The 57671-nt window shown below is 43.8% G+C and carries 43 protein-coding genes and 3 pseudogenes (1 of these 46 running past the window's edge); 37 read left to right on the forward strand and 9 right to left on the reverse strand.

All coding sequences use genetic code 11. The features are described from left to right. Window positions 1–101 precede the first annotated feature (101 nt). From U5K72_00830 to U5K72_00950, 25 genes and pseudogenes are all read left to right on the forward strand, one after another. On the forward strand, window positions 102–266 hold the full coding sequence (locus tag U5K72_00830; GenBank protein MDZ7717347.1) for a hypothetical protein: 165 nt from the start codon (window positions 102–104) through the stop codon (window positions 264–266). A 68-nt stretch (window positions 267–334) separates the two neighbouring features. Next, entirely contained in the window at window positions 335–859 is a 525-nt protein-coding gene (locus U5K72_00835) for a hypothetical protein (protein ID MDZ7717348.1), read from the forward strand. 44 nt (window positions 860–903) lie between these two features. Beyond that, a pseudogene (locus U5K72_00840) lies at window positions 904–1626 on the forward strand (transposase). 267 nt (window positions 1627–1893) lie between these two features. Then, window positions 1894–2718 carry an FAD-binding oxidoreductase gene (locus U5K72_00845; protein MDZ7717349.1) on the forward strand — a complete coding sequence of 275 codons (825 nt, stop codon included), beginning with the start codon at window positions 1894–1896 and terminating at the stop codon, window positions 2716–2718. Window positions 2719–2778: 60 nt separating this feature from the next. Continuing rightward, window positions 2779–3288: a BBE domain-containing protein gene (locus U5K72_00850; GenBank protein ID MDZ7717350.1), complete on the forward strand. Its 510-nt coding sequence runs from the start codon at window positions 2779–2781 to the stop codon at window positions 3286–3288. After that, a complete protein-coding gene (locus tag U5K72_00855; GenBank protein MDZ7717351.1) occupies window positions 3285–4196 on the forward strand; it encodes a TonB-dependent receptor in 912 nt (303 codons plus the stop codon). The genes U5K72_00850 and U5K72_00855 overlap by 4 nt, the downstream gene beginning before the upstream one ends. After that, window positions 4144–5718, forward strand: a complete 1575-nt coding sequence (locus U5K72_00860; GenBank protein MDZ7717352.1) for an outer membrane beta-barrel family protein — start codon at window positions 4144–4146, stop codon at window positions 5716–5718. Before U5K72_00855 ends, U5K72_00860 begins: the two co-directional genes overlap by 53 nt. Before the next feature lie 246 nt (window positions 5719–5964). Beyond that, window positions 5965–6837 carry a helix-turn-helix transcriptional regulator gene (locus tag U5K72_00865; GenBank protein ID MDZ7717353.1) on the forward strand — a complete coding sequence of 291 codons (873 nt, stop codon included), beginning with the start codon at window positions 5965–5967 and terminating at the stop codon, window positions 6835–6837. Window positions 6838–7013: 176 nt separating this feature from the next. Beyond that, window positions 7014–7511 (forward strand): nuclear transport factor 2 family protein, encoded by a 498-nt coding sequence (locus U5K72_00870; protein ID MDZ7717354.1) that lies wholly within the window; start codon window positions 7014–7016, stop codon window positions 7509–7511. A 324-nt stretch (window positions 7512–7835) separates the two neighbouring features. Next, on the forward strand, window positions 7836–8513 hold the full coding sequence (locus U5K72_00875) for a hypothetical protein (protein ID MDZ7717355.1): 678 nt from the start codon (window positions 7836–7838) through the stop codon (window positions 8511–8513). A 611-nt stretch (window positions 8514–9124) separates the two neighbouring features. Further along, entirely contained in the window at window positions 9125–10036 is a 912-nt protein-coding gene (locus tag U5K72_00880; GenBank protein MDZ7717356.1) for a carbon-nitrogen hydrolase family protein, read from the forward strand. Window positions 10037–10646: 610 nt separating this feature from the next. Further along, the gene (locus U5K72_00885; protein MDZ7717357.1) at window positions 10647–12911 is read left to right on the forward strand and encodes an NAD(P)-binding protein; all 2265 of its coding nucleotides are present in this window, start codon (window positions 10647–10649) and stop codon (window positions 12909–12911) included. A 1-nt stretch (window position 12912) separates the two neighbouring features. Then, complete coding sequence (locus U5K72_00890; GenBank protein ID MDZ7717358.1) at window positions 12913–13827, forward strand: hypothetical protein; 915 nt, start codon at window positions 12913–12915, stop codon at window positions 13825–13827. Window positions 13828–13887: 60 nt separating this feature from the next. Further along, window positions 13888–19254 carry an AAA family ATPase gene (locus U5K72_00895; GenBank protein ID MDZ7717359.1) on the forward strand — a complete coding sequence of 1789 codons (5367 nt, stop codon included), beginning with the start codon at window positions 13888–13890 and terminating at the stop codon, window positions 19252–19254. 10 nt (window positions 19255–19264) lie between these two features. After that, window positions 19265–19645, forward strand: coding sequence for a response regulator (locus tag U5K72_00900; protein MDZ7717360.1), 381 nt, complete (start codon window positions 19265–19267; stop codon window positions 19643–19645). A 74-nt stretch (window positions 19646–19719) separates the two neighbouring features. Continuing rightward, window positions 19720–23679, forward strand: coding sequence for a two-component regulator propeller domain-containing protein (locus U5K72_00905; protein ID MDZ7717361.1), 3960 nt, complete (start codon window positions 19720–19722; stop codon window positions 23677–23679). A 1-nt stretch (window position 23680) separates the two neighbouring features. Next, window positions 23681–25546 (forward strand): nuclear transport factor 2 family protein, encoded by a 1866-nt coding sequence (locus tag U5K72_00910; GenBank protein ID MDZ7717362.1) that lies wholly within the window; start codon window positions 23681–23683, stop codon window positions 25544–25546. A gap of 68 nt (window positions 25547–25614) precedes the next feature. Then, on the forward strand, window positions 25615–26904 hold the full coding sequence (locus U5K72_00915) for an IS1380 family transposase (GenBank protein ID MDZ7717363.1): 1290 nt from the start codon (window positions 25615–25617) through the stop codon (window positions 26902–26904). Between the two features lie 429 nt (window positions 26905–27333). Then, on the forward strand, window positions 27334–28077 hold the full coding sequence (locus U5K72_00920; protein ID MDZ7717364.1) for a hypothetical protein: 744 nt from the start codon (window positions 27334–27336) through the stop codon (window positions 28075–28077). Window positions 28078–28108: 31 nt separating this feature from the next. After that, window positions 28109–30082, forward strand: a complete 1974-nt coding sequence (locus U5K72_00925) for an ATP-binding protein (protein MDZ7717365.1) — start codon at window positions 28109–28111, stop codon at window positions 30080–30082. A 96-nt stretch (window positions 30083–30178) separates the two neighbouring features. Further along, window positions 30179–34282 (forward strand): two-component regulator propeller domain-containing protein, encoded by a 4104-nt coding sequence (locus U5K72_00930; GenBank protein ID MDZ7717366.1) that lies wholly within the window; start codon window positions 30179–30181, stop codon window positions 34280–34282. 156 nt (window positions 34283–34438) lie between these two features. Further along, complete coding sequence (locus tag U5K72_00935; GenBank protein ID MDZ7717367.1) at window positions 34439–35389, forward strand: NAD-dependent epimerase/dehydratase family protein; 951 nt, start codon at window positions 34439–34441, stop codon at window positions 35387–35389. A gap of 381 nt (window positions 35390–35770) precedes the next feature. Then, on the forward strand, window positions 35771–39223 hold the full coding sequence (locus tag U5K72_00940; GenBank protein ID MDZ7717368.1) for a GAF domain-containing protein: 3453 nt from the start codon (window positions 35771–35773) through the stop codon (window positions 39221–39223). 2 nt (window positions 39224–39225) lie between these two features. Then, complete coding sequence (locus U5K72_00945; GenBank protein MDZ7717369.1) at window positions 39226–39612, forward strand: response regulator; 387 nt, start codon at window positions 39226–39228, stop codon at window positions 39610–39612. 5 nt (window positions 39613–39617) lie between these two features. Beyond that, entirely contained in the window at window positions 39618–40793 is a 1176-nt protein-coding gene (locus U5K72_00950) for a SpoIIE family protein phosphatase (GenBank protein MDZ7717370.1), read from the forward strand. 199 nt (window positions 40794–40992) lie between these two features. On the opposite strand, the gene U5K72_00955 is transcribed toward U5K72_00950, so the two are convergent. The 4 genes from U5K72_00955 to U5K72_00970 all read right to left on the reverse strand — a co-directional run bounded on the left by U5K72_00955 (window position 40993) and on the right by U5K72_00970 (window position 43976). Then, window positions 40993–41343: a hypothetical protein gene (locus U5K72_00955; GenBank protein MDZ7717371.1), complete on the reverse strand. Its 351-nt coding sequence runs from the start codon at window positions 41341–41343 to the stop codon at window positions 40993–40995. Window positions 41344–41588: 245 nt separating this feature from the next. Next, window positions 41589–42098 carry a histidine phosphatase family protein gene (locus U5K72_00960; GenBank protein ID MDZ7717372.1) on the reverse strand — a complete coding sequence of 170 codons (510 nt, stop codon included), beginning with the start codon at window positions 42096–42098 and terminating at the stop codon, window positions 41589–41591. 78 nt (window positions 42099–42176) lie between these two features. Next, window positions 42177–43472: an MATE family efflux transporter gene (locus tag U5K72_00965; protein ID MDZ7717373.1), complete on the reverse strand. Its 1296-nt coding sequence runs from the start codon at window positions 43470–43472 to the stop codon at window positions 42177–42179. A gap of 12 nt (window positions 43473–43484) precedes the next feature. Further along, window positions 43485–43976, reverse strand: a complete 492-nt coding sequence (locus U5K72_00970) for an MgtC/SapB family protein (GenBank protein MDZ7717374.1) — start codon at window positions 43974–43976, stop codon at window positions 43485–43487. Window positions 43977–44046: 70 nt separating this feature from the next. On the opposite strand from U5K72_00970, the gene tmpT reads away from it, so the two are divergent. The 5 genes from tmpT (at window position 44047) to coaD (ending at window position 47845) form a co-directional block, all read left to right on the forward strand. Continuing rightward, window positions 44047–44727 carry a thiopurine S-methyltransferase gene (tmpT, locus tag U5K72_00975; GenBank protein MDZ7717375.1) on the forward strand — a complete coding sequence of 227 codons (681 nt, stop codon included), beginning with the start codon at window positions 44047–44049 and terminating at the stop codon, window positions 44725–44727. A gap of 112 nt (window positions 44728–44839) precedes the next feature. Then, window positions 44840–45316 (forward strand): hypothetical protein, encoded by a 477-nt coding sequence (locus U5K72_00980; protein MDZ7717376.1) that lies wholly within the window; start codon window positions 44840–44842, stop codon window positions 45314–45316. 1 nt (window position 45317) lies between these two features. Then, window positions 45318–46217 (forward strand): hypothetical protein, encoded by a 900-nt coding sequence (locus U5K72_00985; GenBank protein ID MDZ7717377.1) that lies wholly within the window; start codon window positions 45318–45320, stop codon window positions 46215–46217. After that, window positions 46198–46749 carry a 16S rRNA (guanine(966)-N(2))-methyltransferase RsmD gene (gene rsmD, locus U5K72_00990; GenBank protein MDZ7717378.1) on the forward strand — a complete coding sequence of 184 codons (552 nt, stop codon included), beginning with the start codon at window positions 46198–46200 and terminating at the stop codon, window positions 46747–46749. Before U5K72_00985 ends, rsmD begins: the two co-directional genes overlap by 20 nt. A gap of 607 nt (window positions 46750–47356) precedes the next feature. Next, window positions 47357–47845 (forward strand): pantetheine-phosphate adenylyltransferase, encoded by a 489-nt coding sequence (gene coaD / locus U5K72_00995; GenBank protein ID MDZ7717379.1) that lies wholly within the window; start codon window positions 47357–47359, stop codon window positions 47843–47845. Window positions 47846–48275: 430 nt separating this feature from the next. Here the strand turns inward: coaD and U5K72_01000 are convergent. From U5K72_01000 to U5K72_01010, 3 genes and pseudogenes are all read right to left on the reverse strand, one after another. Continuing rightward, window positions 48276–48779 (reverse strand): annotated as a pseudogene (locus U5K72_01000) (transposase). Continuing rightward, on the reverse strand, window positions 48734–49258 hold the full coding sequence (locus U5K72_01005; protein MDZ7717380.1) for a transposase: 525 nt from the start codon (window positions 49256–49258) through the stop codon (window positions 48734–48736). Before U5K72_01005 ends, U5K72_01000 begins: the two are co-directional and overlap by 46 nt. 5 nt (window positions 49259–49263) lie before the next feature. Further along, complete coding sequence (locus U5K72_01010) at window positions 49264–49887, reverse strand: transposase (protein MDZ7717381.1); 624 nt, start codon at window positions 49885–49887, stop codon at window positions 49264–49266. A gap of 290 nt (window positions 49888–50177) precedes the next feature. Between U5K72_01010 and U5K72_01015 the strand changes: the two genes are divergently transcribed. From U5K72_01015 to gghA, 6 genes and pseudogenes are all read left to right on the forward strand, one after another. After that, a complete protein-coding gene (locus U5K72_01015; protein MDZ7717382.1) occupies window positions 50178–51371 on the forward strand; it encodes a pyridoxal phosphate-dependent aminotransferase in 1194 nt (397 codons plus the stop codon). A 111-nt stretch (window positions 51372–51482) separates the two neighbouring features. Then, on the forward strand, window positions 51483–51773 hold the full coding sequence (locus tag U5K72_01020; GenBank protein ID MDZ7717383.1) for an FmdB family zinc ribbon protein: 291 nt from the start codon (window positions 51483–51485) through the stop codon (window positions 51771–51773). Between the two features lie 2 nt (window positions 51774–51775). Beyond that, window positions 51776–52375, forward strand: coding sequence for a hypothetical protein (locus tag U5K72_01025; GenBank protein ID MDZ7717384.1), 600 nt, complete (start codon window positions 51776–51778; stop codon window positions 52373–52375). Beyond that, the gene (locus U5K72_01030) at window positions 52368–52769 is read left to right on the forward strand and encodes a YraN family protein (protein ID MDZ7717385.1); all 402 of its coding nucleotides are present in this window, start codon (window positions 52368–52370) and stop codon (window positions 52767–52769) included. Before U5K72_01025 ends, U5K72_01030 begins: the two co-directional genes overlap by 8 nt. A 28-nt stretch (window positions 52770–52797) precedes the next feature. Next, window positions 52798–53559 carry a lysophospholipid acyltransferase family protein gene (locus tag U5K72_01035; protein ID MDZ7717386.1) on the forward strand — a complete coding sequence of 254 codons (762 nt, stop codon included), beginning with the start codon at window positions 52798–52800 and terminating at the stop codon, window positions 53557–53559. Between the two features lie 94 nt (window positions 53560–53653). Continuing rightward, window positions 53654–56016 (forward strand): annotated as a pseudogene (gghA, locus tag U5K72_01040) (glucosylglycerol hydrolase). Between the two features lie 33 nt (window positions 56017–56049). On the opposite strand, the gene U5K72_01045 reads toward gghA, so the two are convergent. After that, window positions 56050–56301, reverse strand: coding sequence for a hypothetical protein (locus U5K72_01045; GenBank protein MDZ7717387.1), 252 nt, complete (start codon window positions 56299–56301; stop codon window positions 56050–56052). A gap of 255 nt (window positions 56302–56556) precedes the next feature. Here U5K72_01045 and U5K72_01050 point away from each other — a divergent pair, with 255 nt between their 5' ends. After that, window positions 56557–57003 (forward strand): hypothetical protein, encoded by a 447-nt coding sequence (locus U5K72_01050; GenBank protein MDZ7717388.1) that lies wholly within the window; start codon window positions 56557–56559, stop codon window positions 57001–57003. Between the two features lie 41 nt (window positions 57004–57044). Here the strand turns inward: U5K72_01050 and U5K72_01055 are convergent, their stop codons facing one another. Next, window positions 57045–57671, reverse strand: partial view of a hypothetical protein gene (locus U5K72_01055; GenBank protein MDZ7717389.1) — the final stretch only. Its footprint extends 636 nt past the window's final position; the window shows 627 of its 1263 coding nt (coding positions 637–1263); the start codon falls outside the window, past its right edge; the stop codon is at window positions 57045–57047.

The raw sequence follows: 57671 nt of genomic DNA on the forward strand, positions 1-57671 counted from the left end.
ATGGACTTTATTAATTATAACTGTATAAATATCAATTAGTTGATGGGATTTTTAGTATATTTACAGCAGTAAATTAATTTACAAATAAATGGCATCTATTTATGGCACAAGAGTATAAGCAGCAGGGAGTTGTAGGATTATTTGGCAAACATTACCGCCTGAAAAAACTTTCCAGTCAGGGCGATCCCCTTGAAAAACTTAATCGAGTCCCTAAAATCCGCAAGCAATACATAAAAAGAGCCAAAAAAGCGGCTGAATGTTGTTGATTCAGGCTTTTTTGGCTCGAATAATTTCACTTATTTAGGTGAGACAAATCAAACTAACGAAGTGAGATATGCATATTACAAAATCATCGGATAAGATAACACCATTTGGCGGATTAGATTTTTGTTTGGAAAGTTTTCATACGTGCGGGCTGGCGGGACTGATTGACCGGCACCTCGGCCCGAGAGGTCAAACGGCCGGGTTTTCCTACAGCGATATTGTTGCCAATCTCATGAGCGTATTGTTTACCGGCGGGGATTGCGCCGAGGATCTGGCCGAGCACCTGCGCGAGCCTCTGCATCGCACGCGGGGCCTCTCGCCGTGCAGCCCCGACACGCTGCTTCGCGGGGTCAAGCAGCTGGCCTGCGAGTCCCGCCAGCTTACTCATCCAACCAGCGGTGTGAACCACACGTTCAACATCAATGAGCCGCTAAACGAATTGTTGGTGAAAGCCTTGCGGACCACCGGACAACTCAGCAACCGGCGCTGCTATACTCTGGACTATGACAACCAGGTTATTGAAACCGAGAAATGGGATGCGGTGCGAACCTACAAAAAGTGTCACCGGCTATCAGCCGGGGGTTGCCAGCATTGAGGGCATGCCGGTAACCATCGAAGGGCGCAAGCGGCAACAGCCAGGCGAGCTTTGCCCAGCACGAAACCCTCGACCGACTGTTCGAACGGCTGAATGCCCATGATGTGAGCATTGGCCGCTTTCGGGCCGATTCAGCTTCCTATCAACAGGACGTCGTTGATCTGGTGCAACCCCATACCAACCAGTTCTACATCCGGGCCAAACGCTCGGCGGAGATGCTCCGACAGATTTCGGCGATCGACCAGGACGACTGGACATCGGTGAAACTGAACTGGCAGCCGATGGATGTGGCCGAGCTGGCTGACTGGCGGCCCTTTGACGGGCAAACCTCCTATCGGCTGATCGTCAGCCGCATCAAACGAGACGACCAGCAGGGCGATCTGTTCAGCGGGTCTGCCTACACCTACCGGGCCATTCTAACCAACGATCGTGAGAGCTCCCCGGAGGAAATTGTTGCCTTCTACAACAAACGCGGAGCCAGTGAGCGGGTCTTTGATATCATGGGCAACGATTTTAGCTGGTCGCGGCTGCCCTGCTCGTTTCTCTCGCAGAACACGGCCTTTATGATTCTCACGGCCATCATCGCCAACTTCTATCGTTACATCCTCAGCCTCTACTCGAAGCGCATCCCCTGGCTGAAGGTCACCTACCGGCTTAAAAAGTTTATCTTTCGATTCATCAGCGTTCCCGCCAAGTGGATTCGCTCAGGCAGGCAGAATATCCTTAAACTCTACACCGGTAAGGGCTACGAGCTGCTTCTGGAGTAGCCAACCGCCCCGCCATCTCCACTGACGCTATTCGTTAATCCAAATTTGTGGGAGAGGTGTGTCCATGAGTAAAAAAATACAGCAAAACAGGCATCCGTTAGCGGTCAACAGTGGTGAAAATGCAGCAAAGAATCACGGGAAATCTACAAATACGATAGTATTGTCAATCAAATTTTAGAAAATGAGTACTGTTATTGTACTATCTTATGCAAATGAAATCCTTGCGGATTTGAGGTATTACTAAAACCAAAAAAAACCGGAGACCACATGCTGGAGAACGAAACAATCACAGAATTCAATAACACACTTCTTGGAGATGTAGTAACACCTGAAAATAACAGGTATGATGATGAACGGCAGGTTTGGAATGGACTCATTGACAAATATCCGGAACTGATCGTCAAGTGCAGGGGAACATCCGATGTGATTCACTCTGTAAACTTTGCACGGGAAAATAACCTGCCAGTATCTATTCGCGGTGGCGGCCATAATGTGGCAGGACTGGCTTTGGTTGACGACGGACTTGTCATTGACCTTTCAGATATGCGTGGAGTTCACGTAGATCCGGACTCAAAAACGGCTATCGTAGAGGGAGGGGCAATCTGGGCCGATGTGGACCGGGAAACTCAGCTTTATGGGCTGGCCGCTCCCGGCGGAGTCGTTTCTACCACGGGAGTTGCAGGACTTACTCTTGGCGGCGGGCTGGGAAGGCTTCGGAAAAAACATGGACTCAGTTGTGATAACCTTCGTTCTGTTCGGATTGTGACCGCAGAAGGAAAAGTGTTAACAGCCAGCGAACATGAAAACAGTGATCTCTTCTGGGCAGTACGGGGCGGCGGCGGAAACTTTGGAATTGTTACAAGCTTCGAATTTAATCTCCATGAAGTGGGGCCTCAAGTCATGTTTTGCTTGCCGATGTATCCTATGTTAATGGCCGATGAAGTCCTTTCAGTTTGGCGGGATTTTATGGTTTCTTCACCCGATGAAGTAAGCTCAGAGGCCTTGCTTTGGTCTATACCTGATGTTGAGGATTTCCCGGAAGAAGCGCGGGGCAAGAGTATTGTAGCGCACCCCGGCAATGTACTCCGGTGATCCGGATGAAGGCCAGCGGGTGCTCCAGCCCTCAGGGAGATCGGCAAACCGGTAGTTGATATGAGCGGTCAATATCCTTTTGCAATGGTACAAAGTATGTTCGATTGGGCATTTCCAAAACACGAGCGAAATTACTATTTCAAATCAACGGATTTAGCTTCACTTGATGATGACGTGATAAAAGCGATCGTTTCAAAAGGAAAAGAACGTCCTGTTCCTTCCATGTTAGTGGCAATCTGGCATTACGGGGGAGAAATGAACAGGATTCCTGCGGAAAATGCAGCTTTCGGCAGCCGTGATACGTCATTTCTGTTTAGTGTCGATTCAGTTTGGGACGACCCCGACGACTCGGAAAAAGTGATTGCATGGTCGCGCAATGTTCTGGATGAGATGAAACCCTATTCAGGTTCCGGTATGTATCCCAATTTCCCCGGTTTTGGAGAAGAAGGAAACGAGTTGGTGCAATCCGCTTATGGTAAAAATTATAAACGCCTTGCAAAAATAAAGGCCAAGTACGATCCGGATAATTTTTTCAGTGTGAATTTGAATATAAAACCATTAGAAAAATGACTCCAAAACAGTTGATCCGTTTATTATCGATTTTCCTCATCCTGTTTTTCTATAGCATGGATGTTCAATCACAGGCTGTGATAACGGGAACAGTCGTCGAAGAAAACGGCTCACCACTGCCCGGGGCCAATGTACTTTTACTGCAGCCATCTGATTCTGCTTTAGTGAAGGGGACCGTAACTGACAATGCCGGATACTATGAGCTGAATAACATTGATCCTGGCCGGTACTTGTTGTCGGTCTCCATGGTTGGTTTTCAGATATATATATCTGCTCCATTTGAATCAGACCAGGAACCCATCCGGTTTGAAACGATCACACTACAGGTTTCACTGGAAGAGATGGGCGAAGTGGATGTCACTGCCCGCCGGCCGTTGTTTGAGCAGGAAATCGACCGGCTGGTTGTTAATGTGCAGCGAAGTATTACATCCTCCGGTAGTTCTGTACTGCAGGTACTGGAAAAATCTCCGGGAATCCAGGTGAACCGCCAGAGTAATTCCCTTTCCATGAGTGGTAAAACCGGTGTGCGGGTGATGATCAACGATAAATTTGTTCAGCTCCCCATTGATGCCGTGGTTCAGATGCTGGACGGTATGAGTGCCGCCAATATCGATCAGATTGAGCTCATTACAACACCACCGGCAAGGTATGAAGCCGAAGGAGATGCGGGTATTATCCACATCAAAATGACGCAGTTTACAGAGTTGGGCACCACCGGTATGATCGGCGGTAACCTGGGGTATAATCAGGCGGAAACACTCGGCGGAAATGTGAACATCAGCCACCGTGGAAATAAACTGGCCCTTTTTCTGGATTACTCCATCCACTACGACCGAACAGAGACCAACTGGATTAATGAGCGTTTCTTGCTTAAAGATGGATTCATGGGAAGAGATAACAAGCGATAATATACGGAAACCGTCAACCGGCGTTCAAAATGCACGGGCAGGTATGGAAGTTCAGATTGGTGGTAAAACGACAGCCGGACTCCTACTTACCGGCTACCAAAGGCTGTGGGATACACGCGATCTGTCTGATAATTTCGCCCGATTCAGCCCCACATCAAGCCTGAGCACCGAAATGTCGGTTCGTGAAACCAACCGGTGGAGAAACGGGCTGGTAAACGTGAGTCTTGACCACAAGTTCGATGAAAATAAAACGCTCAATTTTGATGTGGACTACCTTTACTTCAAGAACGACAATCCATCTCAGTATAAAAACAGGTTCATCGAAGGTGATCACACACTTTTGAATAGGGAAGAAATCGATGTTACAAAGGAGACACCGATCAACATCCGGGTTTCAAAACTGGATTTTCGGAATGAAATTTCTGATGCATTTACGCTGGAAACAGGTGTTAAAGGATCACTATCTGAATTTTCAAACAAAGTTGGTGTTTCCGATTTGGTAGAGAATGTTTGGGTGAAAAATGATACGTTCACTCAAGACGCCGATCTTTCAGAAAAAACTGCAGCTGGCTATCTATCCGGTAACTGGACACCTGCCGAAAACCTGAGGATAAACGCAGGATTGCGGTTTGAGTATACCGACCGGTTTTTGAGCACACCTGAAACTCCCGGACTTGTGGATGTGCAGGATGGTTATCTTTTCCCAAGCCTGTTTATTCAGAAAAACATGCAGAATGAGAAAAGCGTCGGATTCTCTTACGCGAGGAGAATCACCCGTCCTACGTTTAATGATCTGGCTCCATTTGTATTTTTTGTTGATCCGAACACGTTTCTGTCGGGTAATTCAGACCTCGAACCGGCCATCAGTGATGCGCTGAAACTGGATTACAATCATAAACAGTGGCTCATTTCACTTCAATACAGCTATACCAAAGATGCAATTGCGCCCTTCCAGCCTGTTCTAAATGAATCCACAAATGAGCAAACCTACAGCACACAAAACCTGAGTTATTTTCAAACCTATGCAATCAATACAAGTTTCCCCCTGTTTTTTGCTCCCTGGTGGGAATTGCGAACCAATCTGTCGGGAAACTACCAGGTATTCAGAACCGCACACTATGATGAGAATCCTACTCAGAATACGTATGTATTTACGGCTAATATCACCAATACCATTGATCTCCCCCGTGAGTTTTCATTCGAAGTCTCAGGATTTTATCAATCCAAATCAGTTTGGGGAATTATGGAAATCAGGCCACTGGGATGGCTAAATGCCGGTGTCCAGAAAAGAGTAGCGTCAGGCCGGGGCATGTTACGGCTTTCTGCTAATGATATCTTACAAACGAACGTTTGGAATGGCATCACAGATCTGCCAAGCGCAAACCTGGATTCTCAATTTATATATGATTTGAAAGAGAGAAATGTGCAGTTAACATTTACCTGGAATTTCGGGAACAGTAAGATAAAGTCGATGAATGTGAGTACCGGATCGGAAGAAGAGCAGAGCAGAGTAACCAACTAAAAATCAAAATATATCGGAAAAATTATGAAACGAATAACCATCCTTACACTAATCCTGGTAACGGTAATCACAGGTTTTTCTATTGCACAATCTCTCAACATCATCATTGAGAAGTTAGGTTAGCCTATAAACTTTGAAATGAGTCCCGATTTCTCCATTTTGTTTTAATTCTTCTGAATAAAGAGTTTCGCAGGAAGATGTTTTGATAATCCTTTGATGGTGTACTAACTCTCACACGTCCTGTTTATGGATCTCTATGAAGCACAAATATCGAACCCGGAACTGTTTCCGCAATTTTCGTTGAAAGACACCCTGTTTTTGCACTACACCTGTCCGCAGCAGGAAAGGCTGATGCAGCTCTATTCTAAATATATACAGTTCGATTTTACGTTAAACGGAAAACGGATTATTAACCAGGGAAGTAACAGGTATGTGGCCAACCCGGATAAGGGCTTAATTGTTAAAAAATGTGCTTTTGTACAGGAATTACCATCCGTCTCTGAAGGATGGGATGTGCTCATATTCTACCTGAAAGACGACTATCTTCGTTCTTTGTTTGAGGAATTCAGGCCGCATTTATCGCTGGAAGATTTACCGGAGCCGAATAAAGTCATGATTGAACCCTTTTCGATTAATGAGCACATCAAAAATAGCTACAAAAGTTTTATCCCCTACATCATTCATAAAAAAACACTACCCGATAATGTCCTCGAAAATAAATTTAAGGAATTACTGTTTAATGTCTTTTCCCACCCTGAGAACAAACACCTGCTGGCGTATATCCTGAGAACGGTAGAAAACTTTCAGACTCCTATCTGGGAAGTGATGGAAGCGAATTACTTTTACGATTTAAATATCCAGGATTTTGCAAAAATTGCCAATCGCAGCTTATCTGCCTTTAAGAGAGATTTTAAAAAACACTATCAAACATCGCCCGGAAAATGGCTCACTGAGAGACGCCTGAAAAGAGCTAAAAGTATGCTACAGACCGGGAACAAAACAATAAGCCAGGTCGCTTTCGATTGCGGCTTTAGCAATTTATCGCACTTCAGCAGAACGTATAAGGCCGAATACGGCATGTCCCCATCTGAATATCGGAGAGATTGGGCTGATAAGTAAAGTTTCTGAGCTTCTGAGAAAAGCCTGAATCACGGGAATCTACTATGTTGCATTCAGACAGATAACAAGTCATTAGGGATTCCTGCCGGAGGTCAATGAGGTTGATTTCCATATATGTTTTCCCATCTGATGTTATCTCAAACAATCACCCTTTAATCTTCTACATGGAAATAATTATGAACAGTTTATATAAAATTTCTCTGATCTGTACCCTTCTCTTTGGCCTGGGATTCACAGCTTGCCAGGCTCAATCCGATGATGGCATCATGACGGAATACCCGGCAGAAAAAGCCGAAATCATGCAAACGTGGAATGACATTGTTGAAAGCGTCAAAGTTGGGGATGTGGACAAATTAATCTCCTTTCATGCATACGGACCCAAATTCACTGAATTTAAACAAGGTGCTCCCCGCAACGGTGGAGAGGAAAATGAAGCCTTTGAACGGGAAGTTTTTGGCAGCGTTACGGAAGCCGTTAAAATGGATGCCAATGATATGAAAGTGGCCGTTTATTACGGGAATGTAGCCGTTGTAAGCTTCCATTCAGATTTTCATCTGAAGTTTGGAGAGGACCTGGCTGTTGTGAATGATCAGATCAGCCTGGTATTTGTTAAAAATAATCAGGGAGAATGGAAAATTGTTCATGAGCATCACTCGCCTCTTTCCGAAGTATAAGTAAACAAGACCTGACAGCGTCCGAAGGTCCTGTCAGCGTCGAATGAGTGGATACATCCAATAATCCATCAGGATCATTATAAAACCAACCAAATCGATAAGCAGGCTGGATAAAAGCTGAACGGAAAGATCATCTTTCCAACGGGTTATAATTACGAGCGGCTGCATGAAGTAAAAGCCAAATACGATCCAAAAATTTTTCCATATCAACCAGAATATCAAACCAAGAAAGTAATACAGTAATCCTGAGAGATTTTGTCCCACGATTACAGATTAAACAGGCACAAAACGTGCCGCAACATCAACAATAAAACAAGAGGTATTATGAAAACACTAAAACTACTGCCGATACTACTGATAACGGGCCTGCTGTTCGGGTGCGAATCAAACACCCCGGTTTCGCCGGAAAGTGAATTAGCATCTGCTGAATTGCAGTCGGATGCCGCTGCTAAAGGTTACACAAAATCCACTGCGGATATTTTCAACGGTGTTACCGGTGAAATCATCGGTGTTTCGACACTGCACCGGAATGGCAATGGAATAACCGTAAACTTTAAGACAACTAAATTAATGCCCGGCCATGCCTACACATTGTGGTGGGTGATATGGAATAAACCGGAATTGTGTGCGACACCGGGAGCTTGTGTGGAATCTGATTTTGGAAATGCCTTGAACGTGGAAGTACAGCTTCTGTATGCCACAGGAAGTGTTGCAGGAAATAACGGGAAAGGAAATTTCTCGGCTCACTTGAAAGAAAACGATGACAGCGGCTCGGTTCATGAACTTTTTGGACTGCCAAGCTTTGGCGGCCTGCAGGATGCGCAAACTGCAGAGATTCACGCTGTTTTGAGAAGCCACGGGCCGAAAATACCCGGCCAGGTAGGCGAGCAGATCAATTCCTATGAAGGCGGCTGCGTTGTTAATTTTGCGCCCTTTACCGAAATACCGGACGAGGCGGGAGAGTGCGGAGACATCATTGCTGCCATTCATGCGCCGCTTTGAAAGTAGTGTCAGTGAATGATTAGTAAATCATTCATTTTAACGGCTCTATGTTGATCGGTGTGGATATGAGGTGCAATTTTTAATACGAATTACAATTTAAAGTTACTTCCTCGTCAATACTTTTGTAGTGTTTTAAATGAGATAGTTAAAACTGAGATCAACTTTTAAACCAGAACCAGACCCTGAAAGGGTCACATATTGCAGCCTGGGGCACCGCCCCAGGTTTGCAGAATCAAGTCTATAATACCCCGAGGCAACAGATGCCATCAACGCTCCATACCTTATCGAGGGGTGGTGTACCTGAATCGGTTAGGGGTAACAGGGAGTTGATTCGGTCTGGATAACAACCATCGTAATGGGATCTGTGCCCTAATTAGATAATGGGCCGATGGTATTTCCCGTGTATCCGTGATACTATGTTCTACGACCCTTTCAGAGTCATATTGCCGACCGCAGAATGCCAGTGTAGATTATCGTTCTGTTTAACAGAAACAATAGGAGATTTATTTTTGCCTCAATCATGTACAGCAATCTAATAGGAAAGTAGGTCGGAATTGTCCATTATATCCTGTGTAAATCCATTCAAAAAAATTCCTACCCGCAGGTAAAAAATGACAAAAACCATTAAAGTAGCCGCCGCACAACTTTCGCCGGTTTTCCTGGATAAGAAAAAAACAGTCGAGAAAGCGTGTTCAGCAATATTGGAAGCCGGTAAACATGGGGCGAAACTGATTGTATTTCCAGAAGCCTTTATATCGGGTTACCCGGATTGGGTGTGGCTGATCCCAAACAGCAAGGGAGCCGATCTGAATGAGCTCTATATAAAGCTGGTTGAACATGCCGTTTCTGTCCCTGATCAAGCAACAGATCAGCTTTGCAAGGCCGCAAAAAAAGCGGGCATCCATGTGGTGATGGGCATGAATGAGCGGAACTCTGAAACCAGCGGGGCAAGCCTGTACAACAGCCTGTTGTTTATCAGCGATCAGGGTGAAATTTTGGGCAAACACCGCAAGCTGATTCCCACCGGCGGCGAGCGGCTGATCTGGGCGCAGGGAAAGGGAGATACGCTGCGATCTTACGACACCTCAGCCGGAAAACTGGCCGGGCTGATCTGCTGGGAAAACTACATGCCCCTGGCGCGGACGGCCATTTATGAAAGCGGAGCTCAAATACTGGCCTCCCCCACGTGGGATAAAAGCCCCAACTGGCTTCAATCCATGCAGCACATCGCACGGGAAGGCGGTCTGTTTGTCATCAGCACCTGCATGGCCCTGCGAATGGATGATATCCCGGAGCAGTACGAATTTAAAACCCTCTATCCCGAGGGACGTGAATGGATTAATACTGGCAATAGCTGCATTATAGCGCCGAACGGAAAATTTTTGGCAGGCCCTCTGGAAGCGGAAGAAGGCATACTCTATGCAGACATTGACCTGCAACAGATTATCGCAGCCAAGCGCATGTTCGACGTGGCCGGACACTACGCCAGGCCGGATGTGTTTAATTTTTCTGTGAATGAGTAAGATTTGGGATCTTGAGTGAATTAAGAACCGGAAAATGTGAAAACTAATCTATTACATAGCGACCAGCATCGATGGTTGCAACGCTCATGAAGACGGCTCTTTCGACGGATTTACCTGGGATGATGAATTCATAGCTCACCTGCTTACTGAATTTCCTGAGACGGTCCCGGCTCATTTGAAAGAGTAAAGCGGTCATTTAATATTGCACTACGAAGTAGTAAAACTTTCATCCACAGATTCCCCGACTAAATAGTCCAAAGTTTTACTCAATTAGTACAAGATTCTCTCCCGCAAATAGACGACTATTCTTTAAAAGAATACGGGTTCAAAAACCAGGGACAGTGCATTCGTTTTGTGAACACCGGGAAAGACAGCCGCATTTTAATATTGGTTTAACAAATAGCGACTCAATCACTTAAGCTGCTATTTAATTATTTGATGAAATTCAGAAGCAATTTGGTTTCAAAAAGCGAAATAATTGATGTATATATGTATGGAAAACTTGAAGATTTAAGCCTTTCCAAAATAACAACTAACGTATAAATCCCGTCGGTGCTGTATAGCTTCAGAAAAAACATACCACCGGTTTCATGAATCGAAAATTAGTACTATGAATGCAACTGAAAATAAATCAAAGAGAAAAAGAATAGCTGTACTTGGCGGAGGGCTTGGCTCCTTATCAGCAATTTATGAACTCACCGATTACCCGGGCTGGGATAAACATTACGAGATTACCGTTTACCAGGTAGGTTGGAGGTTAGGCGGCAAAACAGCAACGGGCCGTGGGCTTCACAACAGGGTTGAGGAAAAAGGAATCCACATTTTCCAGGGCTGGTACGATAACGCCTTCCGAATGGTGAAGGATGCCTATCACCTCCAGGAAGAGCTGGATTTGAATCCCGATAGTCCCCTCAAAAAATGGTCGGAAGCTATCGTTCCCGATAATGCCTCCCTGTTCACCGAATGGTCTCACAGAGAGGAGAAGTGGATTAACTGGCCCATCATCTTCCCAATGAACGACCAGGAACCGGGCACAGCCGGAAAATCCACACCGTTGGAATTGATTCGAAAAGTGCTTGGAATTGCCCTGCAGATGGTGATTGGTGAACCCTACGAAAAAGGAGAGGGGTTTTTGAGAAAGGAGTTGATGGAACATCTGCTGGATGTGAATCAGAAATTTGGAGACCCTCAGCCCCGCCACCGGCCAAAACCGCATTGGTGGGATGGCATTGTAAGCAAAATGAAAAAAACTTTCCAAAAAACTGTTGTACCCCTGGAAGTAAAAATGCTGCACAAGGCGGTTGAAATTATCGATGAACAAATTGAAAGAACCACCGGTGAAAATCCCAAAAAGGTTGAGCTGGAGGCGTTGGAGAAGGTTGTTTACCTCTTTTCAGCATTTACACACTGGTTCGAAAAAATGTTCTCTCACGCTATCGAGAAACACGACCAGGTTCGGAGAGTTATCTCTGTGATCGAGTGGATGGAAGTCAGTTTAACGGGTATTCTTCATGATGTTTATAACCCGGAAACCGGCGAGTTTGAGTATCAGAATATCAATAAATATAACTACCTGGATTGGCTGAAAAAACACGGTGCCTCTGAATTAGTCTTCGACTGTCCGTTAGTTCGGTTTATGTACACCGGTTCTTTTGCAAATCTTTTGAAGGGCGGAACGGGATTACTTGCGGCTGATATCGGCCTGAGAATGGTACTTGTTTCTGTTGATTACAAAGGATGCCTGGTCTGGAAATTGAGAGCGGGAACGGCTGATACCATCATCACACCCATCACGCAGGTATTAAAGCATCGCGGAGTAAAATTTAAATTCTTCCATAAAGTGCAGCAAGTTCATCATTCAGACAGTGGTGAAATTGAAAAAATATCTATGGCTGAGCAGGTTAAACTTCGGGATGATATTGACGAGTACAATCCCTTCCGAAAAATTGACGGTTTAAATTCCTGGCCGGCTGAACCACTTTATGAGCAGATTAATCCTGAACAGGCTAAAAAACTTCAGGAGAATGAGATTAATCTCGAAAGCTCATGGGCCGATTGGAAAAATTACCGTGAGTTTACACTCGAGAAAGGAAAGGACTTTGACCAGGTATTACTTGGGATTTCAGTCGCAGCTCTAAAAAATGTGTGTAGTGAAATTGTGGAGAAGCGTGAAGACTGGAAAAACATGGTTGAAAAGGTTGAAACGACCCAAACCGCACAGGTTCAACTGTGGATGAAACCAACTCTTCGGGAGATGGGCTTCAAGGTAGAAGACTGGGGAATGAAAGAGGGCGATGAACCCAATTCGGTAATTTACGCAAACTATCTCTACTCCTGGACGGATATGAGTCTCATCATTGATATGGAAAATTGGCCTGAACACCTCAAACCGGGTCACTTGAGTTACTGGTGCGGAACCATACCGGATGCCTCGCCCATGGAGCCCTATTCCAAACACTGGTTCCCAAAAACCCAGCAGGCCCGAATGATGGGAATTACCGAACAGTGGCTCTATTCTCACGGTGGTTGGCTCTGGCCGGAAACAACAAGCCGGGAAAATCCACAGGGCTTCAATTTTGATTACCTGGCCCCTTTTGAAGAGAAAGAAGATATGACCCCGATTGAGAAGTTTTACCAGCAGTTCTTCCTGCTTAATATCGAGCCGTCAGACAGATACGTACTGGCTGTTCCGGGTAGTAATCAATATCGAAAGAAAGCAGATGAGTCTGGATTCAGTAACCTGTTTTTAACCGGTGATTGGACCGATTTTGGATTTAACGTAGGCCATATGGAAGGCGCTGTAACCGCGGGACTTCGGACAGCTCACGCCATTCGTGAGTCGTATGGATTGGAAATCAATAAAGAGGTCTTCTGATGTGAATAAATTTATTCTTCTTATCGTATTTGGGTTTTTCATGAACTACTGTTCACCCGAACAAGAGCCCATCGCTCCGGAATTGCTGTACCCAAGCAATTTAACGGGCGTTTCTGTGGATTCTTTGAAGTCTCTTGCCGCTCACCGCATAGAGATGATAAAAGACAAACCTCATGAAAGATACCAGATTCGAGAACTGTTTTACGATCAGTTTGGCCACGGACATTTCAGCAGTTTTGGTTTTGGAAATTCAGAGCTCGCTTTTTTACAGTGGGAGGAACGCGGTGTTCTGCACCCTCCCGATGGCAATCCTGCCGGCAGCCCCTGGTGGAGCGAGGTAAACTTGCAATTTATTTACTGGTCAGAGCTGGCAGCTCTCATCCATCTCGCGGGTTGGGAAGAGGAACATCTCCCTGAACTCGAACCCCAGGTTCTACACTGGCTGGATTTTATTGAAGAGCCCAGCTCCAAACACTGGTACAAAGCTCATAACAGCAGCATTATTTCCGGCTATCATAAATATGCGGAGCTTGCCCACAAAGAAATTCATCCCGAACAGGTTTTTATTAATATGGTATTGTACCGGCTGCTGTATGCCCAGGCAATGGTTGAAGCGGAACATTTTGCATTTGGCAAATTGGGGGAATTTTTAGCGAACCCCCGTGGTTTTGCCGTTAACTTTATTGTAAATGATCATTTTTTTTATCCATCCTCTTATCCTCTGTCGAAAGAGGAACAGGATATCATTTTAGGCAGGAAACATTCCATCGGGGAATTGGAGGTCCACTTTCTTGATGATGCACTCATCCTGCCGCATGCTGATGAACTTTATGAAACTGCTTCGAAAATAAACAATACGCCGGAATTGATCTCTTTTATCGATAACGGGAAACCGATTTATCCTTTTATTCAATGAAGAAATAAGCATTTATGATTTTATATCAGAAGCAGCGAATCAAATAAAACCTAATTATTTATGCCTCCCATTTTATACGAAAATGAAAATTTCCGCCTTTGGAGAGAATCGGATTTTGCCGAACTGGGAGAGGTATTAATTAAATCGTATAAAGCAGACTTCCCCGATTCCGAAACCATCATGATGCTCACTAACGAGTATAATATCCTGAAGGGTTGCAGGATAGAGGGAGTTCGAAAACTGATTGACAAAACCCGGGTAAATAACAGGGAAGCACTTGTCTTTGAATATATAGAAGGTGATTCATTAGCAGACTTTTTAGAAATGAGATCATTTTCAATTGAGGAATTTCTCAAGATTGCAATCAAGTTGAGCCATATTCTGGGGCTTGTTCATGATGAGGGAATTATCCATAAAGACATCAACACAAAAAATATTCTTCTAACAGAACAGGATGATGTTTACCTGATTGATTTTGGAATTGCTTCGCGCCGGGATGTTGTCGTGAATCACCAGGGAAGCCCGGAAATGTTGCAGGGGCATCTTCCCTATATCTCCCCCGAACAGACGGGACGAATGAACCGGGTTGTTGATTTCAGATCCGACCTGTATTCGCTTGGGATTGTGTTTTATGAGATGCTTACCGGGAAGCTGCCCTTTCCTTCAAAAGATCCGCTGGAAATTATCCATGCCCACATGGCCGTGAATCCGCAACCCCCCAATAAAGTTGATGAGACGATTCCATCTGCAATATCAGATATCGTGATGAAGCTGCTTTCAAAAAATGCGGATGATCGATATCAATCTGCCTACTCGCTCCGATCCGATCTGGAACAATGCCTCGAACTACTTGATGAGGGAATACTCAACAAAGCCTTCAAACTCGGCACAAAACACACGCACCAGAGGTTTATTCTTCCGCAGAAATTGTACGGGCGGGAGCAAGAGTTAAAGCAGTTAAGCTCATCATTGTCTCACATCGGGCAGGGTCAGCCGCAGATGGTCCTGATTCACGGAGAACCCGGTGTTGGAAAATCGGCCCTGGTAAAAGAGATTCAAAAAGATATTGCCAAAAAAGGTGCCATTTTTATCTCAGGAAAGTTCGATCAGTACCAGCGGAATATCCCCTATTATGCCATTCAGAAAGCCCTGACCGAATGGGTTCAGATCATTCTCACTGAAAAGGAAGAAAAATTACAAGAGTGGAAAAAAATTATTCTCGATTCCATCGAAGATCTTGGTCAGTTGATCATAAAGCTGATTCCGGAAATCGAAATTATTATCGGCCAGCAGCCGGATGTCCCTGAACTGAATGGACAGGAAGCACAAAACCGATTCAATTACGTCATCGGTCAATTCATTAATGCTATCTCGCATGAGGGCTCGCCCCTTCTCATTTTTATTGATGATTTACAATGGGCCGATTCAGCTTCTCTCGATCTTATCAAACGATGGCTGGAGGATAAGGATAATCACCACTTTTTTGTGATCGGGGCGTACAGGGATAACGAGGTGGACAGTACACATCCATTCCAAATCTTTCTCGATGAACTCAAGAAAGAGATTATTCCGCTCTCGTTCCTGAAACTCAAAAACCTTGACCTCAATGATGTTTCTGAGTTTATATCGGATGCGCTCTTTGTTGATCAAAAGGCTATTGAACCATTAGCAAAATTCGTCTACAAGAAAACCGGCGGGAACCCAATCTTCCTGAAACAATTTTTACTGGCTTTGCACAGCGAGGGGTTGTTGAAATTTGATTCGAAAGAGGGCCGGTGGACATGGGATTTGGACGCTATCAACCAGTTACAGATTTCTGATAACATCGTGGATTTGATGATGGCAAAAATCAAACAGCTGCCGGAAGAAACGCAAGAAATCATCAAATTGGCCGCCTGTATCGGGAACAGTTTTGATGCAAATCTGCTCAGGCTCATCGCTGAAATTCCTGTTGACGAAACCATCCAACGGCTTGATCCTGCCATTGATGAAAGCCTGATTCTTCCAAAAGACCACAACTACCGTTTAATCTCTTCAGATGCTGACCTTTCCGATCAAAAAATAGAGTTTAGCTTTATCCACGACAGAATTCAGCAGTCGTTCTACTCATTGATTCCTGACGAGGAGAAGAAGAAAGTACACCTTCAAATCGGCCGGCTATTGGATAAAAATATCACCGGTGAAAAGCGAAATGAAAAGATCTTCGATATCGTCTTCCAGTTGAACACAGGCCTGCGCTTCATTGAAGACCGGGAAGAAAAAATTCACCTTGCCCGGCTTAACCTGCAGGCGGGCAGCAAGGCTGTGGAGTCATCCGCTCACAGCACTGCGCTCGAGCTCATTGAAAACGGATTACAGCTCATGCCGCAAAATGCCTGGACGGAACATTATGAACTGATGCATCAACTGTCGGAGAAGGGAGCGGAGGCAGCCTACCTTTTAGGGGAATCAACAAAAATGGATCAGTTTATTGATTCTGTGATAGACCACTCCAAATCAGCTCCCGAACAGAAGAAAGTGTACATGTTGAGAATTGATCACCTGACATCCCAAAATATGCTGCCGGAGGGTTTGCAGGCCGGCCTCGATATTTTGGAAAAGCTGGGCGTGGATTTTCCGGGTAATCCCAAAATGGTGCACATTATAATGGGGCTGGCAAAAACAAAGTGGTTGTTGAGGGGCAAACAGCCCGAAGACCTTATGGACCTGAAGGTGATGACCGATCCTGATATGACCGCAGCCCTGCCAATCCTGGAGAGAATTGTACCACCTGCCTACATGTCTGGCAGTAACATGTTTCCGCTTATTGTTTTTAAAATGGTTGAACTTTCTGTGAAACACGGAAATATGGCCTATTCGGCTTTTGGATATGGATCTTATGGAATTTCGCTCAGTGCAGTTTTGGGTGATTACGAGGGCGGATACCGCTACGGCCAAATGGCACTGGAACTGGTTGATAAATTTGATTCTGAAGAGTACCGCGTTAAAGTTTTATTCGTAACCGATTGTTTCCTGAATCACTGGAAACAACATCTGAGCCTCTCTTTAGATCCGCTTCTTGAATCCTACAAAAGTGGGCTAAAAGTTGGGAATCTGGTTGGGGGAATCTGGGCAGCATATTACTACCTGCTATGGCAATTTTATATTGCCGAAGAGCTTTCAGTACTCGAAGAGAAAGTGGATTCTTACAAACGGACGTTTCATCAGCTCAAACAACAAGCCGCTTACAACCGGGCATCCATTCTGCAAAATGTGATTCAAAACCTTGCCGGGGGAGATGAAATCGGGGTAAATTTAGCTGACCATTACGAAGGAGGCGAACAAAAAATGTTGGAAGAGTTGGAGGGCATGAACGACAAAACATCTGCCTATTTCTATCACTCCAATAAACTTTTCTTGCACCTGTTGAGACTTGAATCAGACAAAGCACTTGAACATGCTGCAAATACAAAGATTTTCGAAGAAGCCGTAGCCGGGCTTCCTGATTTAACATTTACTACATTTTATGCTTCCATTGCAGCTATTTATCATTCACTTCTTAAAAACAAAAATGACTCGTTGAAAAAGGCCAAAAAGAGCCTGAAGAGTTTCAAGAAGTGGTCTGAATCTGCTCCCGAAAATTATTTGCATCAATATCTTGCAGTGAAGGCCGGCTTGCTTGCTGCGAATGGAAATATTGCGGAAGCTACGAATTTTTTTGATCAGGCAATCCATCATGCAAATGAACAAAAATATGTTCAGATTGTAGCAATTATCAGTGAGTTAGCTGCACGGGTTTGCATAGGCAACAACCTGAATGTGCAGGGAGAGTTATTTTTAAACAAAGCTTACCGGGCATACAAATTCTGGGGCGCCGAAGCTAAAGCCAACATGCTTCTCAATGAATTTGAGTTTTTGGGAGATGATAACGTCACTTCAACTTCAGGTGGTTCAGGCAGCGGTGGAAAGCGCTCGGGTCAGTTTGACCTTTCTACTATTATGAAGGCAAGCACATCCTTATCGGGTGAAATCCGCTTCAATAAACTTGTAAGAACCCTGTTGAAAATCGTGATTGAAAATGCCGGAGCGGAACGGGCTATCTTGATCATCAACAACAATCACACGTACGAAGTAGCGGCGGAAGGCACGATCGAGGAAATTGAAATCCTTGACGGAATAAAGATCGAAGAGTTCGACAGACTGCCGCAGTCCGTTGTATTGTACACCATTCGTACCGGCGAAGAACTCATTATCCCGGATGCATCTTCTCATGAAAAGTGGTCTGCCGATGAATACATCAAAAAATCAGACGTAAAATCTCTGCTCTGTACATCCATAAAAAACCAGGGTGTGGTTAAAGCCCTTCTCTATTTAGAAAATAATTTAACAACCAACGCTTTTACAAAGGACAGGGTTGAACTGCTCAACATGTTAAGCGGCCAAATTGCTATATCCATCGAAAATGCAAATCTGTATAGTAATCTTGAGGAGAAGGTAAAAGAACGAACCACCGAAATAGAAAAAGCCTATGACGATCTTAAATCAGCCCAGGAGCAACTTATTCAACAGGAAAAATTGGCGTCTCTGGGTCAACTTACCGCCGGCATCGCCCACGAAATCAAAAATCCGTTGAATTTTGTGAATAACTTTTCGGATTTAAGTATTGAGTTGGTAGAAGAAGCGAGGGAGGAAGTAAAAAGACAAAAGGCCCCGAAAAGTCGGGACTACGAAAAACATGCAGCAAAAGGCAAAGGTGAGAAGAATTCTCCCCTTGAGGGGAGTGCCGAAGCGGAGCGAAGGCGAGGGGTGTCTGATGACACCAGCGATGATCACGACCTCATCATCGACATCCTCAACGATATCGAAACGAACCTCCAAACCATCCACAGACACGGTACAAGGGCCGATGTTATTGTAAAATCACTCCTTCAGCACTCAAGAGGTAGTGGTGTTATCATGGAGCCAACGGAGTTAAACCCGCTCATTAAAGAGTTTACAAATCTTGCTTTTCATGGCATGAGGGCCGGAGACAGACCGTTCGACGTAGATATTCAATTTGACCTGGATTCGTCCATCGGTGAAGTTCCCCTGATTTCTGAGGATTTTAGCCGGGTGATTGTAAACCTCTGTAATAACGCCTTTGATGCGATGCGGGAAAAAATGAATTCGGACCTTACTGAAAATTATTCTCCTAAGTTGTTTGTACGAACCATTCAAAGTGGTAGCTTGATAAACGTTATTGTTGAAGACAATGGAACGGGAATTCCAGAAAATCTGAGGAAGAAGATTCTACAACCTTTTTTCACTACAAAAAAAGGAACAGAGGGTACCGGCTTAGGACTCTATATTACCAATGATATAATCAGAGCCCACGGTGGTATCTTAACGATCCAATCTGAAGAAAATGAATTTACGCGTTTTATAATCGAATTAAATGTAAACCGATAGAAGTATAAGTATGAAGTTTTTGGTAGTTGACGACGAAAAAGATGTTGAAGCCCTGTTTCGGCAGCGTTTTAGAAAAGAGATACGAAGTGGTACTCTGGAGTTGGTATTTGCCTTTTCGGGGCAGGAAGCTTTGGATATCATTAAAAGCACCAGTCCGCCGGACATCGTCTATATTTTTTCTGATATCAACATGCCGGGAATGTCTGGATTGGAATTACTGGATAAAGTAAAGGCCCAATTTCCACAGATTCAGATCAGTATGATTTCGGCTTACGGCGATAATGAAAACTATAAAAAAGCGATAAACTCAGGAGCTAAGGAGTTCTTTACAAAACCAATTGATTTCGGCTCATTAAAGCAGGAAGTACAGCAAATGCTGGATGAGTTGTAATTCTTTAAATAACTACAATAGGATGAACGGGCAGTGTTAACATCCTACAATTTATTCAGACACTTGTTCGTATTATGAATCTTCAAAAAAAAACATCCTATCAATTAATTCTCGTCTGTCTCTTTCTTGCCATCTTCACTTTTGAGATTACCCGGGCACAGACCATCAATCCGCAATTCATATCCATTTCTGATGGCCTTGCATCCACTCAGGTTCAGGCCATTCATCAGGACCAGTACGGGCTTTTGTGGATCGGTACGACCAACGGCCTTCAAAAGTATGATGGCATTACATTCAAAACCTATAAAACCGAATCCGGACAACCCAACAGCCTGATTGACAATGATGTTTGGGGACTTGAGGAAAATGAAAATGGCGATCTGTGGATCGCTACCAGAAATGGTATTTCAAAGTACAACCGTAATACTGACACCTTCAATAATTATGATTTCAACGAGGAGTTTGAACTTGCCACTTTTGATGGCGGCTGGGTTTTTAACCTCTTCAAAGACAGCCAAAACAGGCTGTGGGCTACAACTATATTTGCCGGAATTTTGCTCTTTAATCCTACCAGTGACCAGTGGGAAATGCCGGAATATGAGTTTGAAGATTCGGAAGATACAAACCTGCGGGATTTTATTCTTGCCATAACCGAAGATCCATCAGGAACGATTTGGGTAGGAACCAGGGCCCGCGGCCTGTATTCATTAGCCCCAGGCGATTCTGCTTTTAAAAAAGCTCCTGTTTCTTCCTCCACCCCTGTGGATTTCACTGAGAATCCCAATCATATCTCTTACCTGTACGCTGATTCAACAAATACACTTTGGATCACAACAAGAACCGGCATTTACAAGTACAATCCGGAATCCGGTGTCGTAAAAACCATCAAAGAATATAATTATGGGGCTGGCCTCAGTACGAACAACTGGAATAACATTCGGCCAGACAGCAAAGGAAATATCTGGATTACCAATAATTTCAGAGGGATTCTCAGGTTTGATGGTATATCAGACCAATACCAGGAAGTTGTTATTTCCGGCAGCACCCAGTTTTCTGACGGGGGATGGAACATAATACTCACCGATTTTAAAATTGATAATAGTGGGATTTTTTGGTTTGGTACCATCAGCCGCGGACTCCTGAAATACGATCCGATCAACAATCCCTTCAAGCATTATGCTCACCTTGAAAACAGTGAAACCAATCTCGATGGCAATGGTACATTCAGCCTTTTGAAATCAGAGGTGGACCCTGGTATTCTTTATGTAGGAACACGCGGTGGCTGGCTGAACATTCTCGACCGTGAAACCCAAACGTTTAATCAGGTAACTTTTACGGCTGTTAATGATCTGTATGGTGGTTCTGTAAGAAGTATTGCCGAAAATGACGATGGTTCACTCTGGCTGGGAACATGGGGAGACGGACTTATTCGAACAGATTCCAATTACCAGGAAACTGAACGCTACACATATGAACCGGGATCATTTACCGGCCTTTCGAATGACCAGGTTCGGGTTCTGAAAAAACATTCCAATGGTGATTTGTGGATTGGTACCAATGCCGGACTTCACGTGCTTCAATCCGAAACGGGACAAATACAGCGTATTCAAAGCCTGATGTCGAGAATATACCCGGAGCAACTCTATAAACTGACAAATAATTTCCTGGCGAACGATCCTAAAATTGCAGGCATCAAACGCGTTTCAGATTACCAGGATTTAAGTGAATCTATAGAAATTGAGACTCCCGGAGAATACCTGGTCATTGCTGTTGGTGAGGGAACAGACGGTGCGATGTATGATTATGGATGGATTGAAAATGAAGAAGGTGATACCCTATGGACTGCAAACAAAATTGACAACTCATTTCATGCAGGGGGTGCATTAAAAAACCGGATCATCATCGAAAAACTCACGTTAGAGGAAGGAACCGTTAACCTGAGATATTTTTCGGATGACAGCCACAGTTATGATTTATGGAATGAACCAGCACCTTCATACACTAACTTATGGGGTATAGCACTTGTAAAAATTGATGATTACGAACAACATGGTGAGATCAATCAATTTCTGCAGGAAAGTGGCAGTGAAATTTACATCACTTCAAATAGTATTCAAGATATTCAGCTGGACGGTGACATCGTTTGGATTGCCGGGGGGAATTCAGGCCTGGAAAAAATTGATACGTCTACCAACTCAGTAGATACCTACCGCTTCGACCTGGATAATTCCAATTCCATCAGCAGCAATTCCATTTATGGCATTTATCAACAACCCGATGGCGTTCTCTGGATCACAACCAATGAGGGCTTAAACAGGTTCGACCCACAGACAGAAATATTTACTCACTTCACCGAAGAGGACGGTTTGCCAACCAACTTTACAGAGTCCGTTTTGCCGGGAGAAAATGGCGGGCTTTGGATCTCCACGCAAAGCGGCCTGTCACAAATGATTGTAAGCGAATCGCTCGGCAGAACAACATTTATCAATTATGATGCATCAGACGGCCTTGGAGGAGAAAATTATATCGGCCTCGTAGCTGCAAAAACCGATGACGGCACTTATTACTTCGGTGGAGAACATGGCCTCAACGAATTCACAAATATTGAGGCGAACCTTGTTGCGCCCTCTATGTTTATATCTGATCTGAAAATTTCGAACAAGTCCGTTCTTGAAATGGGTGAAGACTCTCCGATTGATGGCAGCTTTTTTAATGCTGAGAACATTGAACTCTCTCATACACAGAATGATCTCAGTTTTGATTTTACTGCCCTACATTTCGCCAATCCGGGAAAAAATCAGTACGCCCACATGCTGGAAGGGTTTGATGAAGACTGGATTTATGATAACCGGAACTTTGCATCCTACACCAACCTTGAGCCGGGAAATTATACATTTCGGGTACGTGGGTCGAATTCGGACGGCATCTGGAATGAAGATGGTAAATCGTTATCTATTTCTATCGCTCCGCCCTGGTGGAAAACCCTCTGGGCTTACAGTTTCTATATAATACTGCTGATTGGCGGTTTCATAACGGTTGACAGAGTTCAGAGAAAAAGACTGATGCGTAAGCAATTGGAACGCGCACGACAGAAAGAACTCAAACATGCCAAAGAGATCGAAAAAGCCTACGAGAATCTCAAGGCAGCACAAGAACAGCTCGTCCAGCAGGAAAAGCTCGCCTCCCTCGGCCAGCTCACTGCCGGCATCGCTCACGAAATCAAGAATCCGCTGAACTTTGTGAATAATTTTTCGGATTTGAGTATCGAGTTGGTGGAAGAAGCGAGGGAAGAAGTGAAAACGCAAAAGGCAAAAGTGAAAAGAAACATCCCCTCTCCCGAGGGAGAGGGCCAGGGTGAGGGCGATCAAGGCAGCGAAACCGACCTCATCCTCGATATCCTCGACGACATCGAAGCCAACCTGCGCAAAATTCACGAACACGGCACCCGCGCAGACGGCATCGTAAAATCCATGCTTCAGCACTCTCGCGGCGGTTCGGGGGATATGGTACCCACAGACCTGAACGCAATGATACAGGAATACGCAAACCTGGCTTTCCATGGTATGCGGGCTGGAAAAAATCCTATTAATGTAGATATCGAGTTAGACTTGGATAAGAATATTGGGGAAGTGAAAATGATCGGTGAAGACTTCAGCCGGGTGATTCTGAATTTGTGTAATAATGCATTTGATGCGATGAAGGAAAAGGCCCTCTCCCCCAGCCCCTCTCCCCGAGGGAGAGGGGTGCCCGAAGGGCGGGGTGAGGGCGAATACAGCCCGAAACTAACCGTCCGAACCCATCAAAAAAATCAAACCGTAACCATCGAAATCGTGGACAACGGGCCGGGTATTCCCGACGCCATCAAGGACAAAATACTGCAGCCGTTTTTTACGACTAAGAAAGGAACCGCAGGTACCGGGCTTGGGCTGAGTATTACGAACGATATCATAAAGGCGCACGGTGGACGGATGAAGATAAAAAGTTCGCCCGGTGAAGGTTCTGTTTTTTCAATTTACTTAGAGCTAAAGGATTAGCATGGATTCTCAAAAGAAAAAATTATTGGAAGAGACCTACGAACGAATCATAAATGTGGGCCTGTGCATCGTACCGTATGAGGATTTATCCGATCTCGCTGCTCCTGAACTGATGTTGTTTGGCACTACAAAAGATGAAAAAGTTTTCTCATTCAATGAGTTAGACGCGATGTTTAAATCCCAGTATGAACAAATGGACGGCTTTATGCCCTCGCTTGATCGTAAACGGCTTTTCACCCGAATATCAGACGATGGAAACAACGCCTTTATCACAGAAGAGATAACCCTTACTATTGCATCAGATAAGGTTGCCAATTACATCTACATGCGCACCAGCTGCGTGATGGAATATATTGACAACCTGTGGAAACTGTCCCACTGGCATGCTTCCACACCCGTTGATACGGAAAATGATCACTGGCACCTGGAGGAGTGGAAGCGGGAAAAAGAGAAACTTCAAAAGCTGGTTGATCAGCAGACGGCCGATCTTAAAAGCAAAAACCGGGAGCTGGAGATTGAAGCCGCAATAGAGCGTGTTCGGGCGCGGACCATGGCCATGAAGCACTCCGATGAGCTGACGGAAGCTTCAGAAGTTTTGGATCAGCAGGTACGTGCGCTCGGTATCGAAACTTGGGGCTGTGCATTCCATATTTATGCAGATGATCCGGAAGGCGACTATGAATGGTTCAGCAGCCGCGAAGGATCGTTGCCCTTTTATAAAACACCTCGTGAAAAATTCTTCCTGTCGTTTTACGAAAAAGGGCAAGCAGGCGAAACCTTTCATGTAGAGGAGTTCATAGGAGAAGACTGCAAAGAGCATTACGACTACCTGATGGCCCTGCCCGTGATCGGTGACGCACTCGGAGAGATTGTAGATGCCGGCGGGTCCCTGCCCGATTCGCAGTATGATCATGTTGCTTTCTTCAAACATGGCTACGTCCTGTTCATCACCTACGAACCGGTGCCGGAAGCTCATGATGTTTTTAAACGTTTTGCCAAGGTTTTCGAACAGACCTACACCCGCTTCCTGGACCTCCAAAAAGCCGAAGAACAGGCCCGTGAAGCCCAAATTGAAGCAGCTCTTGAAAGGGTTAGGGGTCGATCAATGGGGATGCATAAAAGCGAAGAGTTGGTTGAAGTGGTTCGTCAACTCAAAAAGGAGATCATGGAGTTGGGAATTGATATCGATGTTATACAGATCGTTATTGACTTCACTGACGATCCACTTGATGGATTGAATGATTGGGTTTCTGTTGAGGGACGGCGGTATCTTGAAACATTTCATATACCATTTATAGAGCATCCAATCACTACAAAATTTTATGAGACGCTTAATAATGATCTTGGAACTTTCACAGCAAAATATTCAAAGGCTGAAAAGAACGCCTATTTCAAATTATTATTCAAGCATTCTGATTTTAAAGACACTCCGGAGGAAAGAAAGAATTTCATTCTAAACGCCCCCGGGTGGGTAATTTGTGGCGTAATTTTAAAAAACTCCTCGATGAAGTTTGCTCGATATAACCTCAAAGAGTTTACCATAGAAGAAGTAGAAATATTTAAACGCTTAGGAAAAGTATTTGGGCAAGCCTACACCCGTTTTCTCGACCTCCAAAGAGCTGAAGAACAGGCTAGAAAAGCAGAAATTGAAGCGGCTTTGGAACGAGTTCGTGCACGTTCCATGGTGATGCACCACAGTACTGAATTGATCGAGGTGGTTCGACTTCTTGACCGAGAGATCAAAGGACTGGGAATTCAGAATGTTGATGCGACACAGATAGCCACAGATCTTTCAGATCCTGATGAAGGAGTGAATGTTAGCAAGCAATACATAAAAAGAGCCAAAAAAGCGGCTGAATGTTGTTGATTCAGGCTTTTTTGGCTCGAATAATTTCACTTATTTAGGTGAGACAAATCAAACTAAAGAAGTGAGATATGCATATTACAAAATCATCGGATAAGATAACACCATTTGGCGGATTAGATTTTTGTTTGGAAAGTTTTCATACGTGCGGGCTGGCGGGACTGATTGACCGGCACCTCGGCCCGAGAGGTCAAACGGCCGGGTTTTCCTACAGCGATATTGTTGCCAACCTCATGAGCGTATTGTTTACCGGCGGGGACTGCGCCGAGGATCTGGCCGAGCACCTGCGCGAGCCCCTCCACCGCACGCGGGGCCTCTCGCCGTGCAGCCCCGACACGCTGCTTCGCGGGGTCAAGCAGCTGGCCTGCGACTCCCGCCAGCTTACTCATCCAACCAGCGGTGTGAACCACACGTTCAACATCAATGAGCCGCTAAACGAATTGTTGGTGAAAGCCTTGCGGACCACCGGACAACTCAGCAACCGGCGCTGCTATACTCTGGACTATGACAACAAGGTTATTGAAACCGAGAAATGGGATGCGGTGCGAACCTACAAGAAGTGCACCGGCTATCAGCCGGGGGTTGCCAGCATTGAGGGCATGCCGGTAAGCATCGAAGGACGAAGCGGCAACAGCCAGGCGAGCTTTGCCCAGCACGAAACCCTCGACCGACTGTTCGAACGGCTGAATGCCCATGATGTGAGCATTGGCCGCTTTCGGGCCGATTCAGCTTCCTATCAACAGGACGTCGTTGATCTGGTGCAACCCCATACCAACCAGTTCTACATCCGGGCCAAACGCTCGGCGGAGATGCTCCGACAGATTGCGGCGATCGACCAGGACGACTGGAGGTCGGTGAAGCTGAACTGGCAGCCGATGGATGTAGCCGAGCTGGCCGACTGGCGGCCCTTTGACGGGCAAACCTCCTATCGGCTGATCGTCAGCCGCATCAAACGAGACGACCAGCAGGGCGATCTGTTCAGCGAGTCTGCCTACACCTACCGGGCCATTCTAACCAACGATCGTGAGAGCTCCCCGGAGGAAATTGTTGCCTTCTACAACAAACGCGGAGCCAGTGAGCGGGTCTTTGATATCATGGGCAACGATTTTAGCTGGTCGCGGCTGCCCTGCTCGTTCCTCTCGCAGAACACGGCCTTTATGATTCTCACGGCCATCATCGCCAACTTCTATCGTTACATCCTCAGCCTCTACTCAAAGCGCATCCCCTGGCTGAAGGTCACCTACCGGCTTAAAAAGTTTATCTTTCGATTCATTAGCGTTCCCGCCAAGTGGATTCGCTCAGGCAGGCAGAATATCCTTAAACTCTACACCGGTAAGGGCTACGAGCTGCTTCTGGAGTAGCCAACCGCCCCGCCATCTCCACTGACGCTATTCGTTAATCCAAATTTGTGGCAGAGGTGTGTCCATGAGTAAAAAAATACAGCAAAATAGGCATCCGTTAGCGGTCAACAGTGGTAAAAAACAGCAAAGAATCACGGGAAATCTACAAATACGATAGTATTGTCAATCAAATTTTAGAAAATGAGTACTGTTATTGTACTATCTTAGGTCAAGGTCGAAGAAATGGATTACCTGAAAAAATTTCATGTACCGTACATAGATCATCCTGTCATTTCCAATCTATTTGAGGAGTTCAAGAAGAAAGAAAATTTTTACACGGAAAAATATTCTAAGGCTGAAAATAATCGGCTTTTCAAATTACTCTTTAAGTATTCCGATTTTAAATCGATTCCAAAGGAAAGACAATCAGTCCTTCTTAACTCACCCGGTTTGGTTAGATCCTCAGTGATTCTTAAAAACTCGGCCCTGATCTTTCAACATAATGGACTGGATGAATTCAGTGAAGAAGATAATGCGATATTCAAACGATTTGGAGTAGTATTTGAACAGGCATACACCCGGTTTTTGGATTTACAAAAAGCCGAAGAACAAGCACGCGAAGCACAGATTGAAGCGGCGTTGGAAAGAGTGAGAAGCCGAACTATGGCCATGCAGCATAGTGAGGACTTAAGCGAGACCTCAGCGGAAATGTTTAGACAGATACAAGAACTCGGATTGGAACAATGGAGCTGTGGCTTTAACATTTTCGATCACGAAAACAATACCATTACCCAATGGGTAAGTTCTGGTGATGGGCGGATGATCCCTCCTTTTGAGACCCCTTCTAACGAAGATGTATTCAGGACTATAACTGAAGCGTTCAAAGAGGATGAATCCTTTATTAGTATTGAAATGAGCGGCGAAGAACTTAAAGCTCATTATGATTATATGAGTTCACTTCCGGTAGTCGGTGAACAGATAGCTGCGCTTAAAGAGGCTGGTATAGAGGTCCCCAATCATCAGGTGTTGAATATTGCCTTTTTCAAACATGGCTACCTTCTGTTTATCACATTCGAACAGGTCCCGGAATATCATCAGATTTATAAACGCTTTGCGGACGTGTTTAAACAAACCTACACCCGCTTCCTCGACCTAAAAAAAGCTGAGAAGCAGGCTCGCGGAATCGCAGATTGAAGCGGCTCTGGAAAGAGTAAGGAGCCGCACCATGGGCATGCAGTCCAGTGATGAACTGCCGGAAGTGGCCAACCTCCTGTTTTTAGAAGTGCAGGCGCTGGGTATTCCGGCATGGAGCTGTGGATATTGCATTTTATTGGACGATGGCAAGTCGAGCACCTGTATCATGAGCAGTGAGGGTACACTTCAAAAGCCTTTTATGCTGCCTCACTCAGGAGAAGCTTCGTTCATTGAATGGGACGATTTTGTCCAGAGTGAGGAAACGTTTTTTACCCAGGAATTGGGAGGAAAAGCCATTGAGAGTCACTACAATTTCATGAAATCTCTTCCGCAGCTGACTCCGATTTTCAGGGAACTTGAAGAAGCCGGGCTATCTCTCCCCACTTATCAGATCAATCACCTCTGCAAGATTTCTCACGGATTTCTCCTGTTCATCACATATGAACCGGTTCCGGATGCTCACGACATTTTCAAACGCTTTACGAATGTATTTGAGCAAACTTACACTCGCTTTCTCGATCTGAAAAAAGCTGAAAAACTGGCCCTCGAAACCGCACGCCAATCCTCTCTTGATCGTATTCGCGCTGAAATAGGCTCCATGCGGAGTGCGGGGGACTTGAATCAAATTACTCCCATTATCTGGGATGAACTCAAAACGCTGGACATTCCCTTCATCCGTTGCGGCGTGTTTATTATCGATGAGGAGAACGGTATCAGCCACACTTACCTGAGTACTTCTCAAGGCGAGCCGATTGCCGCTCTTCACCTTCCCATTGAGGGAATTTCGTTGGTTGAGAATGCCGTTGAAGCCTGGCGAAAAAGAAAAATTTACACTGAACACTGGGACAAACAGGATTTTCGCGATTGGTCTCAAAACCTGATCGACCGCGGGTTCATTGATTCCAAGAAGAAATACGAAGCCGGTTCCGCCCCGGAAACCCTCGACCTGCATTTCCTGCCCTTTAAACACGGAATGTTGTATATCGGCAATACCGAATCTCTCTCACAAGAGAAGCTGGATCTCGGTCAATCCATGGCTAAAGCTTTTTCCGTTGCGTACGATCGGTACGAAGACTTCAACAAACTCGAACAGGCCAAACAGAAAATAGAGGAAGCCTTCCGGGAGCTTGAAGCTGCGAAAGACCAGCTCGTTCAACAAGAAAAACTCGCAAGCCTCGGCCAACTCACGGCTGGAATTGCTCACGAGATCAAGAATCCACTCAATTTTGTGAATAATTTTTCGGATTTGAGTATTGAGTTGGTTGAGGAAGTACGAGAAGAAGTGAAAACGCAAAAGGCAAAAGTGAAAAGAAACATCCCCTCTCCCGGGGGAGAGGGCCAGGGTGAGGGCGAACAAGGCAGCGAAACCGACCTCATCCTCGACATCCTCAACGACATCGAAGCCAATCTCCGCAAAATCCATGAACACGGCACCCGCGCCGATGGTATTGTAAAATCGATGCTTCAGCATTCCCGCGGCGGAGAGGGCAAGATGGAGCCGACCGATGTCAATGCCCTCATCAAAGAATACGCAAACCTGGCATTTCATGGAATGCGTGCCGGGAAAGAGCCGATTAATGTTGATATTGATCTGCAATTGGATAAGGATGTTGGCGAAATCCCAATGATTGCAGAAGACTTTAGCCGGGTGATTTTGAATATTGTGAATAATGCGTTTGATGCGATGAAGGAAAAGGCCCTCTCCCCCAACCCCTCTCCCGCGGGAGAGGGGCGAAGGGGTGAGGGCGAATACAGCCCAAAACTTACCGTCCGAACGAAGAAAAAAGACGAAGCCATCACTATAGAAATACAGGACAACGGCCCTGGAATTCCAGACGATATCAAAGACAAAATCCTGCAACCGTTTTTTACCACGAAGAAAGGAACGGCGGGTACCGGGCTTGGGCTTAGTATTACCAACGATATTATTAAAGCGCATGGTGGTGATCTGTCGATTGATACGAACCAGGGAAAAGGAACAACATTTATTATTTCTCTTCGGTAAAAGTACACTTATAAATCTCAGATGCTTTTATTTTTAATTTATTAACCTATATTCCTAAAACTTGGGTATAAACTCAGCCTATCGGGAATAAAAAAAATGCAATTTTTAAAAGGGGTCATATTTGCAGTTCTTTGCCTGCTTGCTATCGATGCTTTCTCGCAGCAGGTAAACTTCCGTCACTTAACCATCGATGATGGCCTGTCTCAAAATGCCGTCTACTCTATTCTTCAGGACAGCCGGGGTTTTATGTGGTTCGGCACCAAAGACGGACTGAATCGCTACGACGGACGTAATTTTGTGGTCTACCAGCACGACCCCTTCGATTTAACCACCATTTCTGATGCGTTTGTAATGAAGTTATATGAAGACAGCCGTGGCCGTATCTGGACGGGTTCGATATCGGGTGATATCAACATCTTTCAGAGAGAAACTGAAATTTTCTGTAAAATTCCAATGGAAAATGAGTCGGGTGAAAAAGTAACGACCAATGAAATTACGGATATTGCAGAGGGACCCGATGGCACGATCTGGATAGCGACCAAAGGTGACGGGCTTTTTAACATCCTTGTTGATGGCGATATCGGCTGCAATTACAATTACCGGCGATTTTTGCACGATCCGGCCGACGACCGAAGCCTGAACAGTAACCGGGTTGGGAATCTGTATTTTGATGAACATGAAACATTTTGGATTGGTACTGAGGAGGGCCTCAATCAGTTTGATGAATCCAGCCAATCATTTACCCGAACTCTGTTTGAAACCAAACACCCGGATGCAACTGAAGGCTCAGGCGGATACAAAATCACTGCAATGCATGTCAGCCGCGCCGGTGATTTTTGGATCGGAGTTCAAAGCGGCCTTGTGAAATTTGACCGGAATTCCGGTAACTATGAGTTTTATCCAAATCTATATGAAGTACTTGAATATGGCTGGGGAAGTATTAATAGTATAGTGGAAGATCAAACAGAGATGTTTTGGCTGGGTACAGTTGCGGGACTGATGCGCTTTGATCCATCAACAAAACAATACACCTATTATCGCCACGATCCTTTCAATCCACAATCTCTCAGTTATAACATCATCTCCAGTCTGTTGATAGATAGCACCGGAATTCTGTGGGCGGGAACCTCAGGCCTTGGTATTAATATCCTTGATTTCAAGGCAAACCGGTTTCCAACTCTCGTTAGAAAACCTGATTCCTCCTCCCGAATTGCAGGTTTTAGTATTCGCTCCATTTTAGAGGATAACTCGGGCGATGTATGGATCAGTGCGGATGTTCTTTACCGGTGGAATCGGGAAACAGGAGAACTGAAAAGCTATGAAACCACCTCTGACCTGATAGATAATTTCGGTAATACCAATGCCTATTCCATTATTCAGGCCTCGGATGGAATACTTTGGTTTGCGTCATCTCAGGGTTTATTCAGGCATAATCCAGACACAAATGAAACCAGGCTGTATAAACATTCTCCGGGAAATGAAACGGGTTTGAAACACCAGGAAGTCAATGCTGTTTTTGAAGCCCGGGACGGCACCATCTGGATTGCAACTCACAACTACTTTAGCAGAATAACGGATGAGCAAACAGGTACATTTCAACACTTTCAGTATCGTTCATCAGAATACTCAATCGGGATAGCAAGGCCGGTAATTTTTCAGGATCTGGATGGAATATTCTGGCTGGGAACAGCCGATGGCCTGGTACGTTTTGATTCCAATACTCAAACATATTCAACCTATCGTAACGACCCTGCGAATCCAAATAGCTTACGCAATAACCACATCAAATCCATTCTTGAAGATCCGGCTCAGCCCGACACGTACCTATGGGTCGGCACCTCCGGAGGGCTGCATAAGTTTGATTACAGAAACAGTACGTTTGAACACTACTCCGTGCAGGATGGCCTCCCCAATGAAGTGGTATATGCAATTCTGCCTGATGACGATGGCAATCTTTGGCTCAGCACCAACAAAGGCCTTTCCCGGTTCAATCCTCAAACAAATACTTTTCGGAATTTTGATGTGCAAGACGGCCTCCAGAGCAATGAGTTTAACACAGGTGCCTATTTTCGGAGTAACAGCGGAGAGCTATTTTTTGGCGGAATCCAGGGGCTCAACTATTTTTACCCGGATAAAATTTTTGATAATCCACACCAGCCGCCGGTTGTGCTTACTCAAATTAAATTGGGTAACCGGCCCATCTCAAACAAAACAGATCCCGATTTATTAACTGCATCTGTTTCAGCAATAGATCAAATGACGTTTTCCCACCGCGATGATGTGATCACATTTGAGTTTGCCGCGCTTGATTATTCTGCCCCCGATAAAAACCAATACGCGTACATGCTCGAGGGATTTAATAACAACTGGATACAATCCGGACAGCTTGCATCTGCAACCTACACCAACCTGCCTCATGGTAAGTATACACTGAGGGTGAAAGGCTCTAATAACGATGGAATCTGGAACGAAGAGGGATTGGCACTGGCCGTGATTGTAACTCCCCCATGGTGGCATACCCAGTGGGCGTATGGAATATATGTAGTACTCTTTCTAACAGCCCTTTATTCCCTCCGTTACTACGAAATGGCCCGTTTAAACCTTAAAAATCAGCTTAAGATCGAGAAAGTTCAGACCGACTCGCTCCGAAATCTCAATCAGCTGAAATCCCATTTCTTTGCTAATATTTCTCACGAATTCAGAACTCCGCTAACTCTCATTCTGGGACAGACCGAAACCCTTCTTCAAACGGAGGAGAACCGCAGTAAAAAAGAGAAATTACTCTCCGTTAATACCAACGCAGAACGGCTGCTTGACCTGATCAATCAGCTTCTTGATTTGTCAAAACTGGAGGCCGGTAAGCTGCAGCTGAAGACAAAGCAACAGAACATGGTTTCATTCCTGAAGAATCTGCTTTTTTCTTTTGAATCGCTTGCAGAATCAAATCAGATCCAGCTCAATTTCTACTCTTCCCGCGCGATGATTCCCATGAAGTTCGATGCGGAAAAAATGGAGCAGATCTTTTTAAACCTGTTGTCAAACGCGTTCAAGTTTACCGGAAATGGCGGCCATATAGACGTTTCTATAAACATCCCCGAACCGGAATGGTTTGAAATTCGGATAAAGGATTCCGGAATTGGTATTCCCGAGGACCGGCTGCCATATATTTTTGACCGCTTTTACCAGGTTGATCAGTCCGGCACCCGCAAATATGAAGGGACGGGCATTGGACTATCGCTGGCTCACGAATTGGTGGAGCTCCATAACGGCTCCATCAGTGTAATTAGTGAGGAGGGAGCGGGAACAGAATTTGTGATTAAGCTACCTCTTAAGAAAGCGGATATTCAAGAACAGATAGAAGCAGAAACTCAAGTTCAGGCATCTACTGATGTTGGAGCGGGTAGCCTTCAATTGCCGGATTTCTCCGCCCTGTTGTCTAAAAACGAGGAAATTGTACTGATCGTAGAAGACAATGCCGAGGTTCGTTCCTTTATCCGTGAACAGCTCGAAGAGGAGTATACCGTGCTGGAAGCTGCAAACGGAGTGGAAGGTATTGAAATTTCTCAGGAAACGATACCCGACCTGATTATCACCGACTTGATGATGCCTGAAATGGATGGATATCAGTTCAGTAAAGATATTCGGAATAATGAGAAAACCAGTCACATTCCGTTAATTATGCTCACAGCCAGGGCTGGAATGGACTCAAAAATTGAGGGCCTGGAAACCGGAATTGATGCCTACCTGACCAAGCCCTATCATATCCGCGAATTACAAACAAGGGTGAGAAGCCTCATTGAACAGCGTAAAAACCTGAAAAAGCGGTTCAGTACAGCTACCTACTTTAAGCCTGCAGTCATTGCAGAAAGCACGGTGGATCAGGCTTTCCTGGAAAAAGCGATTGATATAATCGACCAACACCTTCAAGAGGAAGAGTACCGGGTTGAAAATTTAGCACAAGAATTGAACATGAGCAGCTCCCAGCTCAATAGAAAATTGAAAGCTCTTGTGGATCAGCCCGCCGGCACCTTTATCCGGTCTGTCCGGTTTCAGCGCTCGGTTGAACTTCTCAATCAGACGGATAAGACCATCGCCGAGATCTGTTACGAAGTAGGATTTAATGACCAGGCATACTTCTCTCGCGCTTTCAAAAAACAGTTCGGTAAAACCCCATCGGCATTCAGGAAGCTTTCTATTTAACCGGAAAATCCAAACATTTGCGCGGATAGTCCAAGACTGTATGGTTTGCATCTTCTACATTTATAGAGCGATCGGACTTAACCGAAGCATCTAACAGAGACGATCTGAATGATCGATGCGTCGAAGTTTCAATTTAAACCACTCACCTAAACAATCATGAAAACAGCAGGCATAATCGGCGGGTCGGGATACATCGGCAGTTACGTCACAAAAGCATTCCTTGAGAATGGGTTCAGCGTTAAAGTATCGGCGACAGACATTAAAAAGAAGAAGAAGTACCAGCATTTAAAAACGTTACCCGGTGCGGATAATCTTAAGATTATTTCGCTGGATACCCGTGACATCGATTCTCTCAGGTCATTTGTAGATGGCTGTGATGTTGTGGTGCACGGCGGCACGCCATTTCAGCTCGATGTACAAGATCCGGCGAAAGAGCTGTTTGAACCGACCATTAAGGGCACTGAGAACTTTCTGACGGTAATCAATGAGACGCCATCCGTGAAGAAGGTGGTGATCATTGCATCTGTTGCTTCTTACAATACCGGCTACCCTATGCCGGTGGCAGGACGCTCACCTGATCATCTCTACACGGAAAGCGATGAGCCTCACCTTAACGAAGAAGGACATCCATACGCACAGGCCAAATATTATGCCGATCAGGTGGTACAGGCGTTTATCAAAGATTATCCTGAATCTGATAAACAGATTGTAAGTGTCTACCCGGTTGGCGTGATGGGCCCTGCCCTCTCCGAGCGGGATGATTCAACGTCCATGGGACTTCAGTACTTGTTCAAGCATAAGATCGCACCCAATCCTTTTGTACAAATGCTATATGATCATGATATGGAATTTGCCATTGTGGATGTGCGCGATGTGGCTGAGGGAATTTACAGGGCAGCAACGACAGACGGCCTGCATGGAAAACAGTACTACCTGAGCAACGAGAGCTGGAAAGTGTCGGACATCTCACGAATGCTGAATAATGAACCGGTCGTTGAAAAGCCCCGGTTTGTGTACAGCGGCAAAAAAGCCGAACAAGATTTGGGGCTATCATACAAACCCGCTCACGTTTCGTTCGGTGATTACACTGCGGCAAGCGAAGATTAGTCTATAATGGTATGCTTAAATATTTCCCAAACATACCATCAGAATCACGCCTGCATTACGAAGCCTTCTTTATCTGAAAGAGCTCTTTTTAACGATTGTCATTCCCCTGGTAAAGGTTCAGAATTTTCCGTCTTCAATATTGCTGTCCGGAAAGATCCTTTACACTTTAAATGGAGAAAATAACGGAACCGGAATCCCGAATGAGGTCAACAGCAAAATCATGCAGTTATTATTACAAAAAAAATGAATTGAAGGAACGGGTTTGGGATTTTCGATCACCAGTGATATTATCAAGACTCACAGAGGCGTCTTGAAGATTCATTCAAAAAAAGGAACCATCATGACTGCGACTCTTAATCAATCATAATGTAGCAGACATTTATGACAGGAAGTAAGAATTTATCAAAAAAGCTTGAACAGCGGGAAGCGGAAATCGCTGTTATTAACAGTGTACAACAGGGTATTCTTGCCAAAAAGGAGATGCAGGAGATATATGATTTGGTGGGTGAAAAAGTCCGAGATCTATTTGATGCTCAGGTAGCTGTTGTTTCTACATTTAATTATGAAAATAATACTGAAATATTTCACTATGCTTTTGAAGATGGAAAACGCCATGAATTAGATCCAAGGCCCATTGACACACTTCGGCAAAAACTGATAGAAACAAGCGAACTCATCCTTATAAATGAAAATGCCGATGATGCCTGGAGAGAGATAACAGGGGAAGAGCCAACGGTAGCTCCCGGCACAAAATTAACAAAATCTGCCCTTTATGTACCCATGGCCGCCGGTGACACTGTCTTTGGATATATCAGCCTGCAAAATGTAGATCGTGAGCATGCCTTTAGCGATTCCGATGTCCGCCTGTTAAGCACCATGGCCAACAGTATCAGCATGGCGCTGGAAAATGCACGACTGTTTAACGAGACTGAGCAACGAAATGCCGAGCTTGCGGTCATTAACAGTGTTCAGGAAGGCTTGGTTGCAGAGATGGACTTGCAAAGTATCTATGATTTGGTTGGTGATCGAATTCGTGAACTTTTCGATGCCCAGGTTACAATGATCTGCACCTTCGATCATGATAATGAACGAGAGCACTTCCAGTACCAATATGAAGACGGGGACAGAATCTACCCGGATCCCCGGCCGCTCGACAGGTTTAGAAAACAGTTGATTGAAACAAAAGAGATGATTTTGATCAACGAGAATTTTCCGGATCGGGCGGAAGAAATTTTAGGTATCAAACCTGAGGCTGTACCGGGAACCGACCTTCCAAAATCTGTACTGTTTGTGCCCTTAGTGATTGGTGATTCTGTCCGAGGATATGTGAGTCTACAAAATTTAGATCGAGAGCACGCTTTTCCAGAATCTGATGTTCGCCTTCTAAGTACTCTCGCTAACAGTATGAGTGTAGCCCTTGAAAATGCCCGTCTATTCAACGAGACGGAACAGCGAAATGCAGAACTGGCGGTAATCAACAGTGTTCAGCAGGGGCTTGTTGCCGAGATGGACATGCAGGGAATTTATGACCTGGTCGGTGACCGGATCCGGAATCTTTTTGACGCGCAGGTTACGGGAATCGTTACCTTCGATCACACCGACAAAACCGAGCATTTTCAGTATATCTATGAGGACGGCAAACGTGTCCATCCGCCCGGCAGGCCCTACGACAACGTCAGAGCCAAATTGATTCAGGAACGGCAAAAACTGCTGTTCAATGAAAAGGCATCAGAAACGATGTCCGAAATTAACGGGAAACCCTTTAAGCCTGTACCAGGTACAAGGATGGCTCAATCCGCCCTCTATGTGCCCATGTCGGTCGGAAAAGAGGTTTTGGGCTATGTCAGCCTGCAGAACCTGGATCGTGAACACGCATTCAATGAATCGGATGTGCGACTGCTCAGCACCCTGATCAACAGTATGAGCGTGGCCATTGAAAACGCACGGCTCTTCAATGAAACCACTCGACTTCTCGCCGAAACAGAACAGCGAAATGCAGAACTGGCAGTCATCAATAGTGTGCAGGACGGACTGGTACGCGAAATGGATATGGCGGCCATTTACAAATTGGTTGGAGAAAAGATTTGTGATGTTTTAAACACACAGACAATGATTATTCGAACCTTTGATCATGACAAAAAATTGGAATATTGGCAATACGCCATCGAAAGAGGCGAAACGATTGATGTTGAACCCCGGCCGTTTATCTGGGCTAATAAAATATTGATTGAAAAGAAAGAATATCTTCTCATAAATGAAAATTATGAGGAGATAGCGATGGAATATGACGGAAATGCGATCACCAAAGGATTAGCTCCGAAATCAGCTATTTTTGTTCCTATGATTGTAGGAGATACGGTTGTGGGATCTGTAAGTCTGCAAAATGTTGAAGAGGAAAATGCTTTTACGGAAAGTGATCTTCAGTTAATTACTACGCTTACGAACAGTATGAGTGTGGCTATTGAGAATGCGCGACTCTTCAATGAAACGGTACGGCTATTGGATGAAACTGAACAGAGGGCCGCCGAGCTTCAAACAGTTAATAATATTAGCCGGGCTATGGTATCGCAGTTAGAGCTTGATGCCCTTATCAGTTTTGTTGGAGACCAGATGCGCGAAACATTTAAGGCAGATATTGTTTACCTGGCTACATACGATCGTAAATCGAACATGCTCCATTTCCCTTATTACTATGGGGACGAATCCGAATCCAGGCCATTTGGTAACGGCATCACTGAAAAAATTATCCTGAACCAGGAACCCCTGCTTATCAATCAAAACCTGGATAAAGCGTATGATGAAATAAAAGCTGAGAAAAAAGGAGAGATGGTAGAATCGTATTTGGGGGTTCCAATTAAAGCTGGAGAAAAATCTATTGGAGTGATCAGTGTTCAAAGTAAAGAGCAATCCAACCGGTTCTCCGAAAATGATCAGAGGCTTCTCACCACCATTGCAGCCAATGTGGGTGTGGCAATGCAAAATGCCGAATCGTACGAAAAATTACGATCAGCCCTGAACGATCTGAAAGCCGCTCAGGAGCAACTGGTTCAACAGGAAAAACTGGCATCACTGGGACAGCTTACCGCTGGCATTGCTCATGAGATCAAGAATCCCCTTAACTTTGTAAATAACTTTTCTGATCTCAGCGTTGAGTTGATTGAAGAGGCCCGGGAGGAACTTGAAAAACTGACTATTCCCGATGATAATTTTGCACTTGATATCATAAAGGATATTGAGGGAAACCTTAAGAAAATTCACGAACACGGCAGCCGTGCAGATGGAATTGTAAAATCGATGCTTCAGCATTCAAGAGGTGGTAATGGTAAAGTTGAACCCACGGATATGAATGCTTTAATCAAAGAGTATGTTAATCTTGCATTTCACGGAATGCGTGCAAGTAAACATCCAATTAACGTAGATATTGATCTCAACTTAGATGAAAATACACAGGAAATTCCGTTAATTGCCGAAGACTTCAGCCGGGTTATTTTAAATCTTTGCAACAATGCATTCGATGCAATGCGTGAGAAACTTCAAAAAGCTGAATACAACGATGATAAATATCTCCCGCAATTAAAAGTAGTTACAGAACACAACGATAAATATCTGAAAATTACCATCGAGGATAACGGACCCGGTATTCCGCCTAAATTAAAGGATAAAATTTTACAACCGTTTTTTACAACGAAAAAAGGAAAAGAAGGGACCGGCCTGGGACTTTCCATCACAAATGATATCGTAAAAGGGCATGGGGGACAGATTGATATTGAAACAGAACCGGATAGGTTTACACGATTTTTAATAACGATTCCCTATCAAAAAAATCATTCATAGATATGAAATTTTTAGTTGTTGATGATGAAAAAGATGTAGAGATGTTATTCCGGCAAAAGTTTCGGAAAGAGATTCGCAAAGGCGAACTCGAACTGGTGTTTGCCTTTTCAGGGCAAGAAGCTTTGTCCATCTTGAACAGTACAAACCCGCCAGATGTTGTCTATGTCTTTTCCGATATCAACATGCCCGGTATGACCGGAATTGAACTACTTGAAACCATCAAAGCAGAACATCCTGAAATTAACGTAAGCATGATATCGGCTTACGGAGACGATGAGAATTACAACAAAGCAATTAAATCAGGAGCGAAAGAGTTTTTTACGAAACCAATTGATTTTGAGTCCTTACGGTCTGAAATCTATAATATGCTGAATAAAGATAAAGGGTAAATAACATGAATAATTCTGGCCAAAAAATTCTGGTAGTCGACGATGAACCGGATCTTCAAATGCTGATGATGCAAAAATTCAGACATAAAGTCCGATCTAAAGAGTACGAATTTATGTTTGCGGAAAATGGCAGAGAGGCACTGGATACAATTTCTGATAACAGTGAGATCTCTTTGATACTGAGTGACATCAATATGCCAAAGATGGACGGACTGACACTCCTAAACGAGTTACAGGACCTGCAGCGAAATGATCTGAAAGCGATCATGGTATCCGCCTATGGCGATATGGAGAATATCCGAACGGCAATGAATCGCGGAGCCTATGATTTTGTAACCAAGCCAATCGACTTCAACGACCTGGAAACAACTATTGAAAAAACGCTGAAAGAGATCTCTCGCATCAAAAACGCAAAGGAGATGGAAGAGCAGCTAAGCTCTCTGAATTACGACCTCGATATGGCTGCCCGTATTCAGCAAAAAATCTTAAAACAGGATTTCCCGGTTTATGATGATGACAAACGTTTCGATGTGTATGCCCACATGATTGCTGCCAAACATGTAGGCGGTGATTTTTATGACTTTTTTAAAATAGGTGATGACAAATTTGTGTTTTTCATTGGAGATGTTTCGGGTAAGGGAATGCCTGCCTCCATCTACATGGCTGTGTGCCGAACCATGCTCAAAGCGATAGGATCTGAAGTGACCGATCCCGCCGAATGTATCAGTAAAGTCAACAATATGCTGATTCCCGAAAGTGATATCACCACTTTTGTAACAGTATTTTATGGCATAATAGACCTGGAAAAAGGTGAGCTCAGCTACTGCAACGGAGGCCATAATTTACCCTACCTTGTTTCGAAAGATGGAGAAGTAAAAGAGATGAGTGATGTTGGCGGATTGCTTCTTGGAAAATTTGAAAATGCCGAGTACGATATGTCAACCATTCAGTTAGAACCGGGTGATTCCATCGTAACATTTACGGATGGAGTTACAGAAGCGGAAAACGACAGCGGCGGTTTTTTTGATGAAGAACGGGTCATCAAATACCTCAATAAATCAGCCGACAAAAAATTGAATCCACTTGTAAAAGGCCTTTTTCTTGAAGTAATGAAGTTTGCCGACACCGCACCTCAATCCGACGATATCACGGTTCTTACTACAAGATATGAGGGAAATTGAAATATTCGTGTAGCCAGATTGATACAATCTGTATATCTCTGTTTAGCGGGTCGAATCAAAGAACCTGACAGCACCAACCGGATCTGTCAGCGTTCTGAACCAAAGGCAATTCATCTCTATGCTGATCTTATCGTTTTGGGAGATTAGGAGATAAGCTCCGAGCTACGCTGAAGGCCGCTAAACACGTACTACTATTATATCAATTCTCTATCTGGTGAACTTCTTTAAGAATAGCAGCAGCATCTTTGTCGTTCTTTTGGGCCACGCGATGCTGTAAATTTGTAACGATATCAGATTCAGCATCATCAAACGCTAACTCTTTTGCCTCTTCTACTGTGCCTGTACGTACCAGGTCGTAAATATCATCTGCCCGTACGATGCTGTACAGATTATCTTCGTTAAACGCATGTGAGCGAAGCTCTTCATACTCTTTGAATAGGTTGGGAAACTGGCTGCTGTCATCTGCCCGGTCAATAATTTCAACATCTTCGGGGCCTTCTGCACTCAGCGGGGTTTTTGTCAGGTAATAGAATTTTTGCTTGTAGATCATGGATTTATTCTCTTTTGGGTTGTGTGGTTGAATATAAAAATTTTTTGGGGAGAGATATACAATTAAAATATTTGGAAAATCTTCCGCAAACCTGAGTCTGTCTGAACAGGATGCCTGAACTTGATTCAGAATCTCCTACCGTAAATAATGGCTGGGGATACCGGATCGGGGTCCGGTATGACCCTATTAATTAAGTTCATTAGCTTATTTTACATCCTGTTCAGACAGACTCAGGCCTTATGCAACTACTTTAAATCCTTCGGACCAACGATCCATTTGAGAGCATCAGGGCCGGGCTGAATAGTTTGCCAGGATTCCGCTGGAAATTCAAAACAGGCGATAGTTGCGGTTTTAATGGCCTTTGTTGAGGTATGAGCTGATAACGCAGAAATGGCATCCTGTGTCATAGGATTATGCCCGATCGTCATCACAAGATCCGAACTATCATCTGCAGTTTTAATGAGGTCCAGGTACGATTTGGCGCCATTGAAATAGAGGTTTTCATCCCATGTAATTTGGCTGACAGACAGATCCAGTTCCTGAATGACCTGAAGAATAGTAGATTTTGCCCGCTCCGCCGGTGAGCTGAAGATCTGGTTAGGAATAAGCTGCAACTGCTTTAGATAACGTCCCATTCGGGGTGCATCCCGTAACCCTCGTTTATTGAGCGGCCGGTCATAATCTCTGAGTCCCGGGTTATCCCAGGATGATTTTGCGTGCCGCATCAGTAGTACTTTTTTAGATTTTGAAGTCATTCCCCCACCCATTGATAACCATGTTTTAAATGATTTTACCATTTAATTCCATATTAGAAAAGAAAAATTTATGTGAACTTATCTTTCTAATACAGTTTTTGGAAGGTATACCCCTAATGCCGCTCCCCTTGTTATCATAAAAAGTACCAATGCCAGCCACAATCCATGCTTTCCAAACAGGTAGGTAGCCGCATAATAAGCGGGCAAAAACACCAGAAAAGTTGAAATAATCATCGTGTTACGCATCGGTTTGGTTTCTGTTGCCCCAATATAAACACCATCTAAAATGTAACAGAAACTCGAAACAACCGGTGCCATTATCGTCCAGAACAGAACGGATTTAGCAACAGTTATTACCTCTGTCTTATCTGTAAAAATGTATAGTATCTGATTCCCAAACAGGGCGTAGGTCAGTGTACCCATCACCCCGAGAAATAGCCCCCAACCTATATTGTACCATACGGCTCTGGCAAGTTTATCTTGCTCAAGGCTTCCCTTAAATCGTCCCACCAAACTTTCGGCGGCGTATGCAAATCCATCAATTCCGTAAGAAACAATAAACCAAAGTTGAAGCAATATAGTATTTGCAGCAAGAATCAGATCCCCCTGTTGGGCGGAAACGGCCGTAAAAAACGAGAAGGTAAAAATGAGACAGAGTGTTCGGATAAAAATATCACGGTTGACTGAAAAGTATTTTTTAAGCTCTGTTAAATTCAGCAGCAACTCTTGCTTATAGTGTGAAAGGTATCTCCTGTATTTCTGCAGAAATAAATACAGGGCAAGCAAAACTGCGAGATAGGTTGAAACGAGCGTTCCCCATGCAACACCATCCACATGCATGCCAAATCCGTAAATGAACCAAACATTGAATGCAATATTCAGCAGATTGAGCACAATAGTGATGATCATGGGATATTTCGCATTTTGCATACCCAAAAACCACCCGTTGATTCCATAAAGGGCCAGAACTCCCGGTGCGGTTAATATTCGAATATCGTAATACACCCGTGTGTATTCGGCCACCTCCTGCGTACTATCAATTAACCAGAGGCTTAATGTTGCAATGGGTGACTGAAGCAATAGAATTGCCAGCCCGATCATCAGGGCTAAAAACTGTACTCTGGCAAGAATCATCATCATGTTAATGCGATCTCTCCGGCCATATTCCTGTGCGGTGAGGCCCGTAGTGCCCATCCTTAAAAAGCCAAAACCCCAGAAAATAAAATTGAAAATTACACTGCCCACGGCCAGGGCTCCAAGGTAATAGACCTCTTCCAGATGCCCTACCAATGCCGTATCTACCGCTCCCAAAAGCGGAACCGACAGGTTGCTAATAATATTCGGAATGGCGAGACGGAGTATCTTGCGGTTCAACCGATACCTTTTTTACGATTGATTTTGCTCTTGACTTGACCGGGGGTTATATCCTTCAATACGGTTTTGAACAAACCCAAGGACCAGCAAAATCATGATAACCATCAGAGTAAGAATAAAAGAAAGCATATATAGCTTTAAACCCACGGCCATTCCAATACCCGCAACAAACAGAATCGATGCTGCTGTGGTCAATCCCTCAACAGTGTCAATTTTATTCTTAAAAACAATTGTTCCTGCGCCTAAAAAACTGATTCCTGTAATAATCGCTTCCATAATTCGGATTGGGTCCGTTTGAAGTGTTTCAGGAATTGTTGTTTGGGAAAACTGATCAATCATCACATTTCCAAGAATAACAAAAAGAGTAGATGCACCGGCAATTAACATATGCGTTCGAAAACCGGCGGGTTTTGCAGCCCATTCTCGTTCAAGTCCTATTAAGCCGCCCAAAAAAATTGAAAAAGCAACTTTTCCTACAATTTCCCATTGAAATGCGAATTCCATCGTTCACCTTTTTTATATTATGTGGTTTGACATCACAAAGGTCGCAAAATTTGGATTAAAACTCACTTTCATGGAATTGAGTTATTGGCGGAGCAAATGGAGGAAAGGGAAGATCGGTTTCCATATGGAAAATGGTTACCCGGGATTGGAAAAGCACTGGAAATCTATCGGATTAAAGGACAATGCCACAGTCCTGGTTCCACTTTGTGGAAAAAGTAAAGATCTGCTTTGGTTATCTGAACATTGCCGCCGGGTTATTGGTGCAGAAATATCCAAAATTGCTGTGGAACAGTTCTTCAAAGAGAACTCCTTAGATGCAGAACAAACAACATTTGCGGACTTCACAATTTATCGCTCCAGTAATATTGAGATCTGGAACGGTGATTTTTTCAAACTGCCCAGGCATAAACTTCCATCCATTGATCTGGTGTACGATAAAGCTGCACTCATTGCGCTCCCTCCGGATAAGCGAAAACAATATGCTTATAAAATTATTGAACTTTGCAACCAAAATACTCGAATTCTCATGCATCAATTTGAATACAGACAAGATGAAATGAACGGACCACCATTCAGTGTGTCAATTGAGGAAGTAAACCAACTTTTTGGCGGGCAGTTCGAGCTTAAAATTTTAGACAGGCAAGAGTTAAATCTGGATAATTATAAAAAATTTCAAAAACGGGGACTTCGCAGCTACTTCATTGAAATTTTATCATTACTTTTACCAATAGAGGAACATCAGGCAAACTGATTGTAAACTTTTGCGCTCAGTCGATTAGAAAGTTGCATATCATACTGTCTGCATTTATTTTGCTTTTTCTATCAATCATTTATGTTATCGCAAACCAACACATTTTTTTCACATGGATTTAAAAACTCGAAACAACATTATAACCATTGTATTAGCTGTTCTTATTATAGTCCTATCTTGGTTTTTATATCGATCTATTGTTGAGCCATACCAGGCAGTAATTGAGGAAGAACAAATGGTTGAGCGTGAACGGCACCGCATGGAGAGAGTTCGAGATGCACTTGTTCAATACAATAACCGAAAGGGCAACTTTCCTCCTTCCGACAGCGGTTTAGACAGCTTGGTACAGTTTTTAAAAACTGATTCACTTATGCAGGCCCGGGGAGATTCGTTGTTCACATTTATGGAACCGTCTACCTATAACCCTGATTCAATTATTTATTCTCCGCGGCCGCCGCATGTTCGTTTTGAATATGAATTAAACGATACTCTCAGGCCAGAAATTTATTTGTTAGAGAATCCGAACTCTGAGGATGCAATTGGAAGCCTGGAACGAACCACGCTTTTAAACGCACCAAACTGGAACTAACATGACACACGGCAGTTCTTGTCTTGGTGTATGTTATACAGAAAACCACCTTTTCTACTCTGTAAACACTCCGGGACAAGACGCTCATCTTGCCCGTATTGGCAGTATCGATTTTAGTTTTAACATTGAAGAAACGATCATTACGGGCAACTCTTCCGGTTTTCCGGCACTCAAAAATTCTCTTGAAGAATTAAAAACAGAGTTTAACTGTAATACAGCAAAGATTCTGGCTCCGGCCACTGAAGAGTGTCGAACTATCGTTCCCCGGGCGGTTTATGAAGATGCATCCGAACGAGAAGCTCATATCCAGCTTTTAATGCAGGGTATCGGTCGGCAAAACATACAAACGATCTGGCACACAATAAGTAACCAGGATTATCGTCTGCTCCTGCTCAGAGATACCCAGACTCTTCGGGGGTTTAACTATCTGCTTGAATCTTTTGGAACAGTAGATATCGCCTCAGATTTTGAAATTGCCATGGACTGGCAGCTCCACACAAACAGCAGCGAATCATTCCTGATGGTTCACTGCCAAAAAAATTACATCTCCGTTACCTCTTTCATTCTTGGCAAACTGCGGGCTTGCACCTGTATTGAATACGATGATTTTGGCGATCTCCCATATTTATGGAATCTTTACCAGGGTAACCTGTCATGGATGAGTGGTATTCATGATAAAACGTATGTACACGGTTATTTCAGCAATCAAGTAACTGACAGATTACAGTCGTACTGGTATCATCACGGCGATATCGTTACAATGAATACACTTGACCATATGAATGTGGATGCGAATGAAAAAACATATGGTTTCCGCCTCGAAGGAGCTTTTCCTGCAATACTGATGAGTTTAAATATGGATTTGGAAAAAACAGAACTCAATGAGAATTATAACGGGTAAATTAAAAGGCAGAAATATTCCGGTTCCTAAAACCGGCCTGCTGCGTCCCACCTCCGACCGCGCAAAAGAAGCCTTGTTCTCTGTGATTGATGCCCGAACCTACTTTGACGGAACCCGGGTTTTAGATCTGTTTGCCGGTTCAGGAAGCCTTGGGCTTGAAGCGATCTCTCGCGGAGCAGAATCATGCCTTTTTGTAGATGCAGAAGCCGATCATATCAAACATATTGAAAAAACAGGACGGCAATTCAATATTGAAGATCAGATCAGAACATTCACAATGGATGTTGAGAACTTCCTCGAAACTAATCCCGGTGGATTTGATTTCATCTTTGCCGATCCGCCCTACGACTATTACGACTTTCCGGGATTGGTTGAAACTGTGTTAACAGGCGAGTGGCTGAATGAGGATGGCTGGTTCATCCTGGAGCATAGTAAAGACAACGATTTTGAACCGCATGAACACTGTGTCTTCTCCAAAGCGTACGGCAGAACTGTTATCGCAATTTTTAAATTAGATGATGAAAATTTTTGATCGTTGCTGGTTGTAAATGGTATAGGGCTTTGAAGAAAAAACCATTTATTACCATTGGCTTCAGCCAAGTATCTGTTTTGCGCAAACTGAGAACCTGAGAGAGTTTGTCCGCAGTGAAATCCTGTTAAAGTTCCGGTTGTTTACCGACATTATCCATTTTGTAATGAAAGCATTTTGAATAAGCAGAAATACAACAAAATAATGTCGTTAAGATTACTATTTTAGAAAAGTTACCCGTAAATTTACATTCCATAGTCTATATATTAAATATTATCAATACTTTATATAGTTTTATGAATGGAAACTGAAAAAATGGGTGTAGGGTGGCCTTGAATAGTTGGCGGAAAAAAGGACAACGATTGAACCGTGAGAAGAATCCTTTCATACCGGCGAGAAATGGAATGTAAGGGCTATAAGCGAGATGGACCATTGAAAGGATTCCACGGTGAACTCGTGTCCGCCGTCAACTATTCACAGCCTTGATTTTTTCGTTCTTTTGTATCAAGACAAAAGGACATTGAACATATAATAAGTTTAGATCATAAAAATGGGGTAACTCCACTACTATTTTAGGATTGATCTTCTTTAATCTTCAGCTAACAAACCAATGAATCACACAGCCATCTATCCCGGTTCTTTTGATCCGCTTACAAACGGTCATCTTGATATTCTTGAACGTGCCGTTAAAATGTTTGAAAAGGTAATTGTAACTGTAGCTGTGAACAATAAGAAAAAGGCTGTATTTACCGGGGAAGAAAGAGTAGAGTTGATACGCGAAGCAGTAAAAGAGAAAGAGTGGGGCAAAAATGTTGAAGTGGAACAATTTACAGGCCTTCTGATTGATTTTGCCCGAAAGAAAAATGTAAATGTACTGCTGAGGGGCGTTCGCCAAATCTCTGATTTTGAATACGAATTCCGAATGGCTCTCACAAACCGCCGCCTGGCTCCCGAAATTGATACAATATTTTTGATGCCGGACGAACAACTTACCTTTATCTCTGCTACCATTGTTAAAGAGGTTGCCGAATGGAATGGCGATTTAAGCAGCTTTGTGCCCGATCATGTGGCAGAGGCGTTGAAAGAGAAGTTTAGATAAGTTATTGAGATAAGAGTTTACAGTTCGTCAAATCAAAAGCTGATGAGGATTTACCTCATTTTTTAATACAAAACGAACTGCAACTTACTCTCGTCTCAGTGCTCTGCTCCGAGATGGTAGTCTGGGCTGCTCTGCTGCCCGTTTAAAGCCAATATAGGGTGGAGCAGAGCACCATCTGCATTCTGTTTCACAGCCCAGCAGTGAAACAGGAAAAATTTTTTGAATTCCGTTTTTAGGGCAGAAAGTGTTGAATCTCATCAATTGCTTGTTTGATATCAGACAATCATGTTTTCATCCCTTTTTCCATAGATCAAAATTCACTTGTGGTTTAGAAAATGGAGTAACACACTTGCTAAACTCGATAAAATTCATGTTAGAAAATCAATAGCGTCCTAAACGATAAATAATATTCAATCTATTGCCCCGGTCTTTAGTGCGTGTTGCACAACCGTAGATTGGAAAATAGAGGATTTGGAAGATATATTGATTGTGAAACGAGTTTTTGGACGAATTGAGCTAAAATAGTCTTTAAAAACGAATAGATCTGTTCAACATCTAAACCATTCGTACCCCAAGGTGTGATAATGGCTCTGTGGGCCTTTACTTTTGGGAACGTGGAGCTATGTTTGAGCCATTTCTTTAAATTCATGGACATACTGGCCATCATCACATGTTTATTGGCCGCCTGGATACCTCGGGCATAGACCTTCTTCATCCCGTTATGGTGGAGCAGAGTTCCAAGAGCCGGCTCAACAATGGCTTTTCGTTTGCGTAGCAGCCATTTTCCATAGCTGCTGCTTAATCGCTTGGCCATCAGATCATACCACGGCTTGCCAGGCGAATGCGCCAATTGTTTAAATGGGCTTTTGCTGGTAATACACTGCTGCTTTATTGGACAGTTTTTACACTGCTTGGTGAAAGTTCTGTAGATTCGCTTTTTGCGTTTTCCATTGGTCGTGGTTGATCGGTACGTAAGATACTCTCCCTGGCTACATTCGTAGTGGTCCTCCTGCTCATTATATGTAAATCCGGGCGCTCCGGCGTGTAGTTCGAAGTGTTGGGCATGTAGGCGGTCATACCGGCCTGCTCACACCACTTAATATTTTTGCCCGTCGTGTAGCCGGTATCGGCCAGAACTTCGTTGATCGATAAGCCATATTCCGCCAGGTTTTCACGAGCTTTTGCTAACAATTCCGGAAAGCTATATTGATCGTTTCGATCCCCATAATCGCCCATGGCGGCGGTAACCACCCCATGCTGACTATCCACGCACACCTGTCCGTGGTAGTACATATCTTTTGGTTTATTCGGCTTAAAGGCCATGCGAGCATCCGGGTCGCTGCTGCACTGGTGGGTGTCATTTTTAACGGGTGTTTTATCTTTAGAATCCTTCGTTTTGGGCGGAATCGCCACCGGTTCTAACGCTGGCCCAGGGGTGGCGCAGCCTGCCGGGATGGCGGCTCATCGTCCTTATTTTCCTGGATCACTTGCCGGCAGTAGTGGCTGGCATCTTCCAGGATCTGCTTGCGTTGCATTGATCCAATATGGGCATTGGCCTTGACCAAGGCACTGTCTACCACTTGGCGTTCTCCCTGCACAAGGCCCGCCTGCACACATAACCCCAGGATTTCGCTAAACACTTTCGCGTAGATATCCTCACCAAACAGGGCCCGGGTACGCGAAAGCGTGCTATGAACAGGCAGAGTCTGATCGATGTCATATCCAATATACCATCGGGCTGACAAGCTATCGTTGCAAAATCGAATCAAAGCTCGATCACTGGTTATATTATTGAAATAGCCCACCAGGCAGATCTTAAAAAATACCACCGGATCAATACTTTTTTGCCCCTCCGATCCATAGTACGGGCGGGTTTGTTTGTAGAGAAACCGTAGATCAAGCACGTGATCAATTCGCCGCAGTGGATGATCGGCACTGACGTGGTCTTCCAGGCTAAATTGGTAGAAAAGTTTCGAGGTACGTGGTTTTATTCCTTGCATATAAGAAGGTACAAAAAAAGGTACATTTAAACCACTAAACAATTGTTATTATTTGATTTAATTCGAATAAAAACGCCTCGTATATGTCCAGATTATAAGATATTATCAGCTCCTTTGCTTAGACTTGGTTGAGTTGTGCAACACGCACTGAAGGACGGGGCAATAGATGTGGGTACCGGTATATCGAAAACATTGCTCTTATTGGTCATAATCAACATTATTTCCAGTTATCTAAAACGTTGTGGATACCAATAATAGAAAATGGTGAATTCCGTAAATCCTTTTGGTAACTTTCAGGTTGGTAACATCTGGAAAAATTTCAAAACAAAATTATGATCTCAAAAAGAGCTCAAAACGTATCTCCGTCACAAACCATGAAAGTCTCGGGCAGGGCAAAAGAACTGGCCCGGGAAGGGAAGTCTATCATCTCATTAAGTGCCGGTGAACCGGACTTTAAAACCCCTGCACACATCTGCAATGCAGCGATTGACGCCATCACAGAAGGCTTCCACGGCTATACCATGAACACCGGGATGCCGGAACTACGGGAAGCGGTAAGCAATAAACTAAAACGCGACAACAACATTGAAATTCCACCGAATCAGATTGTACTCTCAAACGGAGCTAAGCAATCCGTAGGGTTTACACTGCTGGCTACCATTGATGAGGGGGATGAAGTGATCATACCGGCTCCATATTGGGTTTCGTACCCTGAAATGGTAAAACTGGCACAGGGAACACCCGTTGTGGTAAACACGCTCTTTTCAAACAACTACAAACTCACTCCGGGGCAGCTTGAAGAGGTGATCTCAGATAAAACAAAAGCAATTATCTTGTGCTCGCCTTCGAATCCAACAGGAGCATGCTATACAAAAAGTGAATTGAAAGAGTTGGCTGCAGTGCTTGATGATTACCCGGATGTACTAATTCTCTCGGATGAGATTTATGAGTATATCGTTTTTGAGGGCGACCATGTGAGCATATTGAATGCTGCACCCCGTCTGAAAGACCGAACCATTGTGATTAACGGATTTTCCAAAGGATTTGCGATGACCGGCTGGCGTCTTGGCTACATGGCCGGTCCAAAACCAATAGCCGATGCCGTGGCAAAAATTCAGAGCCAGGAAACATCTGCTCCTTCATCCATCTCGCAAAAAGCCGGACTGGCCGCCTACACCGGAACTATGAAGCCAATTCAGGAGATGAAAAAAGCGTTCAAAGAACGAAGAGATTATATAGTAAAAGCTCTTCGGGCAATTGAGGGGATAGAGTGTTTTACTCCCTCCGGTGCTTTTTACGTATTCCCGGATGTTCACAGCTTTTTAGGCAGATCTACTCCTGACGGGGATAAGATAGAAAACACAACCGACCTGTCTATCTACCTGTTGGAAGAGTTCGGGGTCGCAACCGTTCCGGGAGATGCTTTCGGGGAACCGGGCGGAATACGCCTGAGCTATGCTGCATCCTTGGATGACCTCGAGGAAGCGATGGTAAGAATTAGCGATGGACTGTCCTCTTTGTCCTAACGTTGCTATCTTTGTAGGCTTTATAAAAAACTGCCATGATGATCTTTTCATCAATTTTGGCACATTTTATGCTTATATAGCAATGTAATTTTATAACAAGATACTTGATTTATGCCAACATACGAATACAAACGAGAAGACGGATCTACATTTGAAATCACACAAAGTATAAACGATGATCCGCTTAAAACCTGTCCTACAACCGGTCAGCCTGTAAAACGGATCATCTCCGGCGGTGGTGGTGTTGTGTACAAAGGCACAGGCTGGTACGTAACCGACTACAAGAATAAAAACGGATCTCATAAAAATAACGGATCATCTCCACCAAAATCTGAAACTTCAGAAAAGAGTAGTTCAACGGATACTACCTCCAAAAAAGACAATAAAGATTCCAAGGAGTAGCCGTGCAGGAAACCGATTCCCCGAAATCTGAATCTCACCAGCAGGCTATTGATCAGTTTGTACTACTTTGGGGAGAGATGGCATCTGCCTGGGGAATCAACAAAACAATGGCTCAAATTCATGCACTGCTTTATGCGGAGAATGAGCCGTTCGATACGGATGCTATCATGAAGCAGTTGAGCATCAGCCGGGGAAATGCCAACATGAATCTTCGCAGCCTGTTGCACTGGCAATTGATACAAAAAGTTCACTTTAAAGGTGAACGGCGTGATTTTTATACGGCTGAAAAAGATGTCTGGAACATTGTTGCCATTTTGATCCGCGAGCGCCATCAGCGGGAGATTGAACCTATTCAGCAAAGTCTTACCGAAACTCTTGAGATGTTTGAAGAGGACAGTACCGAAGAACCTCGCGAAGCAGAATTTAAGGAGAGGCTCGAAAATTTTGTTGAATTCCTGGAGATGTTCGATCGATTCACAAAAGCACTGCTACCCTACATCAATAAGAAGAATCTTACTTTTTTAAAGCACCTGGTAAAACTGGCAGAAGCTCATCAATCACTGAAAGGTAATAAGCCGGCTCAGGAAGAAAGTAATGAGTAAAAACCACCGAAAAATCGGGGATAAAGGGGAGGATCTGGCCGCAGAATATCTGGAATCGAAAGGCTGGCTGATTATTGACCGGAACTACTTTTTTGAAAAAGCCGAGGTGGATATTGTAGCAACTGATGGCCATTTCATTGTTTTTATTGAGGTGAAATTTCGAAGCGGCACCTATTTTGGAAGGCCGGAGGACCATGTAACACCGGAAAAAGAACAGAATATTAAAAAGGCTGCCGATGCATGGGTCTATGAACGAAAAATGGAAACGGCATTGGTTCGGTTTGATGTGATTGCTATTGTCCAAAAAAGGGGCAGGACCCTGAAATATCACACTTCGAAGACGCTTTCAGGTAAAGAGTCACTATTTTCTTTTCCGTCAATAGTTCTATATTAAACCGCCCCGAAATTTTTAGGTATATATCATGTCTGCCAAACAAAATTTTACCTGGACTGAATATTTACGGAGCATCTTATCTATTCTGCTCTTTTTTATTCTGTTGATTGTATGCACTCCCATTATTTTGATTCTTTTAATCCTGTCATTCGGTAAGATGACAAATTTTGTAGTTGAGAAGATTGCACCTGCTATTGCAAATCCTGTTTTAAAGGTTGCCGGTATCAATTTTAAAATTAAAAAACATACAGATACAATTCCCGCACCGGCCGTCTATATTATAAATCACAGCTCCACACTTGATATTTTAACAATCCTGGCGTTAGGACTTCCTCGTGTTCGTTTTGTGGCGAAATGGCAATTGCAGTACAACCCTATCTTTTTTATTCTCGGACATCTGACCGGACAGGTATTTATCCGCCGTGAAAAGTCTGAGAAAGCCGTTGAAACTCTCAAGAAAAATGTTGAGAGAATCCGTAAAAATAATCTCACCGTACTGCTGGCACCCGAGGGGTCGAGAAAACACCCGGGTGTGATCGGGCCGTTCAAAAAAGGACCCTTTCGAATGGCTATGGATCTGCAATATCCTATTGTACCCATTTACTTTGAGGGAAATCGTGAACTTAGCAAAGAAGATTTTTTAATTACAAAATCAGGGAGTTGTACAGCGCACATTCATCCGCCTATTGATACATCTGACTGGAAACTCGAAAATATCAATGATCATATAAATGATGTGCGAAATCTTTATCTTCAGTGGGGCGGAGTTAAAAATGACAATATTTCATAGAGTTTTCTGATCCTTTATTATTTTTCTATACATTTATTCCAAAATCTGTTTTATCCTACATTGCGTCTACCTATAGATCTCATTCTTTTTAGATATGAATATCTCAATCAACCAAAAGAAAACCGAGGAATTCAAATTAAGAATTCATCAAAAAACCAGGAAGGGAATCACCTCTGCTAATGCCGATTTCATAGCCAAAAATCTGGGCTCTCATGTCGATGAATCGGAAACAAGATTTCTCATATGGCATCCAAAATTTAAGAATGCTGATAAGGTTTTTATTGAATTTTATCTTCCATCAGTCGATCTGATTTTTGATAAGCCAGAGCAGCACTGTAATGTTACCTATTACCGCTTTGAAACAACTTGTGTAGATGAATTTTCCCTGGTTGTGATGGATAATTTGCCTGCCGGAGACCGGGAAAAGTTTGGTGCATTTTACCAATTTGTACTGCAAAACAAAGATGGTGAGGAAACGGTTATTCTCGACCCCATGGCCTGGTCGATGCCTTACGGAATTCATGCACCGGCGGAAGTGTATGATATTAACCGGGTCCTTTCTGACAGGAAAGACAAAGCTTATTTCGAAGATCTAAACACAAGTTTATCCACTCTTGAAGATAACAGAGTTGAACCGTCCACAAACCTTCTTGAAATACATACCGGCACTGCAACTATGGACGGCACTCTTGACTCGCTTGCCAAACGGTACCAGCAGATTGCAGCCGCAATAGAAAACAATGAGGATCTGTCCCCCGATGAAAAAAACCTGATTGGGTTTGATGGTGTGGAACTGATGCCGGTTGATCCGGTGATTGAACATCCCAAAGAACATTCATTTTGGAATCCTATTCAATCACCCGGAGAGAATGGCTCCGAGATTACTCTTCACCTTCGCAAACCAAACGTAATAAACTGGGGGTATGATGTGGTGTTGTTTGGATGTTCGGCGGTCAATCCATCTATTCTTTCTACAGGCAGGCCCCACGAATTGCTCGACCTGATTGAAACACTCCATAGATTTCCTACAGGCCCAATTAAGGTAGTATTGGATGTAGTATATGGACATGCCGATAACCAGGCGCTGGATCTGCTTCCTGAAGAATGCTTTGCGGGTCCCAATATTTATGGCCAAAACCTGGATTTTAAACACCCGCTTTTACGCTCGATGATTCTTGAGATGCAGCGCCGTAAAATGAACTGGGGATTTGATGGTATTCGGGTGGACAGTGCTCACGATTTTAAATATTACGTGTCCGATGAGGATGAAGTCTACTTTGATGATGAATTTCTAAAGGAGATGAGCAACGTTGAACAAACTGTTGCAGGAATAGAGTATAAACCCTGGATGATTTTTGAGGATGGACGGCCCTGGCCACGAACTGATTGGGAGTTGGCAAGTACGTACCGCGTTATCACTGATAAACAGAAACACCCCTTCCAGTGGTCGCCCATGATTTTTGCATACAATACGCCTTACGACTACACGTACTGGGTTTCGAAATGGTGGCGAATTAAAGAACATTTTGATTATGGCGAAAAATGGATCAGCGGATATGCCAACCACGATACCATGCGCCGGGGAATTCAGGCCGATCCCAAAACAGTAAATGTCAATTTTCTGCTTGGCAACTCTTTGAAGATGGTGATGATTAACGCCTACAACAATCCATCTACCACGTTGTTAATGAATGCATTTTTACCCGGTGTTCCGATGGATTTTGTGCAAGCACTTGGCAATACACCCTGGAGCTTTTTCGAAATACCGATACAAAATTTGCCATAAAAATTGCTGCCGAGGAAGCGTATTTTACGGAATGGCAAATTACAGATGTAGAATATCGAAATTCCCGATTTTTCAAAAAACTCAAAAATCTTGGGTTCCGAAACCTTGAAGACCTTCGGCGATTTGCAAAATCTCTACTTAATTTTGTAAAGATTACCGACTATAATCCCGAAAACATTGTTGAGCTAATCAATCAAACCAACCCACCGTTTAATCCCCAAGAGTGGACCCTGGAAAAACTGAATGAATATGCACAAGCCTGGATGGCAGATATGTATGAATATTGTAATGCAGATATGCAGGCTGAAACCATGGACTCAAAAAAATCGGACTTCAATTATCAAAGCCGTCAATATCGTTTAAAGAATCCATGGTTAAATAGAAATTTTCAATCCTCCGACTTCCTGAAATTCCGGGAACCGGTAGAAGGTGCAGTAATCTATTACGGATATCGCAGAGATATAGACACAGGAAAAGAGATCGTCTTTCTTGCAAATATGGAAGGGCAGTCCCGGCAAATAACTCCTACCAATCTCGATTTACCAATTATAAATCCTGATACGTGGCAAGTGGCTTTAGCAACTCCATCCGTTAGGTCCCGAAAGATAGATCACCCAATACGACTCTCAATTTCCCAGGGGATACTTTTTGAAAAATTATATGATATGTAAATGATTGTATTAAAATAATACACAAGAAAAGATCTATTTTTCTCTGTAGAAATATATTTTTTTATTAGCAGCGTCTTTCCCGCTTTTAATTTTCACATTATTATCTTGATTGTATTGATAAACGGCTGTTCTCATAGAGTTTACACTTTTATCATTCGAATAAGAAACTTCAACAGCCTGTCCTCCGGGCTCTAATTTGTCCAGGGCATCCATTAGAGGTTTAAATTTAGAAGCTCTTCTTTTACTTGAATTGATCTGCGATCTTTTTACAAACTTAATATTCATGGTAAACAGCAACCTTTATATTTCAATACTTAAAATTCGACAATTTATTATCAATAAAACATTAACTACAAAAAAATAATACTTTCTTTCAGCTAATTCAATAGATGAAAATTATAATTATTTATTTTATAAGAAATATTTAAAAATAAAATATACATTATTTAAAAAACTACGCCTTACTAATTCTCTTCTAAATATTTATAACAGTTTGTACAGTAAAAAATTATAATTAAAGCTTACATTCAAAATTAGAATATGCTGGAAACAACAAGACATAATTATAGATTGGTTACCATTCTTATCGCTACTATTGGAGCCGGGTTGCCTCTTTGGACCTCAAGTACCCGGCAGACAGATTTTGCAGATCCCGGTTTTCTTTTTATGTGGATTGCTATCGGAATATTTGCCTCTCTTATTGTTCGTTTTATAGTAAACTTAAAAATACGCGATATGGTGGGATGTTTTGCCATCGGGTATGTGATAGCCGTGGTTATATATTTTGTAAGTTCTATTCTTCTATCGAGTTATGTTCATGCTCGGTTTGAGCTCTCTTTACTGATGGCCTTACTGGCGGGAATTGCGTCAGGCGGACTTGGATCACTCCTTTGGATGGGTATCAAGAAAAGTGGAACGAAAGAAAATAGAAAAGCACAGTCACTATTTAGCAACCGTGCTTTAGATTTTATATCCGTTGTAGTTTGATAATTTTATTCTTTTACACAACGTATAGTTAATGCACCCGTCTAGCGAGGAAGATCATCGACTGTACTACCTGTAGATGAAAAAATCAATGCATCCGCAAATGCCCCCTCTGTCTGGTCACTACTCCAATAATATCCTATGCTTCCGCGACTTGTAATATCTCCCTCAACATCAATTCCGCCTGCGGCATGCAACTCCAAATCTGAGTTAAAAGCAGCTTCTCGTCCACCGCCGTTCATTCCTCCAAATTCAGTAGAAGCACTTCTGAAACCTCTCCACTCTGATGCTGTTGGAACTCTCCAGTTACCTCCAAAAGCAGCACGGCATGGGTCATTTTCTATTTGCCAATCAGTGCGATCATCCACTGTATCCATCGCACCTGAACCCGGAGTACGGCTGCTACCATCATGATAATAACCCTGCAACCGGTTGAACTGGAAATACCAACCAGCGGCATCGGGATTGTCGTCCGTTGCACCCTTTGATGAACCTTTGGCTCCTAAATTTAAAGCCGTCCAAATTTTAGGATCTCCTTCATTCCATCGAGAAGCAATTAATTTGTAGGATCGATCTTCAAACTGAGAATCACCACTGGGTGTCAAACCATTCACATATCCATGCGAAACATAACCGGCAACAAACTCAATACTTTCTCCATATCCTGTTCC

It is taken from the genome of Balneolaceae bacterium (assembly GCA_034521495.1).
GTDB lineage: Bacteria > Bacteroidota > Rhodothermia > Balneolales > Balneolaceae > Rhodohalobacter.

Bases quoted from the DNA above. Each gene is read 5' to 3' on its own strand.
- U5K72_00830 (MDZ7717347.1), top strand. From the start codon at position 102: ATGGCACAAGAGTATAAGCAGCAGGGAGTTGTAGGATTATTTGGCAAA.
- U5K72_00835 (MDZ7717348.1), top strand. From the start codon at position 335: ATGCATATTACAAAATCATCGGATAAGATAACACCATTTGGCGGATTA.
- U5K72_00845 (MDZ7717349.1), top strand. From the start codon at position 1,894: ATGCTGGAGAACGAAACAATCACAGAATTCAATAACACACTTCTTGGA.
- U5K72_00850 (MDZ7717350.1), top strand. From the start codon at position 2,779: ATGAGCGGTCAATATCCTTTTGCAATGGTACAAAGTATGTTCGATTGG.
- U5K72_00855 (MDZ7717351.1), top strand. From the start codon at position 3,285: ATGACTCCAAAACAGTTGATCCGTTTATTATCGATTTTCCTCATCCTG.
- U5K72_00860 (MDZ7717352.1), top strand. From the start codon at position 4,144: ATGAGCGTTTCTTGCTTAAAGATGGATTCATGGGAAGAGATAACAAGC.
- U5K72_00865 (MDZ7717353.1), top strand. From the start codon at position 5,965: ATGGATCTCTATGAAGCACAAATATCGAACCCGGAACTGTTTCCGCAA.
- U5K72_00870 (MDZ7717354.1), top strand. From the start codon at position 7,014: ATGAACAGTTTATATAAAATTTCTCTGATCTGTACCCTTCTCTTTGGC.
- U5K72_00875 (MDZ7717355.1), top strand. From the start codon at position 7,836: ATGAAAACACTAAAACTACTGCCGATACTACTGATAACGGGCCTGCTG.
- U5K72_00880 (MDZ7717356.1), top strand. From the start codon at position 9,125: ATGACAAAAACCATTAAAGTAGCCGCCGCACAACTTTCGCCGGTTTTC.
- U5K72_00885 (MDZ7717357.1), top strand. From the start codon at position 10,647: ATGAATGCAACTGAAAATAAATCAAAGAGAAAAAGAATAGCTGTACTT.
- U5K72_00895 (MDZ7717359.1), top strand. From the start codon at position 13,888: ATGCCTCCCATTTTATACGAAAATGAAAATTTCCGCCTTTGGAGAGAA.
- U5K72_00900 (MDZ7717360.1), top strand. From the start codon at position 19,265: ATGAAGTTTTTGGTAGTTGACGACGAAAAAGATGTTGAAGCCCTGTTT.
- U5K72_00905 (MDZ7717361.1), top strand. From the start codon at position 19,720: ATGAATCTTCAAAAAAAAACATCCTATCAATTAATTCTCGTCTGTCTC.
- U5K72_00910 (MDZ7717362.1), top strand. From the start codon at position 23,681: ATGGATTCTCAAAAGAAAAAATTATTGGAAGAGACCTACGAACGAATC.
- U5K72_00915 (MDZ7717363.1), top strand. From the start codon at position 25,615: ATGCATATTACAAAATCATCGGATAAGATAACACCATTTGGCGGATTA.
- U5K72_00925 (MDZ7717365.1), top strand. From the start codon at position 28,109: ATGGGCATGCAGTCCAGTGATGAACTGCCGGAAGTGGCCAACCTCCTG.
- U5K72_00930 (MDZ7717366.1), top strand. From the start codon at position 30,179: ATGCAATTTTTAAAAGGGGTCATATTTGCAGTTCTTTGCCTGCTTGCT.
- U5K72_00935 (MDZ7717367.1), top strand. From the start codon at position 34,439: ATGAAAACAGCAGGCATAATCGGCGGGTCGGGATACATCGGCAGTTAC.
- U5K72_00940 (MDZ7717368.1), top strand. From the start codon at position 35,771: ATGACAGGAAGTAAGAATTTATCAAAAAAGCTTGAACAGCGGGAAGCG.
- U5K72_00945 (MDZ7717369.1), top strand. From the start codon at position 39,226: ATGAAATTTTTAGTTGTTGATGATGAAAAAGATGTAGAGATGTTATTC.
- U5K72_00950 (MDZ7717370.1), top strand. From the start codon at position 39,618: ATGAATAATTCTGGCCAAAAAATTCTGGTAGTCGACGATGAACCGGAT.
- U5K72_00955 (MDZ7717371.1), bottom strand. From the start codon at position 41,343: ATGATCTACAAGCAAAAATTCTATTACCTGACAAAAACCCCGCTGAGT.
- U5K72_00960 (MDZ7717372.1), bottom strand. From the start codon at position 42,098: ATGACTTCAAAATCTAAAAAAGTACTACTGATGCGGCACGCAAAATCA.
- U5K72_00970 (MDZ7717374.1), bottom strand. From the start codon at position 43,976: ATGGAATTCGCATTTCAATGGGAAATTGTAGGAAAAGTTGCTTTTTCA.
- tmpT (MDZ7717375.1), top strand. From the start codon at position 44,047: ATGGAATTGAGTTATTGGCGGAGCAAATGGAGGAAAGGGAAGATCGGT.
- U5K72_00980 (MDZ7717376.1), top strand. From the start codon at position 44,840: ATGGATTTAAAAACTCGAAACAACATTATAACCATTGTATTAGCTGTT.
- U5K72_00985 (MDZ7717377.1), top strand. From the start codon at position 45,318: ATGACACACGGCAGTTCTTGTCTTGGTGTATGTTATACAGAAAACCAC.
- rsmD (MDZ7717378.1), top strand. From the start codon at position 46,198: ATGAGAATTATAACGGGTAAATTAAAAGGCAGAAATATTCCGGTTCCT.
- coaD (MDZ7717379.1), top strand. From the start codon at position 47,357: ATGAATCACACAGCCATCTATCCCGGTTCTTTTGATCCGCTTACAAAC.
- U5K72_01015 (MDZ7717382.1), top strand. From the start codon at position 50,178: ATGATCTCAAAAAGAGCTCAAAACGTATCTCCGTCACAAACCATGAAA.
- U5K72_01020 (MDZ7717383.1), top strand. From the start codon at position 51,483: ATGCCAACATACGAATACAAACGAGAAGACGGATCTACATTTGAAATC.
- U5K72_01030 (MDZ7717385.1), top strand. From the start codon at position 52,368: ATGAGTAAAAACCACCGAAAAATCGGGGATAAAGGGGAGGATCTGGCC.
- U5K72_01035 (MDZ7717386.1), top strand. From the start codon at position 52,798: ATGTCTGCCAAACAAAATTTTACCTGGACTGAATATTTACGGAGCATC.
- U5K72_01045 (MDZ7717387.1), bottom strand. From the start codon at position 56,301: ATGAATATTAAGTTTGTAAAAAGATCGCAGATCAATTCAAGTAAAAGA.
- U5K72_01050 (MDZ7717388.1), top strand. From the start codon at position 56,557: ATGCTGGAAACAACAAGACATAATTATAGATTGGTTACCATTCTTATC.